We start from the raw sequence: 55,980 nt of genomic DNA, 5'->3' as shown, positions 1-55,980 counted from the left end.
ACCTCGGAACCGGCCTGCGTGAAGCGGAAGATGTTGTCGATGAAGAGCAGCACGTCCTGCTTCTGCACGTCGCGGAAGTACTCCGCCATCGTCAGGGCCGACAGGGCGACGCGCAGACGCGTCCCCGGCGGCTCGTCCATCTGGCCGAAGACGAGGGCGGTCTTGTCGAAGACGCCCGCCTCCTCCATCTCGCCGATGAGGTCGTTGCCCTCACGGGTGCGCTCACCGACACCGGCGAACACCGACACACCGCCGTGGTCCTGCGCGACGCGCTGGATCATCTCCTGGATGAGGACGGTCTTGCCGACGCCGGCACCGCCGAAGAGGCCGATCTTTCCACCCTGGACGTACGGGGTGAGCAGGTCGATGCTCTTGATGCCGGTCTCGAACATCTCGGTCTTCGACTCGAGCTGGTCGAACGCGGGCGCCTTGCGGTGGATGCCCCAGCGCTCGGTGACCTCGATGGTCTCGCCCGGCACGCCGTTCAGCACGTCACCCGTGACGTTGAACACCTTGCCCTTGGTGACGTCGCCGACGGGGACCGTGATCGGGCCGCCGGTGTCGCGCACCTCCTGGCCGCGGACCATGCCGTCGGTCGGCTTCAGCGAGATGGCACGGACGAGGTCGTCGCCCAGGTGCTGAGCGACCTCGAGCGTGATCTCGGTCGACTCGTCGCCGATCACGATCGTCGTCTTCAGCGCGTTGTAGATGTCGGGGATCGAGTCGTGCGGGAACTCGATGTCGACGACGGGGCCGGTGACGCGGGCGACGCGCCCGACGACCGCCGTCTCGGTCTTGTCAGCGGTGAGGCTCATGGCTTCTTCTCTTTCGTGTGGTCTGATGCGCGCTACTTGCCCGAGGAAAGGGCATCGGCGCCGCCGACGATCTCGGCGATCTGCTGCGTGATCTCGGCCTGGCGCGCGTTGTTGCGCAGGCGCGTGTAGTCGGTGATGAGCTTGTCGGCGTTGTCGCTGGCGGACTTCATCGCCTTCTGCGTCGCGGCGTGCTTGGCGGCCGACGACTGCAGCAGCGCGTTGAAGACGCGGCTCTGGATGTACACCGGCAGCAGCGCGTCGAGCACGGTCTCGGCGTCCGGCTCGAACTCGTAGAGCGGGTACACCTGGGCCGACGACTGCTCCTCGGCCTCGACGACCTCGAGCGGAAGCAGGCGCACCGTCTCGGGCGACTGCGTCATCATGCTGACGAAGCGGTTGTAGACGAGGTGGATCTCGTCGACGCCGTTCTCCTCGCCGCCGCGGTCGTACGCGTCGAGCAGGGTGGCGGCGATCTCCTCGGCCGTGGTGAAGTGCGGCGTGTCGGTGTCACCCGTCCACTCGGCCGCGCTCTCCATGCGACGGAACTGGAAGTACCCGACGGCCTTGCGCCCGATCAGGTAGAACACCGGCTCCTTGCCCTGCTGCCGGAGCAGCTGGGCGAGCTCGAGACCCTCGCGGAGGATCTGCGAGTTGAACGCGCCGGCCAGACCGCGGTCGGACGTGAAGATCACGACCGCGGAGCGGCGGATGGTCTCGCGTTCGACGGTCAGCGGGTGGTCGATGTTGGAGTGCGTCGCCACGGCGGAGACGGCACGCGTCACGGCCCGCGCGAAGGGCGAGGACGCGCGCACACGCGCCATCGCCTTCTGGATGCGCGAAGCCGCGATGAGTTCCATCGCCTTCGTGATCTTCTTGGTCGTCTGAGCAGAACTGATCTTCTGCTTGTAGACCCGGAGTTGTGCGCCCATGGTTGTGACCCAGGCCCGCCTTAGCGGCGACCCTTGACGATCTTCTCCTGGTTCACGTCGTCCGCCTCGGCCACCGCGACCTCTTCGTGGCCCGGCTTGCCGATGGCCTGGCCCTTGCCGGCCTGGAACTCGAGGATGAAGTCGTCGGTCCGCTTCGTGAGCTCGGCGACGGTGTCGTCGTCGAGCACGTTCGTGTCGCGCAGGGTGTCGAGGATCGTCGTGTTGCGACGCAGGTAGTCGAGCAGCTCGCGCTCGAACGACAGCACGTCCTCGACCTCGATCGAGTCGAGCTTGCCGTTGGTGCCGGCCCAGATCGAGACGACCTGCTCCTCCACCGGGTACGGCGAGTACTGCGGCTGCTTGAGCAGCTCGGTGAGGCGCGCACCGCGGGCGAGCTGGCGACGGGACGCCGCGTCGAGGTCGGAGGCGAACATCGCGAACGCCTCGAGCGAGCGGTACTGGGCGAGCTCGAGCTTGAGCGTGCCGGAGACCTTCTTGATCGACTTCACCTGGGCGTCGCCGCCGACGCGCGACACCGAGATGCCCACGTCGACCGCGGGACGCTGGTTGGCGTTGAACAGGTCGGACTGCAGGAAGATCTGGCCGTCGGTGATCGAGATCACGTTGGTCGGGATGTACGCCGAGACGTCGTTCGCCTTGGTCTCGATGATCGGGAGACCCGTCATCGAGCCGGCGCCGAGCTCGTCGGACAGCTTCGCGCAGCGCTCGAGCAGACGCGAGTGCAGGTAGAAGACGTCACCGGGGTAGGCCTCGCGGCCCGGCGGGCGGCGGAGGAGGAGCGACACGGCGCGGTACGCCTCGGCCTGCTTCGACAGGTCGTCGAAGATGATCAGGACGTGCTTGCCCTCGTACATCCAGTGCTGGCCGATGGCCGAGCCGGTGTACGGCGCGAGGTACTTGAAGCCGGCGGGGTCGGACGCAGGAGCCGCGACGATGGTCGTGTACTCCAGCGCGCCGGCGTCTTCGAGCGCGCCCTTCACGGCCGCGATCGTCGAGCCCTTCTGGCCGATCGCGACGTAGATGCAGCGCACCTGCTTCTCGACGTCACCCGACTCCCAGTTGGACTTCTGGTTGATGATCGTGTCGATCGCGATGGCGGTCTTGCCGGTCTGGCGGTCGCCGATGATGAGCTGACGCTGGCCGCGGCCGACCGGGATCATCGCGTCGATGGCCTTGATGCCGGTCTGCAGCGGCTCGTGCACGCTCTTGCGCTGCATGACGCCCGGCGCCTGGAGCTCGAGGGCGCGGCGGCCGACGGTGGCGATCTCGCCGAGTCCGTCGATCGGGTTGCCGAGCGGGTCGACGACACGGCCGAGGTAGCCGTCGCCGACGGCGACCGAGAGCACCTCGCCGGTGCGGGTGACCTGCTGGCCGGCCTCGACACCGGAGAACTCGCCGAGGACGACGACACCGATCTCGTGCTCGTCGAGGTTCAGTGCGAGGCCGCTGGTGCCGTCCGCGAACGTCACGAGCTCGTTCGCCATGACACCGGGCAGGCCCTCGACGTGGGCGATGCCGTCCGCGGCGTCGACGACGGTGCCGACCTCGGTGGCCGCAGCCCCGGTGGGCTCGTAAGCGGCGACGAAGTCCTTCAGCGCGTCACGGATGACGTCGGGGCTGATAGAGAGATCTGCCATTGTTTTCCTTCGTTCATGGGGCCTCGGCCCCGAAAGCTCCGCGCGGTTCCTGTCTCGGCCCCGCCCGGGAAGTCTGTGTCAGCCGGCGAGCCGCTGACGGAGGTCGGCCAGTCGCGCCGACACGCTCGCGTCGATCACGTCGTCCGCGATCTGCACGCGCACGCCGCCCACGACCGTCGGGTCCACGATGGTGTTCAGCGACACCGGGGTTCCGTACCGCTTGGACAGCGCCGCGGTGAGCCGCTCGTTCTGCGCGGCGCTCAGCGGCGCCGCGGCCACGACAGTCGCGACGGCGCGGTTGCGCTGGTCGGCGACGATGTCCGTCGCGCGCGTCAGCAGCTGACGGATGCGCCGCTCGCGGGGCTGGCGGACGAGGGATGCCGCGATCAGCGTCGCGCCCGCGCTCGCGCGACCCTTCAGCAGCGTCTCGACGAGCGTGCCCTTGGCGGCAGAGTCGCCCAGGCGGCGCCCCAGCGCGAGCTCGAGCTCCGGGTTGTCCGCCACGGTCCGCGTGAGGGCGAACAGCTCGGCCTCGACGTCGGAGTTCGGATCGGCGACCGACGCTGCCCGCACCGCGAGCTCCTCGATGCCGTCGACGAGATCGTCGGACGAGGACCAGCGCTGCTCGACGGCGGTCGTCAGCAGCGACGCCGTCGTGGGCTTCACGGACTTGCCGAACACGTCGGCGACGACCTGACGGCGAGCCTCGGCCGGCGCGGCGGAGTCGGCGAGCGCGCCGCTCAGCTGCGACGAGTCGCCCACGGCGCGCGCGACGGCGAACAGCTCGCCGGCGACGTCGAGGTCGACGCCCGACGCGGCGCGCAGCGCCGCCGTCGTCGCCGCCAGGGCCTGAGTGGACGCGCTGCCCATTACGCCTTCGCCCCTTCGGACTCCTCGAGCTCGGCGAGGAAGCGATCGACGACGGCCTGAGCCTTCTTGTCGTCGGAGAGCGTCTCGCCGATCACGCCGCCGGCGAGGTCGAGGGCGAGCGTGCCCACCTCGCTGCGCAGCGACACGAGTGCTGTCTGGCGCTCGGCTTCGATCTGAGCATGTGCGGTCGTCGTCAGACGCGTGGCTTCCGCCGCGGCGTTCTCCTTGGCCTCGGCGACGATCTTCTTGCCGTCCTCACGGGCGGCGTCGCGGATCTCACCGGCCTCCTTGCGCGCCTCGGCGAGCTGCGCGGTGTACTCCTCGAGCGCCGCCTCGGCCTTGCGCTGGGCCTCGTCGGCCTTGGCGATGTTGCCCTCGATCGCCGCTGAGCGCTCGTCGAGCAGCTTCTTCATCCGGGGAAGGGCGACCTTCCAGAAGATGACGAGGATGACGATGAAGCACACCGACGACCAGATGATGTCGTACCAGGCGGGGAGCAGAGGGTTGTGAGTCTCCCCCTCTTCCGCGGCGTACGCGACAAGAGCGTTCAGCATCCTGTCTCCTTAGGACTGTGTATCGGCGATCAGACGAAGATGAAGTAGGTCGCGATGCCGATGAAGGCGAGCGCCTCGGTGAAGGCGATACCGATCCACATGAGCACCTGCAGGCGGCCGGCGAGCTCGGGCTGGCGTGCCACGCCCTCGATGGTCTTGCCGACGACGATACCCACGCCGATCGCGGGACCGATCGCGGCGAGACCGTAGCCCATCGTCGCGACGTTGCCGCTGAGCTCTGCGAGAACCGTAGTTGCGTCCACGGGGGTGTTTCCTTTCGGTTGTGGGCGGCCTTCCGGCCGTCCCGTATCAGTGCTCTTCGGCGACCGCGAGCTGGATGTAGACCGCGGTGAGAAGAGCGAAGACGTACGCCTGGAGGACGGCCACCAGGATTTCGAACAGGGTGAAGACGAAGCCGAATGCGAGGCTGCCCGCGCCGAGCACCGTCCACCAGCCGCCGAGGTCGACGATGAAGAACTGCGTCGCGGCGAAGAACAGGACCAGCAGCAGGTGGCCGACCATCATGTTCATCAGGAGTCGCAGCGTCAGCGTGACCGGCCGGATGATAAAGGTCGAGATGAGCTCGATCGGCGTCACGATGATGTAGATCGGCCACGGCACGCCCGACGGGAACAGCGAGTTCTTGAAGAAGTTCCCCGGGCTCTTCTTGATGCCGGCGTAGATGAACGTGACGTAGCTCACGACGGCGAGCGTCAGCGGCACCGCGATGATGCTGGTTCCGGCGATGTTCAGGAACGGGATGATGCCCGTGATGTTCATGAACAGCACCATGAAGAAGATCGTGGTGAGGATCGGCAGGAAGCGCTGGGCGTCCTTCTTGCCCAGCAGGTCCTCGCCGATGTTGACGCGGACGAAGTCCAGGCCCATCTCGACGAGACTCTGGAACCGGCCGGGGACCACGCGCATGCGGCGGGTGCCGAGCCAGAAGATCAGAACGACGGCGACGGTCGCAAGGAACTGGATCAGGTGGATGCGCGTGATCGGGACGACACCGAACGCGTTGAAGAGGATCTCAGGGAAGAACTCGTCGACCGAGGGTCCGTGGAACACGGGCGGTTCGTCCGCGGCAAAGGGGGCGATCAGGGTCGCAGCATGTATAGACAGCGCTGGCTCCAGCTTCGGGGCACCGGTAAAGACCGTTGCGACGATGGTCGGTGAGCGTCACTCCGCAAGCGCTCACAAGGCGAGCGGGCGGGCGCTCGTTCAGCCTATCAAACTTGTGAGCACGCTGAATCCGCGAGCGGCAAGGCTCAGGACGCGCCGGGGGCGTCGTCCCGTCGGTCGCCGGCATCCGCGTCGGTCGGAAGCTCCACATCGCTCACGTGCGGCACCCTCATCCTCATGAGGACGACGACGTCGATGACGAGCGATGCCAGCACGCTCGCGACGAGCGCGAGGAAGAACACCGGGCCCACGATCCAGGGCTGGTCGCGCAGCACGAAGAGCGCGATGAGGAACACGGCGAACTTCAGGATCCATCCGCCCAGGACGATGCCGAAGAAGATCGGCACGTAGAGCGCGTCGCCGAACCACCGGTTGGCGATCAGGATGCTGGCAGCGGTGATTCCGAGGAAAAGGGCCGCGATGAGCACACCGGCGAGGGCGCTCCACAGACCGTCCGCGCCCGCCACGAGGAATCCGACGACGGCGCCGACGACCGCGAGGATCGCCGTCACCGTCCCGGACCACACCAGAACGGTGCGCAGGATCGGGGTGCTGGAGATGGGGGTGGCGCTCATCGGGCGTCCTCCTGGGCGGGCGCAGGATCGGGCTGCGGTTCGGGTGGCGTGTGCGCCGACGCCGCGTGCGGAGCGCGGCGTCGGGAGGGAAGGAAGGTCACGACGAGGCACGCGGCGATGCCGACCACGCCGTAGAGCGCGCCGAGGAGGTAGTCGCCCGGCCATTCGAGGGTCGTGCCGATGTACATGAGCAGCACGGACAGGCTGACCAGCGCGGTCCAGGCGTAGAAGATGAGCACGGCGTCGCGGTCGGTGTGCCCCATGTCGAGCATGCGGTGGTGCAGGTGCTTGCGGTCGGGCGAGAACGGCGACTTGCCTCGGCTCATGCGCCGCACCACCGCGAGGCCGAAGTCCAGCAGCGGCAGCAGCACCACGACGACGGGCAGGAGGATCGGGATGAACGCACCGAGCAGCTGGGACCGGCCGAACGCGTCGTTGTCGGCGATCATGGCGGGATCGAAGTTGCCGGTGATCGAGATGGCCGAGCACGCCATGAGCAGCCCCAGCATGAGGGCGCCGGCGTCCCCCATGAACAGCCGCGCGGGACTCCAGTTCAGCGGGAGGAAGCCGATGCAGGCGCCGATGAGGACTGCGGCGATGAGCGAGGACAGCGTGAAGTAGGTGCTCGAGCCGATGTCGCGGAACACCATGTAGGAGTAAGCGAAGAAGACCGTGTTGGCGATCAGGCAGACACCGGCGACGAGGCCGTCGAGGCCGTCGATGAAGTTGACGGCGTTCATGACGACGACGATGGAGAACACCGTCAGGGTGAAGCTCGCCCAGCTGGAGAAGATGGCCATGCCGCCGAGCGGCAGCGTGTATATCTGCAGCTGACCGAACCACGCGATGACCCCGGCGGCGAGGAACTGCGCGCCGAGCTTGATCATCCAGTCGAGGTCCCACAGGTCGTCGAGAACCCCGACCACCACGATGAGCGCCGTCGCGCCGAGCAGCGCGTACATCTGCTCGGGATGCGCCCAGACGATGGAGAAGTAGGGATGCTGCGACGACACCGCGAAAGCGGCCAGCACGCCCAGGAACATCGCGATGCCGCCCAGACGCGGCGTCGGCGTCTTGTGGACGTCGCGTTCGCGGATGCCGGGATACAGCTTGTACCGGAGGCTCAGTCGCCAGACCGCCCACGACAGGACGAAGGTGACCGCCGCCGTGAGGAGGATCGTGAAGACGTATTGCTTCACGAGCTGCCGGGCTCCGATGCCTCAGGCGCGTCCGCGGCGGCCGTATCGCTTCCTGAAGCGTCACCGGAGTCGGGTGCGGAGACCGGGATGCCCTCCTCATCAGAGCCCGGGTCGGGCTCGAGCAGGTCGCCGAGCACGTCGCGCAGCTGCGCGCGGCTCACCGCGCCCTCGCGGAGCACCCGCACCCGTGGCTCGGGGCCGCCGATGAGGCTCGTGGCGTCGATGATCGTCGACGGGATGCCGGTCTTCGAGGGCCCGTCGCCGAGGTAGACGGCGACGCTGTCCTGCAGCATCCCCTGCGCGTCCTCGGCGGTGATGCCGGCAGCCATGCCGGTGAGGTTGGCGCTCGACACGGCGAGCGGCCCGGTCTCCTCGAGGAGCTCGAGGGCGATGCGGTGCGCGGGCATGCGCACCGCGACCGTGCCGCGCGTCTCGCCGAGGTCCCACGACAGGGACGGCTGCGCGGGCAGCACGATGGTCAGTCCGCCCGGCCAGAACTCCTCGACGAGGCGCTCGATCGGCTCGGGAACCTCCGCGACGAGTGCGCGGAGCGTCGTGACACCGGCGACGAGCACCGGGGGCGGCGACTGGCGCCCGCGTCCCTTGGCGGCCAGCAGACGGGCCACGGCCTGGTGGTCGAAGGCGTCGGCGGCGACGCCGTAGACGGTATCGGTGGGGATGACGACGAGCTCGCCGCGGGCGATGGCCTGGCGCGCCTGGCGCATGCCGGTGAGCAGCTGCGCCTCGTCACGGCAGTCGAAGATGGGGGACATGTCGCCCGCCAGTCTAATTGCGAGCGGCGTCGACCCCATGACCCGTCCGGGGTCGGCGGTCACGACGACGACGCGGGCGGCGTCGCGAAGGTCGCGCGGTCAGGGTCGCAGGGCCGTCGTGGCGCGGTCGCGCATCGTCAGATCGGGGTGGGTCGCGGTCGCGCGCCACCCGTCTGCGGCGAGGATCCCGCGGATCGCCTCGCCCTGCCATTCGCCGTGCTCGATCACGATCGTGCCGCCGGGGTGGGCGAGGCGCAGGCCCACGCGGCTGAGCACGCGGACGACGTCGAGGCCGTCCTCTCCCCCGTAGAGCGCAGCCGGCGGGTCGAAGAACCGCACCTCCGGGTCGCGCGGGATGGCGGCATCCGGAACGTACGGCGGATTGGAGGCGACCACCGACACGGTTCCGTCCAGCTCGGGAAAGGCGTGGGCGAGGTCGATGAACGCGAGGGTGGCGTTGTCGGCGCCCACCTGCGCGAAGTTCTCCTTCGTCCACACGTACGCGTCGACGGAGTTCTCGGCGGCGAAGACCCGCGCGTGCGGCACCTCTGTCGCCATCGCGAGCGCGATCGCGCCGCTGCCGGTGCCGAGATCGACGGCGATCGGAGACGGGGACGCAGCACCCCGCAGCGCGTCGATCGCCAGCTGGGCGACGATCTCCGTCTCGGGGCGTGGCACGAAGACGCCGGGGCCGACACGCAGCTCGAGGTGACGGAAGGGCGCTGACCCGGTGATGTGCTGCAGCGGCTCGCGCGTGGCACGACGCGCGACCAGCTCCTCGAGCCGGCGCTGATCCGCCGCGGCGATCGCGTCGCCGCGGAAGGCGGCGGCCTGCACTCCCCCGCGACCGACGCGGAGGACGAAAGCGGCCAGCAGCTCCGCGTCGACGGCGGGGTCGGCGATGCCGGCGGCGGCTAGCCGCGCAGTCGCACGCGCGAGCGAATCGGAGAGGAAGGGGGAATCGTCGGGAGAAGCCATGACCGCATCCACTTTAGGGCCGACCCCGGGCGCGCCCGGCCCGTCAGGCCCACTCGCCCCGGCCCGCGGACGGGGCATCACCTGTTCGCCGGCGCGCAAGGGTACTCGGGCACGACCAGGCTTTCGTCACAGAAGGACTCACACGAAAACGCGCCCCCTAGGCTGTTGCTCGACCAGCCGTGACCCGCGAAAGGCCCCGACATGACCGGCATTCATCCCGATATCACCTCCGCCTTCGGCAACACGCCGCTCGTGCGCCTGAACCGCGTCGCGGAGGGTGTCGGCGGGAACGTGCTGGCGAAGCTCGAGTTCTACAACCCGGCCTCCAGCGTGAAGGACCGCCTCGGCATCGCCATCGTCGACGCCGCCGAAGCATCCGGACAGCTGCAGCCCGGTGGCACGATCGTCGAGGCCACCAGCGGCAACACCGGCATCGCGCTCGCGATGGTCGGCGCCGCCCGCGGCTACCGCGTCGTGCTCGCCATGCCCTCGTCGATGTCCGTCGAGCGCCGGCTGCTCCTGAAGGGCTACGGCGCGGAGCTCGTGCTCACCGACCCCGCCGGCGGCATGAAGGGCGCCGTCGCCAAGGCCGAGGAGCTCGTCGCCGAGATCCCGGGAGCCGTTCTCGCCAAGCAGTTCGAGAACGAGGCGAACCCCCGCATCCACCGCGAGACCACTGCCGAGGAGATCCTCCGCGACACCGACGGCCAGATCGACTACTTCGTCGCCGGCATCGGCACCGGCGGCACGATCACCGGCGTCGGCCAGGTTCTCAAGGACCGCGTGCCCGGCGCCAAGGTGATCGCCGTCGAGCCGGCCGACTCCCCGCTGCTGACCAAGGGCACCCCCGGGCCGCACAAGATCCAGGGCATCGGGCCGAACTTCGTCCCCGAGATCCTCGACCAGAGCGTGATCGACGAGGTCATCGACGTCGAGTTCCCCGACGCCATCTCCACCGCGCGCGCGGTCGGCGAGAAGGACGGCATCCTCGTCGGCATCTCGTCGGGTGCGGCGATCTGGGCCGCGCTGCAGGTCGCCGCCCGTCCCGAGGCGGAGGGCAAGAACATCGTCGTCATCATCCCGTCCTTCGGCGAGCGCTACCTGTCGACCGCGCTGTTCGAGGATCTGCGCGAAGATTGACACGTCACGACGGCGCGCCGGCCACCCCGACCCGTTCGGGCGCCGGCGCGCCGTCGCCGTCTTCCCACGCCGCCCGAACCGAGGAGCACCACGTGCCCGGCATCCATCCCGACATCACCACCGCGTTCGGTGAGACCCCGCTCGTGCGCCTCCACGCGCTCACGGAGGGCCTCGGCGCGGAGGTGCTCGCCAAGCTGGAGTTCTACAACCCCGGCTCGTCGGTCAAGGACCGTCTCGGCTACGCCCTCGTCGAGGCCGCCGAGGCGGCCGGGGAACTGCAGCCGGGCGGGACGATCGTCGAATCCACCAGCGGCAACACCGGGATCGCGCTCGCTCTCATCGGCGCCGCCCGCGGCTACAAGGTCATCCTCACGATGCCCGCCTCCATGTCGAAGGAGCGTCGGACGCTCCTGAAGGCCTTCGGCGCCGAGCTCGTGCTGACCGACCCGTACAAGGGCATGACGGAGGCGGTCGACGCCGCCAAGCGCATCGTGGACGAGACGCCCGGAGCGATCCTCGCCCGCCAGTTCGAGCACGAGGCGAACGCGGCGATCCACCGCAGCACCACGGCCGAGGAGATCTGGCGCGACACCGACGGCCGCGTCGACTGGTTCGTCGCGGGCTCGGGCACGGGCGGCACGATCACCGGCGTCGGTCAGGTGCTCAAGGAACGCAACCCCGCCGTCAAGATCGTCCTCGTAGAGCCGAAGGACTCCCCCGTGCTCACCGAGGGCCGCGCGGGCGGCCACCGCATCCAGGGCATCGGCCCGAACTTCGTCCCCGATGTGCTCGACCGATCGGTCGTCGACGAGATCTTCGACGTCGAGTTCGACGACGCGATCCGCGTCGCGCGCGAGCTCGCCACCCGCGAAGGCATCCTCGCCGGGATGTCGGCGGGCGCCGCCGTGTGGGCGGCGCTGCAGATCGCGGCGCGCCCCGAGGCGGCCGGTCAGCGCATCGTCGTGATCGTGCCCGACTCGGGCGAGCGCTACCTGTCGACCGCACTGTATGCGCACCTGCGCGACCCCGAGGAGGAGTCGAAATGACCGACGAGCGCATCGGATTCGTCGCGCGCGTGCGCGAGGACGTCGCCGCAGCGAAGCTGCGCGACCCCGCGGCGCGCGGCGGCCTCGAGATCGCCGTGCTGTACCCGGGCCTGCACGCCATCTGGGCGCACCGCGTGTGGCACGCGCTGTGGACGCGCGACGTGCGGTTCATCGCCCGCGCCGGGTCGCAGGTCACGCGCTGGCTCACCGGCATCGAGATCCACCCCGGCGCCACCATCGGCCGCCGGTTCTTCATCGACCACGGCATGGGCGTCGTGATCGGCGAGACCGCCGAGGTCGGCGACGACGTCATGCTCTACCACGGCGTCACGCTCGGCGGACGCCAGCGCGAAGGCGGCAAGCGGCACCCCACCATCGAGGAGGGGGTCGCGGTCGGCGCGGGTGCGAAGATCCTCGGACCCATCACGATCGGCGCGGGGTCCGTCGTCGGAGCCAACGCCGTCGTCACCAAGGACGCGCCCGCCGACTCGGTGCTGGTCGGCGTGCCGGCGAAGCCGCGCGCCCGCCGCGCCGGCGACGACACCCGCGCGCTGCTGACGACGCCCGAGTACCACATCTGACGCGGAGCCGCGGATAGCGGATACCGCGTCAGGCGGCGCCCCGTCCGGCATGCCGCGTCAGGCGCGCCGCGTCGGGCAGGGCAGCGTCAGGCGGCGCTGCGACGGTAGATCGCCGCGGCGGCGGTGCGCGACGGCGCCTCGAGCTTGCGCAGGATCGCCGAGACGTGCACCGACACGGTCTTCACGCTGATGTACAGGCGCTCGGCGATCTGTCCGTTGCTGAGGCCCTCGGCGACCAGCTCGAGCACCTGCTCCTCGCGGGCGGTCAGCACCGATCGCGGCGCATCGCCGGCGAGTCCGGCATCCGTCATGACGTCCTGGGCGCGCGCGGTCAGGCCGTCCGCACCGAGCTCGGCGGCGTACGCGGCTGCCGCCGCGAGGACCTCACGCGCCGCCGCGCGGTCGCCCGCGGCGAGCAGCTCCTCGCCGTGCCGCACGCGGGCATACGCCCGGATATAAGCGGGACCGGTCGCCTCCACCGCCGGCGCCCATGAGCCCTCGCCGAGCTCGGCGGCGAAGACGGCTGCCCAGAGCGGGGTCACTGGCCAGTCGGCGAAGGAGGCGAGCACGGCTCGATACGGCTCGATCTCGGCATCCTCGCCTCGCTCGCGGAGCATCGCCACGGCACGCGCCGCGACCGCCGTCAGCGGCAGCGCGAGCACGCCGCCGGCGGGCGTCTCCCACGCGGCTCGCGCGTGCGACAGCGCCTCGTGGGCGTCGCCACGGGCGAGCGCCAGCTCGCCGAGGTCGTACGCCATGCCGAAGCGGGTCTGGAACTCGTAGGCGCCGAACATGTCCAGCTCGCGGCGGGCAGCGTCGAGCGCGGCCTCCGCGCCGTCGATGCGGCCGCGCCAGATCGCGAGGCACACCAGGCGCTCGCGGAGGAAGGCGGAGTACAGCCCCGGCTCGACCATCGGGAGCAGGACTCCGAGCTCCTCGGCCTCGCGCAGGCGGCCCGCGTAGATGTGCGCCTCGATCATGTTGGCCTCGATCATCACGAGCGGGCCGAGATCGGCGACGTGCGTGCGCCCGTACTCGTGTCCCTCACGCGCCACGGCGACTGCTTCCTCATACCGGCCGACCAGCATCAGCGTGTTGGAGTAGTTGATGTAGTAGCGCATCATCGCCCGGACGAAGCCGCCCGCCTGGGCACGGGCCTGCGCGAACAGCGCCAGGCCGCCCGCGTCGCCCGCGGTCGTCCGGCAGGTCGCCGCGATCAGCAGCGCCTGCACAAGGATCTCGGCAGCGAAGCTGTCGCCCGCCGCGGCCGCCGGTTCGGCGGTGGCATGCGCACGCGCCGCCACCTCGGTGCCGAGGCTCTGACGCCCGTTGAGCATGTGAACGCGCGCGGAGCTGAGGAGGAGTCCGGCACGCTGCACGTCGTGGCGCGGATCGTCCCCGAGGATTCCGAGCGCCTGCTCGATGCTCTCGACGCCGTCCGACACGCCGGCCTGGAACTCGATCGTCGCCAGGTCGCCGAGCATGTCGGCGCGACCGACGACGTCCTCCTCGGGCCAGAGAGCCACCGCCTCACGCGCGAACGCGAGGGCTCGGTCGTTCCGGTTCGCCGACACGAGCGCCGCAGAGGTCCGGCGGAGCAGCTGCACACGCGTCGTCCCGCTGACGGTCTCGGCGTCGGCCACGGCATCCCAGAGCTCGAGGGCCCGCTCCCCCGCCTCGGCGGCGGTCGACCACGCCGATGCGCCGCCGGCCGCGCGCTGCGCGGCTACGGCGGCCGCCAGCGCCCGGTCCGGCACATGGGCGGCCCGCCAGTGGTGGGCGATGTCGGCGAGCACGCGCGCAGTGGGCGCGGCCGCCTCGAGGGCCACCGCGTACGCGGTGTGCAGGCGCGTGCGCTCGGTGGGAAGGAGCTCGGCGTACACCGCCTCCTGCATCAGGGCGTGGCGGAAGGCGTACGCGTCGTCGCGGATCACGACGACCTGCGCGTCGACGGCGCTGCGCACCGCCGCCTCCAGGGCGGACTCCTCGCCCTCGAAGACGGCACGGAGCACCGGGTCGGCCACCTCGACCCCGCCGGTCGCCAGCACCCGGGTGAAACGCCGCGCCTCGGCATCCAATCGCTCGTAGCGCAGCAGAAGGACGTCGCGCAGAGATATCGGCAGCCGCTCGCCCGAGAAGCTCGCCAGCTCTTCGACGTAGAACGGGATGCCGTCGCTGCGGGCCGCGATGTCCAGCAGCACCTCGGCGGCGAGGGTGTCGCCGTGCACGGCCGTGGCGAGCGCGCCGACCTCGGCGGCGCTGAGGCGTGCGAGCGGACGATGAGTGAGCAGACGACCACGGTCGAGCTCGGCGAGCACCGGACGCAGCGGATGACCGCGCCCGACGTCATCGGTGCGATACGACAGCAGCACGAACAGCGGCAGCGCCGCCGCACGCCGGACGAGGCGGGCCGCGATCTCGCACGTGGTGCTGTCGGACCAGTGGAGGTCCTCGATGATCACCACCAGGCGATGCGTCCGCGCCAGCTGCGAGAACGTCTCGACGACGACGTCGGCCAGACGCTCGGCGTCGCCGGGACTCTCCGCCAGCGCGGGCACGAGCACGCCCAGCGCGTCGGCCGCGGGTCCGGCGGCCTCGCGGACGGCATCCACTCCCAGCGCGTCGACCAGATCACGCAGCAGATCGGTGATCGCGGTGAGCGGCGCGGGGCCCGACCCGGAGTCCACGGATGCGCCGCGCAGCACGATGACGTCGTCGTCTACCGACTCGGTGAAATCACGCAGCAGGCGCGTCTTCCCCATGCCGGCATCGCCCGACACCACCACGGCTCGCCCTTCCGAGCCGACGGCGGCGATCTCGTCGCGCAGGGCATCGAGATCGCCCTGCCGGCCGACGAGGGGAACGCGGCCGATCTGCATACCGCCCATCATCCCATCAGCCTGGCGCCTCAGGAGTCGCCGCGGGATCGGGAGGAATCCCTATCTTCCGTCGTCAGCTGCGGCGGTCCTGCACCTTGTTCTTGATGAACAGCGGCGGCAGCAGCCACGTCGCCAGCGCGGTCACCAGCCACACGATGAGGGTTCCGATGATCCATGCCACAGGGCCGTCGATCCCGATGCCGGCCGCCGGGATGAGCACGGCGATCAGGAGCGCGACGAACGTCGAGAGCAGGCCGATGCCGCCGATGAGCGCGTTGGCGTGCCGGCGCGTGATCTTGAACAGCCACGGCGCCAGGATGCTCTGCAGCACGGCGAAGATGACGACCGCGAGGACGATGCCCCACCAGTCGTCCCAGTGCAGCGAGAACCCGGGGAGGATCAGGTCGGCCGCGATGAGGCCGAGTGCCGCCGCCACGAGGAAGATGAGGGCGCGGATCAGGAACGTGAGCACGCTCGAAGCCTAGCGTCGCGGCATCCCTCCCCCGAGGACCCGGGCGACCCGTTCTGCGGGGCCCTCGATCACGTGCGCCCTGCTCCCGCGGATCACCCGCCCTCCGCGGCGGGAGGCGGAGTCAGGGGGTGTCCGCGAGGGCGGCGAGGCGCGCCTCCTCGTCGGCGGTGATCGCCGACTCGATGATCGGCTCGAGTGCGCCGTCCATCACCTGATCGAGGTTGTACGCCTTGTACCCCGTGCGGTGGTCGGCGATGCGGTTCTCGGGGAAGTTGTACGTGCGGATGCGCTCGGACCGGTCCATGCCGCGGATCTGCGATCTGCGGGCGTCGGATGCCGCTGCCTCGAGCTCTTCCTGCTGCTTGGCGAGCAGGCGTGCACGCAGCACGCGCATGCCGGCCTCGCGGTTCTGCAGCTGGGACTTCTCGTTCTGCATCGACACGACGATCCCCGTCGGCACGTGCGTGATGCGCACCGCCGAGTCGGTCGTGTTGACCGACTGCCCGCCCGGACCCGACGAGCGGAAGACGTCGATCTTCAGGTCGTTCGGGTCGATGTGGATCTCTTCGGGCTCATCGACCTCGGGGAACACCAGCACGCCGGTGGTCGACGTGTGGATGCGCCCCTGCGACTCGGTCGCCGGCACCCGCTGCACGCGGTGCACGCCGCCCTCGTACTTGAGGTGCGCCCAGACGCCCTGTGCGGGGTCGGACGAGGACCCCTTGATCGCGACCTGAACGTCCTTGTAGCCGCCCAGGTCGGACTCGTTGCGCTCGAGGAGCTCGGTCTTCCACCCCTTCGACGCGGCGTACTGCAGGTACATGCGCAGCAGATCGGCGGCGAACAGCGCCGACTCGGCGCCGCCCTCGCCCTGCTTGATCTCCATGATCACGTCGCGCGCGTCGTCGGGGTCCCGCGGGATCAGCAGCCGCCGCAGCCGCTCCTGGGCGTCGCCGAGGCGCGCCTCGAGTGCGGGCACCTCCTCGGCGAACGCCTCGTCCTCACGGGCGAGCTCGCGGGCGGCATCCAGATCATCGGATGCCGCCAGCCAGTCCTCGTGCGCCTTCACGATGCGCGACAGCTCGGCGTAGCGCCGGTTGACCCGCTTGGCGCGCGCCGCATCGGCGTGCACCGCGGGGTCGGAGAGCTCCTCCTGCACCGCGCGGTGCTCGTCGATCAGCGCCCGGACGGAATCGAACATCGCGGGCTCGACCATCGGGGATCAGCGGATGCTGTTGTCGTCCGCGTGGCTGCGTCCGCCGCTGTGACCGCTCGTGGGAGCCGGGATCGACTTCTGCATCTGCACGAGGAACTCGACGTTCGACGACGTCTCCTTGAGCTTGCCGAGCACGACCTCGAGGGCCTGCTGCGGGTCGAGACCCGCCAGCGCGCGACGCAGCTTCCAGGTGATCTTGACCTCGTCGGGCGAGAGCAGCATCTCCTCGCGGCGGGTGCTCGACGCGTTGACGTCGACCGCCGGGAAGATGCGCTTGTCGGCGAGCTGGCGCGACAGGCGCAGCTCGCTGTTGCCGGTGCCCTTGAACTCCTCGAAGATGACGTCGTCCATCTTGGAGCCGGTCTCGACGAGCGCGGTCGCGAGGATCGTGAGCGATCCGCCGTTCTCGATGTTGCGCGCGGCGCCGAAGAAGCGCTTGGGCGGGTACAGCGCCGACGCGTCGACGCCACCGGTGAGCACACGGCCCGAGGTGGGCGCCGAGATGTTGTACGCACGGCCCAGACGCGTGATCGAGTCCAGCAGCACGACGACGTCACGACCGAGCTCCACGAGGCGCTTCGCGCGCTCGATGGCGAGCTCGGCGACCGTGGTGTGGTCCTCTGCGGGACGGTCGAAGGTCGAGGCGATGACCTCGCCCTTCACGGTGCGCTGCATGTCGGTGACCTCTTCGGGCCGCTCGTCGACCAGCACCACCATGAGGTGGACCTCGGGGTTGTTGATCGAGATCGCGTTGGCGATCTGCTGCAGCACGATCGTCTTGCCGGCCTTGGGCGGCGCGACGATGAGGCCGCGCTGGCCCTTGCCGATGGGCGCGACGAGGTCGATGATGCGCTGGGTCAGCTTCTCGGGACCGGTCTCGAGGCGCAGGCGCTCCTGCGGGTACAGCGGCGTGAGCTTGCCGAACTCGACACGCGTCGCGGCGTCGTCGACCGAGAGGCCGTTGACGGCGTCGACCTTGACCAGCGCGTTGTACTTCTGGCGGCTGGACTGCTCGCCCTCGCGCGGCTGCTTGATGGCGCCGACGACCGCGTCGCCCTTGCGGAGGTTGTACTTCTTGACCTGTCCGAGCGAGACGTAGACGTCGCTCGGACCGGGCAGGTAGCCGGACGTGCGGACGAACGCGTAGTTGTCGAGCACGTCGAGGATGCCGGCGATCGGGATGAGGACGTCGTCCTCGCCGATCTCGGTGTCGAACTCGTCACCGGTGGCGGCCTGCGTGCCTCGGCGCTTGTTGCGCTGGCGGCCACGGCCGTTGCCCTGCGACTGCTGGTCGTCCTCGGGCGTCTCTGCCTTGGCCGGCTCGGCGGTGGCGGGCTGAGCCTTCTGGTTCTGATCGCCCTGGGTGGTCTGCGCCTGCTGGCCCTGACCGCCCTGTGCATTCTGGTTGCGGTTGCGGCTGCGGCTGCGGCTGCGGCTGCGCCCGCGAGACGGCGCCTCGGCACCCTCGCCCTCGGCGGCCTGCTCGCCGTCACCCGACTCGGCGTCGGCCGCGGTCGCGTCTGTGGAGACGGATGCCGCCTCGGCGGCGTTCTCGCCGCCCTCGGCGGGCGCGGACTCGGCCGGCGCGGCCTCTGCCTGGGTGGCCTCTGCGGGCGCAGCCTCGGCGGGCGAGGCGTCGGCAGCGGCCTCGACCGGTGCCTCGACGGGCTCGGCCGGTGCGACGTCGGTGCTCTTGGCACGGCGCGGCGCGCGCTTGCGGGGGGCCTTCACCGGCGCTGCCGGGGCCTCCTCGGCGACGACTTCCTCAGCCACGGCCTCGGCCACGACCGCCTCGATGACGGCCTCCTCGGCGACGGCGTCGGCGGCGGCGGCCTCGGCCACAGCGTCCTCGGCGACGGCGTCGGCGATGAGCGCCTCGGCCACGGCCTCCTCGGCGACGGCTTCAGCGGCCTCTGCGGCAGCCTGGTCGCCGGCATCCTCGGCCGCGATCGCCTCGGCGACCGCCTCCTCAGCGACCTCTTCGGCGGCGATGGCCTCGACGACGGCCTCATCGGCGATGGCGTCGGCCACGACGGCCTCGGCTACGGCCTCTTCGGCGACCTCTTCGGCGGCGACGGCCTCGATCACGGCTTCTTCGGCCACGGCGTCGGCCGGGGCTTCGATGGTCTCGGCGTTCTCGACACCCTCGGGCGCTTCCGCGCGCTCGTCGGCCGGAACGTCAGCATGGACCTCGGAGATGGACTCCACGAGTTCTCCCTTGTGAAAAACGAACGAATGTGCACGACTCGCACAGCACTGCGGGTGGCGTCTGCCCGTCTCGATCAGTTGTCACGCCTGTCGAAACTCCCGCCGACGGGGTGAGGGACCGCGAGGGTGCTCAGCGGACGTCGGCAGGTCAGAAATGCCGTGCGGTGGTTTCGCAGATTTGCGACGGAGGCCAGATTCACGTATTACGTGGAACCCTCCGCGTACTCCCTCACTGTACCACCCTTGAAGTCGACGGCGAGCATGAGCGCCTCCCACGGGGTGTCGGTCACGGCGTCCGCCAGAGCCGCCGCCTCGAGGCGCCTGCCGGGGCCGTCGGCGAGCACGAGCACGCTCGGACCCGCCCCCGACACGACCGCCGCGAAGCCCTCCGCACGGAGCGCCCGAACGAGACCGTCGGTCTCGGGCATGGCGCTCGCACGGTAGCTCTGGTGGAGCTTGTCCTCGGTGGCCGCCTGCAGCAGCTCGGGGCTCTGCGTGAGCGCCGCGATCAGCAGCGCGGAGCGCGACACGTTGAAGACGGCGTCCTCCCGAGGCACCTGCGTGGGCTGCAGACTGCGCGCGAGCTTGGTCGACATCGTGAACTCCGGCACGAAGACGAGTGGCGAGACGCCCCGGTGCACGAGGAGCTTCTTGTGCTGCGGTCCCCCGTCGTCGACCCAGGCGATCGTGAGACCGCCGAACAGCGCGGGCGCCACGTTGTCGGGGTGGCCCTCCAGCTCCGTCGCCAGACGCAGCAGAGCATCCGCGCCGAGCTCCACGTCGCCCTCGAGCAGTCCCTTCGCGGCGAGCAGGCCCGACACCACCGCAGCACCCGACGAGCCGAGGCCTCGGCCGTGCGGGATGACGTTCCGGGCGATGAGGCGGAGCCCCGGCATCCGTCGCCCTGCCGATTCGAACGCGTACGCGATCGCCCGCACCACCAGATGCGAGGCGTCGCGCGGCACGTCCGCGGCGCCGGCCCCCTCGACCTCGATCTCGAGCTCGCCCTCGGGCAGCGCCGTCACATCGAGCTCGTCGTACAGGCTCAGCGCGAGGCCGAGCGTGTCGAATCCGGGCCCGAGGTTCGCGCTCGTCGCCGGAACCCGCACCACGACCCGCCGCCCGGAGAGGGCGCCGTGGCCGGAGGCGGGCACGACGGCTGCGCTCACGCGCGCGGTCCCTGTGCTTCGGCAGGCTGGACAGCGGGGGCGAGCTCGAGGACGGATGCCACTTCCGACGTCGTCGCGTCGACCACGGTGGGCTCGACCTCCGAGCCGTCGGCGTTGCGCAGCGCCCAGTGCGGGTCCTTGAGGCCGTGGCCGGTGACGGTGAGCACGACGCGCGCGCCCTGCGGCACCACGCCGGCCTCGACGCGGTCCAACAGCCCGGCGACGCTGATCGCCGATGCCGGCTCCACGAAGATCCCGACCTCGCCGGCGAGGAGCTTCTGCGCGGCGAGGATGCGGTCGTCGTCGATGGCGCCGAAGTAGCCGTCGGTCGCCGCCCGCGCCTCGAGCGCAAGGTCCCAGGAGGCGGGGTTGCCGATCCGGATGGCGCTGGCCACCGTCTCGGGGTTGCGCACGACCTCGCCGCGTACCAGCGGCGCCGAGCCCTCGGCCTGGAAGCCGAACATGCGGGGGACGCGGGTCGACACACCGGCGTCGGCCTCTTCGCGGTAGCCGCGCGTGTAGGCGGTGTAGTTGCCCGCGTTGCCGACCGGGATGAAGTGGAAGTCGGGGGCGTCGCCGAGCTGCTCGACGACCTCATACGCGGCGGTCTTCTGGCCGTCGATGCGGTCGGGGTTGACCGAGTTGACGAGGTGCACCGGGTAGTTGTCGGCCAGCTCGCGCGCGATCTCGAGGCAGTCGTCGAAGTTGCCGCGGATCTGGATGAGACGACCGTTGTGCGCGACGGCCTGGCTGAGCTTGCCCATCGCGATCTTGCCCTCGGGAACGAGCACCGCCGCCGTGATGCCGGCGTGCGCCGCATAGGCGGCTGCCGAGGCCGACGTGTTGCCCGTCGAGGCGCAGATCACGGCCTTGGCGCCGTGGTCGATCGCACGCGACACGGCGACCGTCATGCCGCGGTCCTTGAACGACCCCGTGGGGTTCATGCCCTCGAACTTCACCCAGACGTCGGTGCCGGTGCGGCGCGACAGCGCCGGCGCCGGCAGCAGCGGCGTCCCGCCCTCTCCCAGGGTGACCACGGTCGAGGCATCCGTCACGCCCAGACGATCTGCGTACTCGCGGAGGACTCCGCGCCAAACATGTGCCATGTCAGTCTCCTTCAGACCCTCAGTTGCCTTCGACCCGCAGAACCGAGACGACGCGCTCCACGACGCCGCTGGCGGCCAGTCGGTCCACCGTCTCGCTCAGGTCCTGCTCCAACGCCTTGTGCGTGCCGATCACCAGTCGCGCGACGCCGCCCGTGCCATCACCCGATTCGACGACCGTCTGCTCGACGGTGGCGATCGAGACGCGACCCTCGCTGAGGATGCCCGCGACCGTCGCGAGCACTCCCGGCTGGTCGTCGACCTCGAGCGTGATCTGGTAGCTCGTGGTGACGCGGCCGACGGGGACGATGGGGAGGTTCGCCAGCGTCGACTCGCCGACGCCGACACCGCCGGCGATGTGGCGGCGCGCCGCCGAGACGACGTCGCCGAGCACGGCGGACGCGGTCTGCACGCCGCCGGCGCCGGCGCCGTAGAACATGAGGTTGCCCGCGGCCTCGGCCTGCACGAACACCGCGTTGTTGGCGCCGTGCACGCTGGCGAGGGGGTGGGCGCGATCGATGAGCGCGGGGTAGACCCGCACCGAGATCGACTCGCCGGACTCCTCGGTCAGGCGCTCGCACACCGCCAGCAGCTTGATGACGTAGCCGGCGTGGCGGGCGGCGTCCATCATCGACGAGTCGATCGACGAGATGCCCTCTCGGTGCACCGCCTCGAGCGGCACCGTCGTGTGGAACGCGAGGCTCGCGAGGATCGCCGCCTTCTGCGCGGCGTCGTAGCCCTCGACATCGGCCGTCGGGTCCGCCTCGGCGTATCCGAGCCGCTGCGCGTCGGCGAGCACCTGCGAGAACTCGGCGCCCTCGGTGTCCATGCGGTCGAGGATGTAGTTGGTCGTGCCGTTGACGATGCCCATGATGCGCTGCACGCGGTCGCCGGCGAGCGAGTCGCGCAGCGGGCGGATGATCGGGATCGCACCGGCAGCCGCAGCCTCGTAGTAGACCTCGGCGCCCACCTGGTCGGCCGCGTCGAAGATCTCGGGGCCGTGGGTCGCCAGGAGCGCCTTGTTGGCGGTCACGACGTCGGCGCCCGAGTTGATCGCGTGCAGCAGGTACGTGCGCGCGGGCTCGATGCCGCCCATGAGCTCGATGACGATGTCGGAGCCGACGATGAGCGAGTCCGCGTCGGTGGTGAACAGCTCGGAGGGCAGCTCGACGTCGCGCTTGGCGTCGACGTCGCGCACCGCGATGCCGACCAGCTCCAGCCGCGCTCCCGCCCGGTCGGCGAGCTCGTCGGCGTGCTGGCGCAGCAGCGCCGCAACCTGCGAGCCGACGGCTCCGGCTCCCAGCAGTGCGACGCGGAGGCGGCGGTAGTCGGTCATGCGGTCCCTTCCATCGGTGCGTCCGCGAGGGGACGCCCAGCTTCGAACACAGCCGTCTCGAGGCCGGCATCGCGGGCGAGCAGATCGTCGATCGTCTCGCCGCGCACGATGACGCGCGCCTCTCCCCCACGCAGCGCCACGACGGGCGGGCGGGGAACGTAGTTGTAGTTGCTCGCGAGCGAGAAGCAGTAGGCGCCGGTCGCGGGCACGGCGAGCAGATCGCCAGGCGACACATCGCCGGGGAGGTACTCGGCGTCCACAACGATGTCGCCCGATTCGCAGTGCTTTCCGACGACCCGCGCGAGCGCCGGCTCGGCGTCGCTCGTGCGCGACGCGATCCGCGCCGAGAACTGGGCACCGTACAGGGCGGGGCGGGCGTTGTCGCTCATGCCGCCGTCCACGCTGACGTACAGGCGCGTGTCGCCGCTCTCGAGCGCGACGGGCTTGGTCGTGCCCACCTCGTAGAGGGTCACGCCCGCGCGTCCGACGATGGCGCGGCCGGGTTCGAAAGCGAGGTGGGGAACCGGGATGCCGCGCACCTCGCACTGCCGCGCCACGGCCTCGGCGATGCCGAGCGCCAGTGCCTCGATCGGCGTCGGGTCGTCGACGGACGTGTAGGCGATGCCGAAGCCGCCGCCGAGGTTGAGCACCGGCAGCTCGCCGCCCTCTCGCAGCTCGGCGTGGAGCTCGACGATGCGTGCGGCGGACTCCTCGAATCCGGCGGTGCCGAAGATCTGCGAGCCGATGTGGCAGTGCAGACCCACGAACTCGAGGCCGGGCAGCTCGCGGATGCGGGCGACGGCGGCGGGGGCATCCGTCAGCGTGAAGCCGAACTTCTGGTCTTCGTGGGCCGTCGCGAGGAAGTCGTGGGTCTCGGCGTGCACCCCGCTGTTGACCCGCAGCAGCACCGCCTGCGAGACGCCGCGGCGCTCGACGATCGCTGCGAGACGCTCGATCTCGATGAGGCTGTCGATGACGATGGACCCGACGCCCGCCTCCACGGCGCGCTCGAGCTCGGATACGGACTTGTTGTTTCCGTGGAAGCCGAGCCGCGCCGGATCGGCGCCGGCCGCGAGGGCGACCGCCAGCTCGCCGCCGGTGCAGACGTCGACCGCGAGCCCCTCCTCGGTCACCCAGCGCACCACCTCGGTGGTCAGCAGCGCCTTGCCGGCGTAGTACACGCGGGCCTGTACGCCGTGCAGCGCGGCGGCCGCACGGAAGGCGTCGAGCGTGCGCCGCGCGGTGGCGCGCACCTCGTCCTCGTCGACGACATAGAGAGGCGTGCCGAACCGGTCGCGCAATGCCGTCGCCGCGATGCCGCCGAGTTCGAGGACGCCGGTCTCGTCACGCGTCGCGGCGATCGGCCAGACCGCGGCGGCGAGCGCGTTCGCGTCGGCGGGACGTTCCAGCCAGGCGGGAGCGACGGAACGGATGTGCGGGTCGGCGGACACGGTGGACCAATCGGTGGGAGCTTCGACGCGTGGCCGTCCGGGGATGGTGGTACGGCTCTGCCTGCCGGAGGGGTCACGCCCTGGCGCTGACACGGGTCTCCGGCGGTGCTAGAAGTCTAGGGCACACGGCTCCCGGCCCCCGTGCCGTGTGACGCCCCGCGCCGTCTCAGGCGCAGGTGCCGTTCTGCTGAAGGGCGGGATCCGTGGCGATCGAGCCGTCGACGCCGAAGTCGGCCACCAGGAGGTCGCCGTCCACCTCGACGCCGGTGAGCGTGACACCGGCCGGCAGGTACTGCGCGATGCAGATGTTCCAGTCGCGCAGCACGGCGTCAGCGAGTCCGCCGAACTGGTCGCGCAGCGCGTCGGCGGTGACCTCTGAGCCGCCGAGCTGGAAGGAGGCGGGTGAGAGGACGATCTGCCCCTCCGACGCCGAGGGCGTGAGCGCCACCCCGATGGGGATGGCGACGCCGAACAGCTGCAGATCCAGCGACATCGTGACGTTCGGCGCCGCCAGGCCGACGGTTTCGGAGGGGAACCCCTCCACCGTCGCCAGCAGCGTCTGCAGCTGAGCCTCGTCGAACGAGACCGTTGCGGTCGCGCCGCTCATCTCGCCGGTGGCACGCACCGCCACGTCGTGGGCCGTGACCGTGACATCGCCGGTGACGCCGCCGAAGGTGACGTCGTCGGACGCGATCGTGAGGTCGTCGATGCTGCCGCCGATGAGCTGCGGGATCACGGCCCCCGCGATCGCGACGTCGATCTGCTGATCGGCAGGCAGCGCCAGCTGCGTGCGCACCTGGTCGCGCACCACGCCGGTCACGATCTGGCGTGCGATCGCGTCAGCGGCGAACCACGCGGCGACGGCGAGCACCGCGACGATCGCGAACGCCACGATCCACGGCCACACGCGGCGCCGCGGAGCCGGCGCCGGCGCGGTGGGCACCAGGTCGTCGGGGAGGGGTTCGGTCGCCTGCGTGTCGCCGTGGGCCATGTCTACATCCGTTCCGGTGCGGTGACGCCGAGCAGATCGAGTCCGTTGCGCAGCACCTGTCCCGTGGCGTCGTTCAGCCACAGGCGGGTGCGGTGAACCGGCTCGACGGGCTCGTCGCCCAGCGGGATCACGCGGCAGTTGTCGTACCAGCGGTGATAGAGCCCGGCGAGCTCCTCGAGATAGCGGGCGACGCGGTGCGGCTCGCGCACCTCGGCGGCGAACCCGACGATGCGCGGGAACTCCTGCAGCGCGCCGAGAAGCGCCGACTCGGTCTCGTGAGTGAGCAGCTCGGGCGCGAACTCGGAGCGGTCGACACCGGATGTCGCGGCGTTGCGCCCGACGTTGTGCGTGCGCGCATGCGCGTACTGCACATAGAAGACGGGGTTGTCGTTCGTGCGTTTGCGCAGGATCTCGGGGTCCAGCGTGAGCGGCGAATCGGCCGGATAGCGCGCCAGCGAGTACCTGAGGGCATCGGTGCCGATCCAGTCGCGCAGGTCGTCGAGCTCGATGATGTTGCCTGCGCGCTTGGACAGCCGCGCGCCGTTGACCGATACGAGCTGGCCGATGAGCACCTCGATGTCCTTGTCGGGATCGTCACCCGCCGCGCCGGCGAGCGCCTTCAGGCGGTGGACGTAGCCGTGGTGGTCGGCCCCGAGCAGGTAGATCTTGTGCGCGAAGCCGCGGTCTCCCTTGTTGAGGTAATAGGCGGCGTCGGCGGCGAAATAGGTGTACTCGCCGTTGGAGCGGCGGATGACGCGATCCTTGTCGTCGCCGAAGTCGGTGGTGCGCACCCACACGGCGCCGTCGTCGTCGAAGACGTGGCCCTGCTCGCGGAGGCGGTCGACCGCCTCGTCGACCAGACTCGGCTCGCCGTTCGGTCCCTTCGCGTGCAGCGTCCGCTCACTGAAGAAGACGTCGAAGTGGACGTTGAACTTCTCCAGCGACGCCTGCAGGTCGCCCAGCTGGAGCTCGTACGCACGGTCCCGCGCGACGGCGAGCTGCTCGTCGCCCGCCAGCGACAGAAGGTCGGGCACCGCCGAGAGGACGCGCTGGGCGAGATCGTCGATGTACGAGCCCGGGTAGCCGTCCTCGGGGGTCGGCTCGCCCTTCGCTGCGGCCAGCACGGAACGCCCGAAGCGATCCATCTGGGCACCGGCGTCGTTCACGTAGAACTCCCGCACGAGAGTCGCACCGCTCGCCAGGAGCAGCCGGGCCATCGAGTCGCCGAGCGCGGCCCAGCGCGTGTGGCCGATGTGCATCGGTCCCGTCGGGTTCGCACTCACGAACTCGAGGTTGATCGTGTTGCCGCGCTGCGACTCGTTCGACCCGAAGGCGGCGCCGGCATCGACGATGGTCTTCGCGAGGGCACCGGCGGCGGCGGCATCCAGCCGGATGTTGATGAAGCCGGGACCGGCGACCTCGACGCCCGCGACGCCGTCGACCTCGGTCAGCCCGGCGGCGATGTCGGCCGCGAACTCGCGCGGGTTCGCACCGACGACCTTCGCCAGCTTGAGCGCCGCATTCGAGGCCCAGTCGCCGTGGTCGCGGTTCTTGGGCCGCTCGAGCGGCAGATCCGCGGGGGTCAGCCCCTCGGCCGCACCGGGTCGTCGTGCCTCCGCAAGCGGGGCGACGACGGCGAGCAGGGCGGCGGAGAGGGCTTCGGGATTCATAGCCAGCCCAGTCTAGTTCGCCGAGATCGCGCGCCCTGCTGTGCGCCGCTGCGTCAGGAGATCTGGACGAGCGCTCCGAAATCATCGGCGGAGGGGTCCGCCGCGTCGTCCGTGAGGCTCTCGCTCAGCGACCGGGCGTCGGGCAGATCGTGAAGGCCGTCGAGGGTCGCAGCGTCCGGGACCACCCACGCGTCCACGCGCAGGCGGGTGAGGCCGACATAGCCACCGTGGTAGCTCAGGAAGGCGCAGTCGGCGGCATCGCGCCCGGTCGCGATGCGCACGAGCGACCTCCGGTTCGCGAGGCGGGTCGCGTCGATGACGTACCAGGCGCCGTCAAGATACGCCTCGGCGACCGCGTGGAAGTCCATGGGGCGCAGGCCCGGCGCGTAGCAGGCGGCGTAGCGCGCCGGCATGTCCATCGCGCGCAGCAGGGCGATGACGACGTGCGCGTAGTCGCGGCACACGCCCTGCCCCGTCATCAGAGTCGTCACGGCGCTGTCGGTGCCCTGGCTGAGGCCCGGAGTGTAGGTCGTGCTCGTCGAGACGAACTCCGACACCGCCGCGATGAGGTCGTGACCGGAGAGGCCCTTGAACTGCCGGCGGGCCTGCTGGAACACCTCGTCGGACTGCGCGTAGCGGCTCGGGCGCAGGTAGGTGATGGCCTCGAGGTCGCTCGTGCGGCTCGTCGACGCCTGGCCGTCGACGGTGGCCTCGTAGCGGATCTCGAGGCGACCCGGCTCGCCCGTGAGGCGGTGCAGCCGGCTCCCCGACTGGTCGACGATCTCGGTCGGCGTGTACACGCGATCGCCCTGCGTGAACGTCAGTTGCTCGTTCGAGATCGGCACCGCCTGGGCGGCCGCGATCTGGAAGATGAGGTCGACGGATGCCCCCAGTTCGAGGTCCATCTCAGCGGTCACGACGCGTTGCACCGAAGTATCCTCGCACGCCGCGGCGACTGCGCCGCACGGACTTCCACACGCTCGGCCGCAGCCGGCGGACGGCCACGCGGATCCTCAGGATCTGCCGCACGTATTCCCCTGTTCACGACCCATGTTCGGTGTTCGCCGATCGATGACTTACCCTCTTCTCATGCACGCGCCCGGCCGCTCCCGCGCACGGCGGCTGTGGCTCCCCCTGCTGGGCGCTGCGCTGGCCGTCGCTGCGGTGTGCGCCGTCGCCGTCCTGCGCCCCTGGGGCGCTCCTGAGCCGGTGGCTCCCATAGCCGTGGCAGAAGGCGATGCCGGGGTCGCGGCATCCGTCCCGCCCGCCCCTCTCGTGCTCGAGGACGATGCGCGCGTGCTGGTGTTCGGCGACTCGTGGGTCTACGGGTCCGCCGCGACCGTGCCGACCCTCGGTTTCGCCTACCTGCTCGCCGACGAGCTCGGCGTCGAGACGGTCGTGAACGGGGTGCGCGGCAGCGGCTATCTGAGGCCCGGCCTCGACGGACCGGCCTACGGCGAGCGCATCGACGCCCTCGACCCGGCGCTCGACCCCGACATCATCATCGTCGAAGGCTCGATCAACGACCGGAAGCTGTACCCGACCGGTTACCGGGATGCCGTGACAGCGGCCTGGGACGCGCTCGAGGCACGCTACCCCGACGCCGCGATCGTCATCCTCGGCCCCTCCCCGCAGGTGCTGCCGGTCGAGAGCTCCACACGGAGCATCGACGCCGACCTGCGCGAGCTGGCCGCCGCACGCGGCTGGTGGTACATCTCGCCGATCGCCGACGACTGGATCACCACCGCCAACTATCTCGACGTCATCGACACCGGTCCGATCGGCCGCGATCATCCCTCGACCGACGGCCACGCGTACCTCGCCGGGCGGGTCGGCGACGCGATCGAGAGCATGGAGCAGCAGCCGGCGATCGTGGCCGACGCACCACACGACGGGGACGCCCTCACCCGGTGACCCGAGGCCGGTCCACGACCGCCCGAAAAACGAAGAATCCCAGGCGAACCTGGGATTCTTTTTCGTGCCCCCGACAGGAATCGAACCTGCGACCTTTGGTACCGGAAACCAACGCTCTATCCCCTGAGCTACGGAGGCGTGCCGATCGAGACTACCATCCCGACGCGGTCGGCTTTCACGCGCGGGCATCCGCCGGCAGCGCGCCACGACTGGTCCACATCGATCACGAGGTGCTCCGTCGTCCCGTGTCAAGGGCTGGTCCGGACCCGCTCTCAGGGGAAGGATCAAAGTCGTACCTGATCGCCGTCGGCCCTGCAGCCAAATCCCGCGCTACCTTCGCCGGCAGGCCGAGAGCGGAGGCGCACGATGGGCAAGCTGACCTACGAGGGGACGGTGAAGGTCGATTTCGACGACCGGACACTCGCCCACCTGCAGCTGGTGATCGGCACGAAGCTCCGGCGGGGAGAGCCCTTCCACTTCACGTGGCGCGACGACGTCAGCATCGGCGACGGGCGCACCACGATCTGGGTGCACCCTCGTTGCGCCCTCGTGTACAAGTTCTACGGCAGTCGCACCCCCCAGCTGAATCCCGCCTGGATCGACGCCCTCGCGTACACCGCGAACTCGCCCTCGGGCCTGTATCTCGTGCCCGAGCCGGCGCAGTCGGCGCCGGTCACCTCGCCGGAGCACGAGCTGCTCAGCTGAGCGACTACGGGAACCCCGTCCCGTTGTCAAGGCATTGGCCGCGGGCCGATGCGCAGTGCGACGGTGTAGCCCGCGGACGGGAGCGATCATGAAGCGGATCGACATCTATTACGGCGGGGAGCACTACAGCATCGGAGGGCGCCGCTACGAAGACCTCCGGGAGGAAATCGAGGCGGGGATGATCGCAGGGCCCTACTGGCTCGAGGTGAATGACGGCGAAGGCCAGATGCGCGCCGCGCACCTGCTGCTGACGCCGGGCGTCCAGCTGGCGATCGTTCCGGTCCCCGACGAGGATCCCGGGCCGTCGTCGGACCGCGAGTCCGCAGAGAACGGAACGCCGCACCTGGGCTGACCGTGCCGCGGTCCCCCGCCCCTTGCAGCGGCTGCCGGCGCATCGCTCGGAGCTCCGGGCGCTCGGGCCCAGCGGCCGCGGTGTCTCAGATCACGCGTCGCGGTGCGACTCCTGCCGTGCCGCCGGCTCGGCCTCGTCGGGAAGGCTGGCCGTCACGATCACGACGACGTCCTGGACCTTCCAGTCGAGCCGTGCCACAGCCGTGCGCGCCTCCTCGACCTCGTCGAGACGCACCTCGTCGTGGGTGGGCACCGCGAACACCTCGACGTGGAAGACCTGGCCCATGTCGCGCATGCGCACCGCGCTCTCGCGCACCCACGGGAACTCGGCGACGCGGTCGGCGATGCGTGCGATGAGCGGGTGGGGGCGGGCATCGTCCTCGGTGCGGGCGCGCTGGTCGATCAGATCGCGCACGGCGGCGCGCGAGTTGCGCCAGCCGTCCCACACGATGCCGAGCGAGATGAAGAGGGCCGCGGCGCCGTCGAGCCACCAGAGGCCGATGCCGACGCCGAGCACGCCGACGATCGACGCCACGGTGGAGGTCCAGTCCGCCTTCGCCATGTCGGCATCCGCGTACAGCACCTTGTTGTGCAGCTTCGGCGCCAGCTTCGCCTTGGCGTGGCCGTAGAAGAACGGGCCGATCACGATGATGCTCATCACCCCGACCATGAACCAGCCGAGCCAGATCGTCTGCCCGAAGAGGTACACGGTGCCGATCGAGGGGTGCTCGGCGCTCACGAGACCGCTGATCGCCTCGTACGCGAGGTTGCCGCCGACCCCCAGCAATGCCACTCCTGCCACCAGGTGCCCGACGCCCATCATGCGGTGCAGACCGAACGGGAAGGCGCGTGTGGGCGGGCGACGGATGAAGATCAGCGCGACCAGGAAGGAGATCTGCGGGATGAGGGAGAGCATGTCCTCGATCCAGGCGGTCTTCATCGCCTGAGACCCGCCGACGACCAGGGCGATGACGCCGATCGTCACCACGGTGTAGCCGATGGTGAACCATTCCCAGCGGATGGCGCTGCGAAGGGCCTTCTGCTGCTCCGGGGGCAGGTCCGTGCGTCCCATGGTCTTCACGGCGCGACCTCCTGATCGAGATAGCCCTCGATGGCGGCCTGCCATGCGTTCTCCCCCAGCGGTACCAGCAGCACCACGGGACCCCGCGCTCCGGGGATCGTGTCGTAGGCCCGCGTCACGGCGACCCGAGCCGACCACGGCGTCGCGTCGGTCATCCCGCCGATCGCCACGTCGAGATCCCCGGTCTCCAGGTCATCGACGAGGTCCTCCTCGCTGCCCACCGTCCACTCGACCTTCGCGTCGACCGACTCGGCGAACCCCTCGACGAGTCCGGCGAGCGAGCCGCCCACCTGGGAGCCGTCGACCGTGACGAGCTCGCCCGAGGCCGACGCCCCGGCGTGGAGCACCCCGCCGCGCACGCGATCGAGCGTGCCCTGCGGGTCGCTCGGCACCGTGACGCCGCAACCCGAGACGCCCAGCGCGATCACCAGCAGGGGCACGCAGCACACGCGTCGCCACCGGTTCATGCTCCGAGTCTTGCGAACCCCCCGGGCAGCGGGGAGCGCCTTGACCCTCTGCGCCGGGACTGCTACCGCCGATGGCCGGCATCGCGGTGGCGATGCCGGCCATCGGGAGCCGGGGTCACGGGAGGACGATCTCGAAGTCGGGATCGGCCTCGTCGAGCACGCCGAGGATCTGCTGCAGGACGCCCGTGTCGCCGCGCACCTCGATGCCCGCGCTCTGGGTATCGCCGCCCGCCATCTGGATCAGGCGCAGCTTCGACAGCGTCAGCTGCAGCGGCGTGGCGGCATCGGGCTCGCGCTCCACGTAGATCAGCACCCCGTTGCGCAGCGTCACGTGGAAACTGCGACCGAGGTCGGTGAGGGTCAGATCCACCGCGAGATCGAGGTCCCACGCCTTCGGGCCGTTGACCCGGATGGCGAGCGCGTCGAGGAGCTGCTCCGGGGTGAGCTGGGCGATGATGAGCGGCGCCGCCGTCTGCGTCGGGGTGCCGAAGTTGCCCTCGCGCAGCTCCGTCGCGCCAGAGAGGTAGAAGTTGCGCCAGGTGCCGTTCTCGGCTCCGTAGGCGAGCTGCTCGAGCGTGTCGGCGTACAGCGCGCGAGCCGCGGCGTGGTCGGAGTCGGCGAACACGGCGTGGTCGAGGAGCGTCGCCGCCCACCGGAAATCGCCGGCGTCGAACGCCGTCTGCGCGAGCTCCACCACGCGGTCGACTCCCCCGATCGCCTCGACATACCGCTCGGCCAGAGCCTCGGGCGGGTGCGGCCACAGACGCGCCGGGTTGCCGTCGAACCAGCCCATGTAGCGCTGGTAGATCGCCTTGACGTTGTGGCTGACCGACCCGTAGTAGCCGTGCGTGCTCCAGGACGCCTCGAGCGCCGGGGGCAGCTGGATCAGCTCGGCGATCTCGGCGCCGTTGTAGCCCTGGTTGAGCAGGCGCAGCGTCTGATCGTGGAGGTATCCGTACAGATCGCGCTGGATGGCGAGGAAGCCGTTGACCGCCTCGTTGCCCCACGTCGGCCAGTGATGCGATGCGAACACCACCTCGGCCTCGCCGCCGTACCGCTCGATCGCCTCGGTGAGGTACTGCGACCAGATGTGCGGGTCTCGCACGACGGCGCCGCGGAGCGTCAGCAGGTTGTGGAGGGTGTGGGTCGCGTTCTCGGCCATGCAGAGCGCGCGGTAGCGCGGGAGGTAGAAGTGCATCTCCGACGGCGCCTCGGTGCCTGGCGCCATCTGGAACTCGAACTCCACGCCGTCGAAGGTGTGCTTCTCACCGGTGGCCTTGACCTCGAGCGTCGGCGGCAGGATCGTCGGATTGCCCGTCGACGTGGTCTGCCCGAGTCCCGCACCCACCTGCCCCTGCGGCCCGCGCTCGAGCGCGGCGCCGTACATGTAGCCGGCGCGTCGCGACATCGCGGCACCCGCGTAGACGTTCTCGGCGACCGAGTGCTCGAGGAACCCCTCGGGCACGACGATCTGCACCTTGCCCGCCTCGACCTCCTCGGGGCCCACGATGCCGAGCACACCTCCGAAGTGGTCGATGTGGCTGTGCGAGTGGATCACCGCATGGATCGGGCGGTCACCGCGATGCGTGCGGTACAGCGCCATCGCCGCCGACGCGGTCTCGACCGAGATCAGCGGGTCGACCACGATCACGCCGGTGTCGCCCTCGATGACCGACATCACCGAGAGGTCGAGCCCGCGCAGCTGGTAGATGCCGGGAACGACCTCGAAGAGGCCGTGCTTGGCCACGAGCTTCGACTGCCGCCACAGGCTCGGGTGGACGGAGTCGGGGGCGTCACCCTGCACGAAGTCGTAGGTGGAGGCATCCCAGACCACGTCGCCCTTGTCGTTGCGGATCTGGGGGTCGTCGAGGGTTCCGAGGAACCCGCGCTCCGCCGCGGCGAAGTCGTCGACGTCATCGAACGGCAGGGACGCCAGGGCCTTCGCCTGAGCCTCTCTGACCGACGCTTCCGGCTCGCGCTGCTGCATGTGCTTCTCCCTTTCGTGCCGGCCGGACGACCAGATCCTCAGTCTTGCGGAGCGTCGTCGCGGTCGGCAAGCGCCGCGACCGCCGCTCGATTGGTGGCGAAGAACGCCTGACCGGACAGCAGTCCGAGCTCATCCAGGCGAGCCCTGGTGGGCGGCCGGACGCGACCGAACGCGAGCGTCACATCGTTGTGGTGGTCGTGTCCACCTTGGCACGGGCAGGGTGCCTCTCAGCGGCGGCTCACTCGTGGCCAACGAGCTTGAGGCCGACGACGCAGCCGACGAGGCCGACGATCAGCAGCATCCTGACGATCGAGAACGCCTCATCGCCCGTGATCATGGCGTACGCCACGGTGAGCGCGGCACCGATCCCCACCCAGACCGCGTAGGCGGTGCCGGTGGAGATGTCGCGCATGGCCCACGCGAGCCCGCCCATGCTCAGCACGAGTGAGACGCCGAAGATCACGGTCGGCCAGAGCTTGGTGAAGCCCTCGCTCTTGCCGAGCGCGGTGGCCCAGACGGCCTCGAGGATTCCGGAGACGATAAGGATGACCCACGACATGGCTGTGCTCCTGGCCAGTCTTGTCGCTCACCGGGTACTGATCCGTCGTCCGGGGATCCGGTCGGGGATCCGTGCGCCAGCCTAGCCGGTGCCGCTGGGCACCTCCTGGGCAGCCCTCACACCAGGAACAGCCCGTCGAGCAGCCCGGGGTTGTGCGCATGGACGAGCACGAGGAACACCACCGCATCGAAGAGCAGGTGGACCGTGACGACGTAGGCGAGCGATCGCGTCTTCATGAAGATGAAGCCCTGCAGCAGGGCGAACGGGATGGTGAGCAGCGGTCCCCAGGCCTGGTAGCCGAGCTCCCACAGGAACGACACGAACACCACCGACTGCAGCACGTTCGCCTGCCAGAACGGGAAGTGGCGCCGCAGCAGGGCGAGGCACGTGCAGATGAAGAACAGCTCGTCCCAGATGCCGACCGCGCCGACCCCCACGAAGAGCCGTGCGATCAGCTCGGGCGTGTCGACGACCGGCCAGTTGAGGTAGACGCCCGACGTGATGAAGTAGAACGGCAGGATCAGCCACCCGAGCACGAGCACGGCCACCAGCCAGGTCCACTGGAACCGCGTCCAGCGGCCGCCCCCGCGCCAGGGGAAGCGGATCGCGTGGTCGCGATAGACCCACCGCGAGATCGCGTACGGCACCGCCACCGCCCCGCCGAGGGCGAGCGCGAATCGCAGGATCGCGAGGTTGTCGAGCTCGGCCTTCAGCGGGATGGCGCTCACGATGAGCAGGCCCGCCGCGATGAGCGACAGGTCGCGCACCAGCGACGGCGGGCGACGGATGCCGGCGGTCGCCGCGGTGTCGGATCCGGCGGCCGCGCGCTCGCCGCGCGGCCGGTCGGGGGCCGCGCGATCGCCGCGCCGCCGGCCGGGGACCACGCGATCGAGGCGCGAGGGGTGGCCGTGCTCGCCGGCATCCGTCCGCTCGGTCAGCACCGCGATGGCGAGCCCTGCCGCCAGCAGCACCCAGCCGATCCACGGCACGCGCAGGACGAAGAAGGCGGGCGCGGCCAGGCACACCAGGAGCGCGGGCACCACGCCCCACGACCACGCGGCGACGACGGGCGCGGGTGGAGCGTCAGGGTGTGCGGGCATGCGGGCGGCTCCGGGAGTCGGGCGGACGGGGTCAGTGGTCGAGCGGGTGCGCGATCTCATCCTTCGGCATCCCCGCCACCAGGTAGGCCAGCACGCCGAGGATGAGCGGGATCACGCCCGCCGCGATGAAGATCGCCTCGATGGGCACCACCTCCGCGAGCGGGCCTGCCAGCGCCATCGACAACGGCATGAGCGCGAGCGACACGAAGAAGTCGAGGCTCGAGATGCGCCCGAGCATCCGCTGGGGCACGCGACGCTGCAGCAGCGTTCCCCAGATCACATTGCCGTAGCTGAACCCGAACCCGACCAGGAACAGGCACAGCGCCATGACCCAGTAGTCGTGCGTGATGCCGACGATCGCGAAGGGCAGCGTGCTGACGGACCAGACGCCGATCATCACGGTGAGGTACCGGCGCGGCAGCCTCATCGACGACACCACGATGGACCCGAGGACGCCGCCGATCCCGTAGATCGCGAGCAGGAAGCCGAACAGGCGAGGATCCGCACCGATGCGCTGCCGCGTGAGGAACGGCAGCAGCACCTCCTCGGGACCCAGGAACACGAGCACCCAGCCGGTCGCGAACAGCAGCGTCCACAGCAGCCACGGGGTGCGGACGGTGAAGCCGACGGCTTCACGCAGGTCGTGGAACACGCCCCGCACGCCCGCCGGCGGCGCGTGCTCCTCGCCGGCCGCGGCAGGCGGTTCGGGGCGCACGAACAGCAGCAGCACCAGCGCGATTGCGTGGGCGGCGACGACACCCCACGCCGCATGGGCGGGCGCGAACACGGCGGCGACGACGATGCCGGCGGCGGCGGGCCCGGCCGCCTGCTGCAGGGCCGGCCGGATGGCGCCCTCGAGGCCGTTGGCCGCGAGCAGCTGCGCCGGCGGCAGGATGCGCGGCAGGATCGCGCTGTATGCGGGGAAGAAGAATCCGGCGCCCGCGCCCAGCACGAACGCGACGATCGCGAGGTGCGGGATGGTCACCGCGCCGAGCACGCCGGCCACGGCGACGGACGTGATGGCGAGCAGGTTCAGCAGCTCGACGACGCGTAGCAGCAGGCGCCGCGGAACGCGGTCGGCGGCGATCCCGCCCGGGATCGCGCAGAGCAGCAGCCCGACGGCGTTCGCCGCGGCGACGACCGACAGCTCCACCGGACCACCGCCGGCGTCGATGACCGTGTAGACCATGACGACGGCCCACATGCCGGCGCCGAAGATCGACAGCACGACGGCGCCGAACAGCATGCGGAAGTCGCGATGCGCGAGCGGACGCACGAAGCGCCACCGGTCGCGCCGCGCACCGGGCGCGGCGTCCTGCGTCAGGTCGGACCCGGGGATGGGGCCGCGGGCTGCAGGCGCGGCGTCCTGCGCCGGGTCAGGCCCGGCGGCGGGGCCGGGCGCTGCGCTCATGATCTGGCGACGCGGCGGTACGAGAGATCGCGGATGTCGCGTCCCACACGCGCGCCCTTGCGCTCGAACGCCGTGAGCACCCTGCCTTCGAAGCGCGGCGCCCACTCGCCCTCGAACGTCGGCTCGAACTCCGGCGCGGCGGCCATGACGTCGCGCATCTGCCGCGCGTAGTCCTCCCAGTCCGTCGCCAGGCGCAGCACGCCGCCGACCCGGAGCGCGGCGGCCGCGATGCGAGGGAACCCGTCGGCGACGAGGCGCCGCTTGGTGTGCTTCTTCTTGTGCCACGGGTCGGGGAAGAACACCCACAGCTCGTCGACGGATGCCGCCGGCAGCAGATGCTCCAGCACCTCGGGCGCGTTGGCCTCGACCAGGCGCAGGTTGCGCGCGCCGGCGCGGTCGGCATCGAGCATGGTGCGGGCCAGGCCCGCACGGAAGACCTCGATGGCCAGGAAGTCGGTATCGGGCCGCGAGGTCGCGGCGTGCACGATCGCGTGTCCCTGACCCGATCCGATCTCCGCGATGAGAGGCGCCTCACGGCCCCACACGGCGACGGGATCGATCGACGACCCCGGCAGGATGCTGGTGGCCGCCGAATCGCGGGGCACCTCGATCACGTACTGAGGTGCCAGGTCGGTCCAGGCGCGATCCTGCGCCTCCGACATCCGTCCGCTGCGGCGCACGAACGACACCGGCTTCTCACGGAAGGTGCGGGGTTCGGGGGCCGGCGCGGCAGGGTTCGTCACCCCACCAGGCTACCGAGCGCGCCGGACGCCGCCGTCTCGTGCGAGCGCGACGGTCGCCGACACAGCCGTCGCACGAGGCTGCCGTGTCCCGGTCCGGACAACGGCACGGTCCCTACTGCGGCACCGTGACGAAGTCGATGAGCTCCTCCACGCGCCCCAGGAACGCCGGCTCGAGGTCGCGGTAGCTCTTCACCGACGCCAGGATGCGCTGCCAGGCCCGTGCGATGTCGGCCTGGTCGCGCGCCGGCCAGCCCAGCGCCCGGCACACGCCCACCTTGAACGCGATGCCGCGCGGCACTTCGGGCCAGCGCTCGATCCCCACCGCACGTGGAGTGACGCACTGCCACACGTCGATCCAAGGGTGCCCGACGATGAGCACATGAGCGCCGTGGCGTCCGCGCGCGATCGCATCCGCGATGCGCGACTCCTTCGACCCGGGCACGAGGTGATCTACGAGGACGCCGTAGCGGCGCGCAGCCGACGGCGGCTCCTCGTCGAGCGCGGCGTCGAGCAGATCGATGCCCTGCAGGTACTCGACGACGACGCCCTCGGCCCGCAGATCGTCGCCCCAGACCCGCTCGACGAGCTCGGCGTCGTGGCGGCCTTCCACGAGGATGCGGCTGGCCCGCGCCGTGCGTGCCCGGGCGTCGGCGGCGGCGAACGATCCCGACGCGGTCCGCTGGGGCCCGGTGGCGACCGGCGCCGCGGCCGGCGGCCCGAGCACGACGTCCCTGCCGTCGATGAGGAACCCGGGGCCCAGCGGGAACATCCGGCGGCGGCCGGATCGGTCTTCGAGTTCGACCACGCCGCCCGCCACGCCCACCACGGCCCCGCAGAATCCGTCGTCCGCCACCTCGACCACGAGATCGCGGGATGCCGGAACGCGCGGCAGCTCCCGCACCCCGTGCCCCTTCCACCCCGTGGCCAGCACATCGGCGCCGTAGCGATCGTCCATGGTCCTCCTCCGGATCGGCAAGATTACCGGCCGGCCACAGCGGCGCCCCGCAGCGACCCGCATCGCGCCGCCCCCGGATCCCCGGTCGACCAGAAAGCGTACGTTCTCGGCGAACACACATGCGGCGCAGGGGCCGTGGGCTATCGTCGTATCCCCGCGGCTGAATAGACTCGCCGGAGGGGTAACCCGAATCCCAGAGGGGGGATCGATGCGACTGCGATGGGCTGCAGCGCTGGCGTCCGCTGCGGTGGTCGCGGTCACGGCGATCGGCGGCTCGGCCGCGCTGGCGACTCCCCCGGTGACACTCGAGCCGGGCTTCGTGCTCGACGACGCCGATGTGCTGTCGCCGACGGAGGAGGCCGAGGCGCAGAGCCGCCTCGAGCAGCTGAAGTCCGACACCGGACTCGATCTCTGGGTCGTCTACGTCGACGACTTCACCGACCCCGCGGACGCCGCCGACTGGGCGAACCAGACCGCGGACGACAACGGGCTGGGAACCACGCAGTACCTCCTCGCCGTCGCGACCGAAGGACGCCAGTACTACCTCTCGGCAGACTCGGCCGGGCCGCTGACCCAGGACCAGGTCGACACGATCGAGCAGCAGCGGATCCAGCCCGCCCTCGCGCAGGATGACTGGCTCGGCGCCGTGGACGCCGCGGCCGATGGGCTGACCGACGCCGCCGGCGGCGGTTCGGGCGCGGTCGACTCCGGCGCCTCCGGCGGGGGGTCGTGGTTCACCTGGCTCCTCGTCATCGTGGTCGTCGGCGTCGGGATCGTGCTGCTGGTGATGTTCCTGCGGCGCCGGCGCAACCGGGGCGCCGTGCCGGACGGCCCGGGCGGGCCGCCGCAGCCGAGCATCGAGGAGCTCGAACGACGCGCGTCGTCGCTCCTCGTCGAGACGGACAATGCGATCAAGACGAGCGCCCAGGAGCTCGGTTTCGCAAAGGCGCAGTTCGGGGATGCCGCCACCACCGAGTTCGAGGCGGCGCTCGCGACCGCGCAGCAGAGCCTCGACGAGGCGTTCGGGCTCAAGCAGCAGCTCGACGACGCCACCCCCGACTCGCCGCAGGACGCCCGCGCCTGGAACGAGCGCATCATCTCGCTGTGCGAGGCCTCCAACGCGCTGCTCGACGAGAAGGCCGCCGCCTTCGACGAGCTGCGCAAGCTCGAGCAGAACGCCCCCGAGGCGCTGTCCCGCGTGCAGGACGAGCGGGCCAAGGCCGCGGCATCCCTCGACCAGGCGGCGGCGCGACTGCAGGAGCTGCAGTCGGCCTACGCCCCCGAGGCCCTTGCGACCGTCGTCGACAACCCCGCACAGGCGCGCCAGCGCCTCGCCTTCGCCGACGAGCAGCTGACCGCCGCGCAGACCGCGATCGGCGCCGGCGACGGTGGCGAGGCCGCGGTCGGCATCCGGGCCGCAGAAGAAGCGGTCGGCCAGGCGACGCTGCTCGAGGACGCGATCGAGAAGCTCGCGACCGACCTCGCCGCCGGCGAGCGCAACGCCACCGCGCTGGTCGCCGAGCTCGAGAGCGACATCGCAGCGGCCTCGGCGCTGCCCGACGCCGACGGCCGCATCGCGAGCGTGATCGCCGCGACGCGGCAGCAGCTCGATGCCGCGCGCACACAGCTCACCGGCACTGGCAAGCGCCCCCTGGCGGCCCTGCAGAGTCTGGAGGCGGCCAACACGCAGATCGACACACTCGTGCAGGGCGTGCGGGACGCCGCGGCTCAGGCCGAGCGCGCCCGCCAGATGGTCGGGCAGGTCATGATGCAGGCCCAGGCGCAGGTATCCGCCGCAGAGGACTACATCATCGCGCGCCGCGGCGCCGTCGGCGCGCAGGCCCGCACGCGCCTGGCCGAGGCCGGTGCCTCGCTCGCCCGTGCCCAGGCGCTGCAGGCCAGCGACCCGCAGCAGGCCATGCAGCAGGCACAGCGCGCCGACCAGCTCGCGGGGCAGGCGATCCAGCTCGCGCAGAACGACGTCGGCGCCTTCGACGGCGGCGGCATGGGCGGGATGTTCGGCGGCGGGTCGCAGGGCGGTGGCCAGTCCGGCGGCGGCATGCTCGGCGCCGTGCTCGGCGGCATCGTGCTCAACTCCGTGTTGAGCGGCGGGCGCTCCTCCGGCGGCGGCCTGGGCGGTCTGGGCGGCATGCTGGGCGGCGGCGGCCGTTCCTCGGGCGGCGGGATGCGACCCGGTAGCTTCGGAGGCGGCGGCACACGCGCCCGCCGAGGAGGTGGCCGCTTCTGACCTCTCCCCGCGGAGCCGCCCGCACGCGACGCGCGCGGCATCCATTGCCTGAACAGAACTCACCGACCAGAACTGAAGTCCGATAGGAAGGAAATCCGATGGCGAAGCAGTCCATCTTCGGTCGCATCTCGACCCTCATGAAGGCGAACATCAACGCACTCCTCGACTCCGCAGAGGACCCGCAGAAGATGCTCGACCAGCTCGTGCGCGACTACACGAACTCGATCGCCGACGCCGAGTCGGCCATCGCCGAGACGATCGGCAACCTGCGCCTGCTCGAGCGCGACCACCAGGAGGACGTCCAGGCGGCCGCCGAGTGGGGCAACAAGGCCCTCGCCGCCAGCCGCAAGGCGGACGAGCTGCGCAAGGCCGGCAACACCACCGACGCCGACAAGTTCGACAACCTCGCCAAGATCGCGCTGCAGCGCCAGATCAGCGAGGAGAACGAGGCGAGGGCGATCGCCCCGACCATCGCGACGCAGAACGAGGTCGTCGACAAGCTCAAAGAGGGCCTCAACGGCATGAAGCAGAAGCTGGAGCAGCTGCGGTCCAAGCGCTCCGAACTGCTGGCACGCGCCAAGACCGCCGAGGCCCAGAACAAGGTCCACGACGCCGTCAAGTCGATCGACGTGCTCGATCCCACCAGCGAGCTCGGCCGGTTCGAGGACAAGGTCCGCCGCCAGGAGGCCCTGGCCGCCGGCAAGCAGGAGCTTGCCGCGTCGAGCCTGGACGCCCAGTTCAACGCGCTCGAGGACGTCGGCGAGCTGACGGAGGTCGAGGCGCGCCTCGCCGCCCTCAAGTCCGGCACCCCGGTGCAGGCCGCCATCGAGAACTGACCCCTCCGGGGTGACGAGGGCGCCGGATCCGTGAGGATCCGGCGCCCTTCGCCGTCGGGGGAGGCAGGCCCCCCGCGCGCCGTGTTCGCCCACAGCACGGCTCCTCGCTGCGCGGACGGATGCTGCAGCCGTCGGTGTACGAGAAGATGAGGGGATGACGCGATACCTCGTGGTTCCGCAGTGGCAGGGAAGCCCGTCCTCCCGCGCGATGCAGCTCATCGACGGCGCCCAGGCCATCGCTGGAGACCTCCCCCGGTCCTCGACCACGGTGCTCGATGTGCCGATGGAGGCCGGCGAGTCGCTGGGCACCGGCATCCATCGCCTCAGCGCTCTGCAGCGCGTGCGCGGCATGGTGGCCGACGCCCTCGACGCGCATGAGGTCGGCGCGCCCGACGAGCCCGTCCTCACCATCGGCGGCGACTGCGGCATCGCGCTCGCGCCGATCGCGCACGCGGCGCGGCGCTCCCCCGGCCTCGCCGTGGTGTGGATCGATGCGCACCCCGACCTCAACTCGCCCGACTCGTCGCCGTCCGGCGCGTTCGCGGGCATGGTGCTGCGCGCCGTGATCGGCGACGGCGAACCGGGCCTGCGGCTCGACGGCGCCGTCGCGCCCGAGCGGGTCATCGTGGGCGGTGCACGCTCGTTCGACGATCCCGAGCTCGCGGCCGTCGCCGACTTCGGCATCGCCGCCTTGACCGTGGAGGCGCTGCGGGATGCCGACGCTCTCGCCGACGCGGTGCTCGCCACCGGAGCCGACGGGGTCTACATCCACGTCGACATCGACGCGCTGGATCCGGCGGAGATCGCCGGCAATGCGCATCCCGAGCCGTTCGGCGTCACCGTCGCGGAGCTGACGGTCGCGATCGGGCGCCTGCGCGAGCGGGTGCCGCTGGTCGGGGCATCCCTCGCCGGCTACTCCCCCGCGTCGGCCGACGCCGCCACCGACGACCTGGGTGCGATCCTCCGCGTGATCGGGGCGCTCGCATGAGCCCCATCCCGCCGCCACCGGCGGGCTGGCGCGCCGCAGCGGAGCGCTCCGTGGCCCGCGGCAGGCGCGTCGATGAGCTCATCCCCTCGTTCCTGCTGGACTCGCCCATCAGCCGCGTCGGCTACTGGTACGGCTGCGCGGTGGGCTGGGTGTGGGGGACGCTGTGGAGCACCGGTCCCATCGAGAAGCGCGAAGGGCTGTGGGTGTTCCGCGGGATGCCGCGCTGGACCTTCCCACGCGGCGGCTCGTGCGTGGGCGGATGCTTCCTCACCGGCGACGGGCGCATCAGCGATGCGCTGCTGCGGCACGAGGCCGTGCACAAGCGTCAGTGGCAGCGCTACGGCCTGCTCATGCCGCTGCTGTACCTCTTCGCCGGCAGGAATCCGCTGCGCAACCGGTTCGAGATCGAAGCGGGGCTGGCGGACGGCAACTACGTGCCGCGCGGCACGGCCTGACTCACCGAGACAACGGAGCGACGGGGACGCGGCCGGGAGCACCCGGCCGCGTCCGCGGATCACTTGATCCCTTGCGTGTGGCCGTTGCAGCCCCACTCTCCCAGTTCGGGAATGTAGACCTCGGAAGCGCCACCGCCATGCAGGCTGACAGCCTTGCGGACCTCCTGATCGAACTGGCCCCAGTTCTGGGTCTCCCCGGGCTCGACGCCGGAACCGTCGGTTTCGTGGTCCTCCAACCCGGAGTACACGCACGGCGAGTTCGCGTGGCTCGGGCCGCCGGTCGGCTCGCCGTTGCCGTTGAACTCGCCCGCGAACGCGCCGCCCGCGGAACCGAGCACGATGACGGCCCCCACCGCGAAGCCCAGCATGATCTTCCTGCGCATGATGCGCCCCTTCCCCTTGTGGATCAGCGGGCGCGGTCGCCCGCGGCTGTCATCGAACTCCTCGGCTCGATCGGCGTCAAGGGGGTCGGAGTGCCCGGGTCGGATGTGGTGCAGAGTGCTCAGCCGAACCGGACAAGCCGGAGCGGATCGCATCGGAGCAACCCGATGCGCCGCCTCACGCGGTCCGGACGGATGCGGCGCGGCCGACGCGATAGACCTGGCGGCCCAGGACGATCACGACGGCGAGCGGGAAGACGATCCAGAAGAGGTTCGGCAGCACCGCCACCATGAGGAAGCCCACGAGATCGCCGCGCTCCAGGGATTGGCGCGTCATCTCGAGGCCGCTCGAGGCTTCGACGAGGAAATAGATCACGGTCTTCCAGAACGTGGCCACCGTGACCAGGAGCGCCACGACGACACCTGACCAGCGGCGCGCGTGGAACAGTGCCCACACGATGAACACGACCTCGATGAGGTTCGCCCAGCTCTGCGCACTGCCGAAAGCGTCGAACTGCCCGTAGCGATGGTCGAACGTGCCGTAGAAGACATGGCCAGGCCAGAAAGCGGCGAGGGGCCCTCCGGAATGCGAGAGGGGGCCGAGCAGCACGTAGCAGGCGTCATACGTCTGGATGACGGCCGAGATGGTGAGCCACACGACGATCCACGTCGGGATGCGGAGGTCGCGAGGATCGACGGCGAGCGCGGGCGAGGCGGCGGCAGTCTGCGTCATGCGCATGACTGTACCGATAGCGCCCGCCGGGGCGCCCCGGCACGCGGCGTGCCGGCGCGGCGCTCAGCGCGCGGTGGTCAGGCCGTACTGCTCCGGCGCGTGGATGGAGTCCGCGCGGATGCCGAGCTCGACGAGGTGGTCGACGATGTCGGCGGTGCCCAGATAGCCGCCCAGCAGGTGGATGCGGGTCTGGTCGTCCTCGGCGCAGAGCATCTCGTCGGCCCAGGCGGTGACGGCGCGCGCGAGGGCCTCGCCCGATGCGCAGCCGCGGCCGGTGCCAGGCGCGCCGGAGCGCTGCGAGCGATCCAGCCACGTCACGACCATTCGGCTCGGCGCCGTGATGTGCGCCTGCCACGACTCGTCAGGGATCTCGACGAAGACCCGGCCGGTCGAGCAGATCGGCAGCGTCGCGAGCACGGCCTCGAGCTCGGCCAGCGAGGACTCGTCCGCCGTGATCAGGTGCTGCACGCGCGTATGACGCGACGCGCGGCACGCCGACGCGTTGTGCGCGACGGCCTGAGGCTGTGTGGTGTGGGGCATGGCTCCTCCAGTATAACCACCTATGAAGGGTTGCCTTACCTCAGTGATACACAGCGAAAGAATCAGCGCCGCGCGGAAGCGGGTTCAGGCGTCCTGAGTGAGCAGTACGCGGCGAAGTTCGGCGATCTCGTCGTCGGCGAGGCCATGGGCTCGCAGATAATCCCCCGCCGATCCGTACCGATGGGCGACATCCTCGAGCAGGGCGCGCATGACCGGCGCGGGTGAGCGGGTCGCCAGGTCTTCGAGGTGAACCGCCTCGGGATGCAGGGAGCGCAGCGTCTGGACGATCTTGCGGTTGCGCTGCGGCGGAAGCAGACCCTCGGTGCGCGCGTAGTCGCCGACGACGGCTTCGGTGTCGACGCCCGCGGCGGCGAGGGTGAGCGCGATCGTCACGCCGGTGCGGTCCTTGCCGACCGTGCAGTGCACGAGCACCGGCTGGTCGGCGAGGATGCCGCGGACGACCGCGACGACACCTTCGGACGAATCGTCGACGAGGCGCCGGTACATCTCGTCGAGGCTGAGATCGTCGCGGAAGAACGACTCGACCGACCCCAGGAAGAGCGGTACGCGCTGCGTCACGATGTCGAGGCCGGCGATGCGGCTGGGCTCGCGCGCGATCTCGTCGTCGGCGCGGAGATCGATGATGCGCCGGAGGCGCAGCTCCGCCAGTGCGCGCGTGCCCGCGGCATCGAGCCGTGCGAGGTTGCCGGAGCGGAACAGCACCCCGTGACGTGTCGTGCCGGAGCCCGCAGGCAGGCCGCCGACGTCACGGAGGTTCATCGCCCCCGGCACGAACGGGTCCGCGGGCAGAGCGTCGCCCGGGGCCGGCGGGGGGACGGTCACCACGCGGCGCCCGCGGCGGCGTCCTTGTCTTCGCCGACGAGGTCGTCGCGCGGCGGGGTGCTGTAGCGGCCCGCGATCGCGATGCGGTTGAACGCGTTGATCGACACGAGGATCCAGCTGAGCGCCACGTACTCCTTCTCGCTCAGCACGCCTCCGACGCTGTCGTATACCTCGTCGGGGATGCCCGCCTCGTGGATGAAGACATAGGACTCGGCCAGTTCCAGACCGGCGCGCTCACGATCCGAGAAGACGCCCGACTCGCGCCAGACGGGCAGCTGCGCGATGTCGTCCGCCGTCACGCCGGCGGCGACCGCCCGCTCTACGTGCACGCGCACGCAGTAGGCGCAGCCGTTGAGCTGCGAGGCGTGGATCTGCACCAGTTCTTTGAGCCGGTCGTCGATGCCGTTCTCGGCGGCGATGCCGCCCACGGTCTTCGAGAACGCGGAGAGCGCCTGGTAGGCGGGTCGCGCCGCTCGCGAGAGGTGCACGCGGTGTTCTGCCGTCATGACGCCAGACTACCGACGGGTCGGCTGCGGCGGGCCGGGCGACGTCGCTGTGGGGCACAATGAGCGGGTGAGCGACCCCACCGACGAGTTCTCGTTCCTTCCCGAGCAGGCGGCCGAGGCCGGCATCGACGGCCCGACTCCCCGCGGCGAGCGGCTGACGCTCGCCCTTCCCGACGGCCGCACGCTCAGCGCCCTGCGCTACGCGACCGCGGACGCGCCCGACGCGGCACCGGTGGTGACCTTCCTGCACGGCGCCGGCCTCAACGCCCACACGTGGGATACCACGATCCTGGCGCTCGGCCTCCCCGCCCTCGCGATCGACCTGCCCGGGCACGGCGACTCGTCGTGGCGCGACGACATCGCGTACATCGCCCGCGTGCTCGCCCCTGACGTGGCAGCCGGCATCGAGGCCTGGACGGACCGGCCGCAGCTGCTCGTGGGTCAATCGCTCGGCGGGCTCACGGCGGCGGCGGTCGCGGCATCCCGCCCGGACCTCGTGCGCGAGCTCGTCATCATCGACATCACGCCCGGCGTCGATCCGAACGCCGGCCCCACCCAGATCCGCGACTTCTTCGCCGGCCCCGTGGACTGGGCGTCCCGCGACGAGCTCGTCGACCGCGCACTGGCGTTCGGGCTGGGCGGCGGAACCCGCCGCAAGGCCGAGCGCGGCGTCTACTTCAACTCCCGCGTCCGTCCGGACGGGCGCGTCGAGTGGAAGCACCACTTCGCGCACCTCGCGAACGCGGCTTCCGCGTCCCCTGCCGCGGCGGCGCAGGCGTCCGCACAGCAGGACGCCGTGGGCTCGGTGCTCGGCGAATCCGGGTGGGAGGACCTCGCGGCTGTCTCGGCATCGACGACACTGCTCCGCGGCGACCGGGGGTACGTCACGGACGCGGATGCCGCCGAGTTCGTGCGGCGCGTGCCAGAGGCATCCGTCGTCGTGGTGCCATCGGGCCACAACGTGCAGGAGGAGATCCCGACCGAGCTCGGCGAACGGCTGCGCACCCTGGCCGGCGCGTCCTGACCGCGTCGATCCGCGCCCGGGGAAGCCTTAACGCTTCTGTTGCGTTCCGGGTAGCGGATTGCCGTTCGTCGTCGCGATATCCCTAGGCTGTTACGCGCACCGGCGGCCGCCCCGATCGGCCCCGGTGCCGCACGGCAACAGTCGCCGCACAGCACACGGGACCCTCCCCCGAAAGGATCTTCATGCTCCGCCGCACCACTCTCGCCGCCGCCTCGCTGCTCGCCGCCGGCCTTCTCGTCCTCACCGCCTGCAGCGGCGGGAGCGGCGACGTCGCGCCGACGTCGCCGGGCGAGCCCGACCCGGACGCGTCTGTCGCGATCCGGCTGGTGCTGGAGCCGGGCAACCTCGACATCCGCGAGACGGCGGGCTCGGCGCTCGATCAGATCCTCGTCGACAACATCTACCAGGGGCTCGTCGCCCGCACGCCCGAGCAGGACATCGTGCCGGCGCTCGCGAGCGACTGGACAGTATCTCCCGACGGCCTCACCTACACGTTCACGCTCCGCGAGGGCGTCACCTTCCACGACGGGCAGGCGCTGACCCCGCAGGACGTCGTGTGGTCGCTCACCACCCGCCGCGACACCCCTGAATGGCGGGATTCCGCCCGGCTGGCGAACGTCACGTCGATCGCGGCCGAGGGGCAGGACGTCACGCTGACCCTCAGCGCGCCGGACTCGACACTGCTGTGGAACCTCACCGGCCGGGCCGGCATCGTCCTCAAGGAGGGCGACACCGTCGACTACAAGACCGCCGCGAACGGCACCGGTCCGTTCGTGCTCGCCGACTGGCGCCAGGGCGACAGCATCACCTTCTCACGCAACGACGCGTACTGGGGCGACAAGGCAGGGGCGGCGGAGGTCGTGTTCGACTACATCCCCGACAACCAGGCCGCGCTCAACGCGGCGCTCGCGGGCGAGGTCGACGTGCTCACCGGGTTCGACGCCAACCTGAAGGACCAGGTCGAGGCGAACGGCGACTTCTCGCTGGTGCTCGGCCAGTCCACCGACAAGGGCACGCTCGCCTTCAACCAGACGTCGGGCCCGCTCGCCGACAAGCGCGTGCGCCAGGCCATCCGTCAGGCGATCGACCACGACGCCATCATCGAGGCGCTCGCCTCGGGGCAGACCCAGTACGGCCCGATCCCCGAGCTCGACCCCGGCTACGAGGATCTCTCGGATGTCGCCCCCTACGACCCGGAGGCCGCCAAGGCCCTCCTTGCAGACGCCGGCGCCGAGGATCTGGAGCTCACGCTCACGATCCCGAGCTTCTACTCGACGACGATCCCGCAGATCCTCGTGTCGGACCTCGACGAGGTCGGCATCACGCTCGATGTGAACTCCGTGGACTTCACGACGTGGCTCACCGACGTCTACACGAACCACGACTACGACCTCAGCTTCGTGCTGCACACCGAGGCCCACGACTTCGAGAACTGGGCGAACCCGGACTACTACTTCACCTACGACAACCCGGAGGTGCAGGAGCTGTACGCCCGGTCGCTCGCCGCGACCGACGAGGCCGAAGCGGCCGATCTGCTGAAGCAGGCCGCCCGCATCGTGTCGGAGGACTCGGGCGCCGACTGGCTGTACAACGGCGCGTCCGTCGTCGCGGTCGGCACTAACATCACCGGTATGCCCTCGATCAACGTGAACGAGCGCCTGAACATCGCCGAGATCGCCAAGAGCAACGGGTGATCCGGTACGCGCTGACCCGTCTCGCCCTGCTTCTGCTCGGGCTTCTCGTCGCCAGCGTGCTGATCTTCGTCACGCTCCGGGTGCTCCCGGGTGACATCGCGCATCTCATCGCGGGTGTGGGATCGAGCCCCGAGCAGCAGGACGCCATCCGGGAGCGGCTCGGTCTCGACCGGCCGCTGCCGGAGCAGTACCTCGACTGGATCGGCGGCCTCCTCCGCGGCGATCTCGGGACGTCCCTGCTCACAGGATCCCGCGTCGTGGACGAGCTCGCCCAGAAGGCCGAGGTCACGGTGCCTCTCGGCATCCTGTCGCTCCTCATCGCCGTCGTCATCAGCGTGCCGCTCGGCGTGCTCTCGGCGATGCGGCGCGGCCGGGCCGACGGCACGGCACTCAGCGTCGGCGCGCAGGCGGTTGCGGCGGTCCCGGTGGTGTGGGCGGGCATGATGCTCGTCGTCGTCTTCGCCGTCTGGCTCGGGTGGCTCCCCGCCCAGGGCTTCCCCCGCGCCGGGTGGGACGACCCGTCGGCGGCGCTGCGCTCGCTGATCCTCCCCGCGCTCACGATCGGCATCGTCGAGGGCGCGATGCTGCTGCGCTTCGTGCGCAGCGCGACCCTCCAGGCGGTCGGGCAGGACTTCGTGCGCACGGCCGCGGCGAAGGGACTCACCCGCGACCAGGCGCTCATCCGCCACGGCCTGCCCGTCGTCGGTCTCTCGGTGATCACCGTGCTGGGCCTGCAGGTCGCCGGCATCATCGTCGGCGCCGTCGTGATCGAGCAGCTCTTCTCGCTCCCCGGCATCGGCCGCATGCTGGTCGCCGACGTCGCCGCGCGCGACCTCCCCAAGGTGCAGGGCGAACTGCTCGTCCTCACCGGGTTCGTGCTCATCGTAGGGTTCGTGGTCGACCTCCTGCACCGCGTCATCGACCCCCGTCAGCGGGAGGCCTCGTGAGCCGTTCGACGGGTTCAGGAACCGGCGGCCCGGCTCCCACGGGTGCGACGACGGATGCCGGAGCCGCGGCGCCGGCCGCGGCGCGGCGTCGGTCGCGCTGGGCGTGGCTGCGGCGGCTGTGGGGGCTGTCGACGGGCCGGTTCGGCCTCATCGTCGTCGCGGTGGTCGTCCTCACCGCTGTCATCGCCCGCTTCTGGACGCCGTTCGACCCGCAGCAGGTCGAGATCTCGGACCGCTGGGCGCCTCCTGGCTGGCCGCACCTGCTCGGCACCGACGGGTCGGGCCGCGACATCCTGAGTCTGCTGATGGCCGGCGCCCGCACCACTGTGTTCGTCGCCGTCGGCGCCGGGGTCGTCGCGACGGTGATCGGCATCTCCCTCGCCGCGCTCGGCGCGCTCACCGCGCGGTGGGTGCGCGAGTCGGTGGCGGTGTTCGTCGACATCCTCATCGCGTTCCCCGTCCTCATCATCGCCATGATGATCTCGGCGGTGTGGGGCGGATCGCTGTGGGTGGTGATCTGGGCGGTCGGCATCGGCTTCGGCGTGAACATCGCGCGGGTGACCCGCCCGGAGCTCCGACGGGTGCTGCAGAGCGACTTCGTGCTGGCCGGCCGCGCGTCGGGTCTCACCCCGGCGCAGAATCTGTGGCGGCACCTGCTGCCGAACGTCGCACCGGTGTTCATCGTGCAGCTCTCGTGGGGCATGGCGGTCGCCGTGCTCGCCGAGGCGGGCCTGTCGTACCTAGGCTTCGGCGCACCGGTGACCGAGCCGTCCTGGGGCCTCCTGCTCGCTCAGCTGCAGCAGTTCATCGCGGTGCACCCCCTGTCGGTGGTGTGGCCGGGCCTCGCCATCACGCTCACGGTCCTCGGCCTCAACCTGCTGGGCGACGGCTTGCGCGAGGCAACCGATCCCACCCTCTCGCGCAGCCCCTTCGCCACGCGCCGCGCGCGCCTGCACATCCCCGAGGTGGTGTCATGAGCCTCGAGGTTGACGACCTCACGATCGAGATCGGCGGGCGCCGTGTCGTCGACGGCGTGTCGTTCGCCGTTCCCGACGGCGCCCGGGTGGGCCTCATCGGCGAGTCGGGGTCGGGCAAGTCCCTGACCGCCCTCGCCGTGCTCGGGCTGCTGCCCGACGGCGCGACCGCCGGGGGCAGCGTGAGGTGGAACGGCCGCGAGATCCTCGGCCTCGCCGACGGCGAGCTCGCACAGCTCCGCGGCGACGAGATCGGCATCGTGTTCCAGGAGCCGCGCACCGCCCTCAACCCCATCCGCACCGTCGGCAGGCAGATCGGCGAGTCGATCCGCATCCACGAGGGGCTGTCGAAGCGGGATGCCGCGGCCCGCGCCGTCGCGGAGGCGTCCCGAGTCGCACTCCCCGATCCCGACCGCATCGTGGCCCGCTATCCGCACCAGCTGTCGGGCGGCCAGCGGCAGCGCGTCGCGATCGCCATGGCTCTCGCGTGCCGCCCGCGGCTGCTGATCGCCGATGAGCCGACCACGGCCCTCGACGTCACCATCCAGGCCGAGATCCTCGACCTCCTGCTGTCGCTCGCGCGTGACGACGGCATGTCGCTGGTCTTCATCACCCACGACCTCGCCGTGCTGTCGCAGATCGCCACTCACGGCGTGGTGCTCGAGCACGGGCGCGTCGTCGAGCAGGCGCCGGTGGCCCAGCTGCTGTCGGCACCGGCATCCGTCGTCACGCAGGAGCTGCTCCGTGATGCGACCGCCACGCTCTGGCGGCCGGGGGGCGCCGAGTGAGCGTGCTGATCCGCGGCCGAGGGCTGACGCGCCGCTACCCCGCCCCGAAGACGGGGTTCTTCGAGCGGCGCAGCTTCACGACCGGACTCGAGGACGCCGACATCGATGTGCGCGAAGGCTCGTCGGTCGGCCTCATCGGCGAGTCGGGCTCGGGCAAGTCGACCCTCGTACGACTGCTGCTCGCCCTCGACAGCCCCTCTGCCGGCACCGTCGAGTTCGACGGACGCCCCGTCGACGCCCGCGCCTCGGCGCGGTCGCTGCACTGGCTGCGCCGGCAGACCGGGATCGTGTTCCAGGACCCCTACGCGTCGCTCGATCCCCGCATGAGCGTGGGCCGCATCGTCGGCGAGCCGCTGTGGGCGCTCGGGATCGACGGCGACCGCCGGGCGCGCGTGCGCGAGGTGCTCGACGACGTCGGGCTCGAAGCCGGCATGGCCGACCGGTTCCCGCACGAGTTCTCGGGCGGGCAGCGCCAGCGGATCGCCCTGGCCCGCGCCATCGTGCATCGCCCGCGCCTGCTCGTCGGCGACGAGCCGCTGTCGGCGCTGGATGTCACGGTTCGCGCCCAGATCCTCGAGCTGCTCGGCGAGCTGCGCGTGAGGGACGGGCTCGCGCTGCTGCTGGTCTCGCACGACATCGGCGTGGTGCAGAACCTCTGCGACGAGGTCGTGGTCATGAAGGACGGCCGCATCGTCGAGGAAGGGCCGACCGAGAAGGTGCTGCTGCAGCCCCAGGTGGCGTACACGCGACGGCTGCTGGCCTCCATCCCCGTCATCGACGCCGACGCCACCTGATGCGTCTGCGCCGGGTCGGCGGGGCGAAAGCCGGCGTCGGCGGCCGCCGATAGGTTCGGAGCATGGCCCCCGGAATCGTTCCGCCGTACCTGCTCGCCCGTATCGCCGCCCTGCAGGAGGAGGGCTGGGCGCGCGCCGCCGAGGCGGCCCGCTCGACGCTCGCCGCGCCGCGCGAGTATCGCCCGGTGAGGTCGCGGCTGCGGCTGTCGATCCAGGAGCCCGGCACGCTCGTCGCCGAGGCGACGCCGGCTCCCGACCGCGAGATCTCCGATGCCCGGCAGCGCGAGGTCGTGCCCGGTGTTCGCGTGCGCGGCGAGGACGACGCCGCCACCGGCGACACCGCCGTCGACGAGGCGTTCGACGGGCTCGGGGCGACCTACGACTTCTGGTGGGACGCGTTCGCCCGCGACAGCATCGACGGCTCGGCCGGCTCGCTGCTGGCGACGGTCCACTATGGCCGCGACTACGACAACGCGTTCTGGAACGGCGAGCGCATGGTGTTCGGCGACGGCGACGGCGAGGTGTTCCGCGGGTTCACCGGGTCGCTCAGCGTCATCGCGCACGAGTTGGCACACGGCGTCGTCGAGGACGAGGGCGGGCTCCTCTACCGCGGTCAGTCCGGTGCGCTCAACGAGTCGATCGCCGATGTGTTCGGCGCTCTCGCCGATCAGCACCGCAACGGGCAGACCGCCGACGCGGCGAGCTGGCTCATCGGCGAGGGCATCTTCACGGATGCCGTTCAGGGGCGCGCCCTGCGGTCCCTCGCCGCTCCCGGCACGGCGTACGACGACGATGTGCTCGGCAAGGATCCGCAGCCCGCCCACATGCGCGACTACGTCGACACCCGCGACGACAACGGGGGCGTGCACATCAACTCCGGCATCCCGAACCACGCGTTCTACCTCGTCGCGACCGCGCTGGGCGGCCATGCCTGGGAGAAGGCGGGGCTGATCTGGTACCGCGCGCTCACCTCCGGCACGGTGCCGTCCACGGCGGATTTCACGACGTTCGCCCGCGCCACCCTCGCCGCGGCGGCCGCGGAGTACGGTGAGAAGTCGGAGGAGGTCGACGCCGTCCGCGCCGGGTGGGCGGGCGTCGGCGTGATCCCGGATGACCCAGAACCCGACTCCTGAGACGACCGGACCGACCGACGCGGAGCAACCGCTGCCCGCGGTCGAGGTGGACGTCGCGCGCACCGGCGGCATCGCCGGCATCACGCGCCGCTGGTCGGCCCAGCCGCCCGAGACCGAGGCGTCCGAGTGGATCACGCTGATCGACCGCTGTCCGTGGAACGAGGCGCATCCGGCACCCGGCGGAGCCGCCAGGGCGGAAGACGACGCGCCGCAGCGGATCGCGGCGCAGGCCCCCGCCGACGATGCCCAGGCGACGCCTGTCGAATCCCGCAGTCCGATGCCCGACGGCTTCGTGTGGTTCATCCGCGCGAGCTGGTCGGGGACGGACCCGCGGGAGGCGGAGCTGTACGACGACCAGGTCGTGGGTGCCTGGCGGGAGCTCGTCGACGCCGTGCGCGACTGGAGCCGCAAGGGCGCGTCCGCCGCGCCGGAGCGGCCGGGCCGATGACGCTCAGCGGGTGAAGAGGCCCTTCTTCTTCACCGGGTTGAGGGCCTTCTGCATGTAGATCGTGCCGAGCCACCGCCCGAACTTGAAGCCCACGCGACCCATGCGACCGACCTCGACGAAGCCGAGCTTCTCGTGCAGGGCGATCGAGCCCTCCGCGCCCTTGTCGCTGATCACCGCGACCATCTGGCGGATGCCGACCGCTTCGCTCGCCTCGATGAGCGCCTCGAGCAGCGCCTTGCCGAGGCCCTTCCCGGTCGCCGCCTGCCCGAGGTAGATCGAGTTCTCGACCGAGTACCGGTAGGCGGACTTGCTCGACATCGGCTGCACCAGTGCGTACCCGAGGATCTGCCCCGAGGGTGACTCGGCGACCAGGAACGGCAGGCCCTGCTTGGCGAGACCGTCGCGCTTCTTTCGCCACTGCCGCAGCGACCACGTGTCTTCGTCGAAGGTCACCACGGAGTTGGTGACGTAGTAGTTGTAGATCTCGCGGATGTCGGGCATGTCGCGGTCCTCGACCGGGCGGATCGTGAAAGAGAAGGGGCGCTCGGGCTCGGGCTGGCGCTGCAGGTGCCGCGGCAGGCGCCGCCGATCCTTCTCGTATTCCTCCTCGAGCATGCGCTCCTCCTCGATGTCCGGTGAGCGGGACGCCCTAGGCGGGCAGCCGCCAGTCGACGGGTGTCGCGCCCTGCTGTGCGAGCAGTTCGTTGGCGCGCGAGAACGGCCGCGAGCCGAAGAAGCCCCGGCTGGCCGACAGCGGCGACGGGTGCGGCGACTCGATGATCGGCGTCGTTCCGAGCAGCGGCCGCAGGTTCGCGGCATCCCGCCCCCAGAGGATCGCGACGAGCGGCTGGTCGCGGGCGACGAGGGTGCGGATGGCGTGCTCGGTCACCTTCTCCCACCCCCAGCCTCGATGGGATGCCGGGGCCCCGGGCGCCACGGTCAGCACGCGGTTGAGCAGCATGACGCCCTGGTCGCTCCACGCCGACAGGTCGCCGTGCGGGGCGCGCGGGATGCCGAGGTCGGCCTCGAGCTCCTGGTAGATGTTGGCGAGGCTCCGCGGCAGCGGCCGCACGTGCGCATCGACGGCGAAGGACAGCCCGATCGGATGCCCCGGCGTCGGGTAGGGGTCCTGCCCGACGATGAGCACCTTGACGTCGGGCAGCGGGCGCTGGAACGCGCGCAGCACCCGGTCCCCGGCCGGCAGGTAGTGGCGGCCCGCGGCGACCTCCGCCCGGAGCCGGTCCCCCAGTGCGGCGATGTCGGGCGCCACGGGCTCGAGCGCCGTCGACCAGTCAGGGTCGATGAGGCCCGCGTCGGCGAGCTCGGGCAGCGTGAGGGGCATCACGGTGCCTCGGCCCGTGTCGCGGTCGTCGTCATGACGAGCTCGATACCGCCCTCGACCGTCGTCGCCGCGAACGAGACCGTCGCCGCCGAGAGCTCCTCGAGCGAGGCGACGTGCGTCCCTCCGCACGGGATGCGCGCGGCCCCGCCGGGCAGGTCGCACACCCACGTGCGGCGGTCGGCCAGGGCATCGCCGTCGCGTTCGATGCGCACGGCGCCGCCGGCCGCGAGCCACTGCGCCAGCTGTGCGTCGACGCGCGCGGCGAGCGCGTCGAGGTCGGCGAGCGCCTCCGGGTCGAATCCCTTGCGCCGCAGCGACTTGCCGATGCGGTACACATCGACCGAGCCGTCCGCGACGATGCGCGACTCCTGGATCGCGAGCGCATCGAAGGCCGGGGAACCGAGGGCGTCGGCCGGGGCATCCTTCCGCCAGGCGCCCGCGAGAGCCGCATCGAGGGCGAGCGAGGCGAGGTGGCACGCGGTGTGCCCGGCCGACAGCGCGACGCGGTACGCGGCGTCCACCGTCACCTCGACGGCGTCGCCTTCGGCGATCGGCGCCTCGCCGTCGACAACGTGCGCCACGACGAAGGTCCACCCCTCGGTGCCGGTGCGCACCGGCACCTCCGCGCCGAGCAGGAGCCGGTCCGCGGGTGATGCGTCGACCGGAAGAGCTCCCACCACCGCGGCGATCACCGTGAGGTCGGCACCGTCGACGCTCAGCGTGCCGCGATCGGCCGGCTGGTCGGGCCACGCCGTGTCGACGGGATGGAACGCTGTCTCGTCGAGCACGACGGCCCTACGGCCGTCACCGGCGTCGGCGACGTGGACGACAGTGCTCCGGGAGGCGATCGCGCCCGCCGGATAGGTGACGGCAGTGCCGCCGGTGGGGATCACAGCTCCTCCGTGCCGCGAGGGCGCAGCGGACCGCGGGCGAGGAGGAACTGCGCAGACTGGGCGACCGGACGCATGGTGATGAGGTCGAGGTTTACGTGGCCGGGTGCGTTGAGCGCGTAGGTGATCACGTCGGCCACGTCGTCGGCGGTCAGCGGATTCTCGACGCCGTCGTAGACGCGCTCGGCGGCGGCGCTGTCGCCGCCGAGGCGGTTGAGGGTGAACTCGGGCGTGTGCACCATGCCGGGGGCGATCTCCACGACGCGGATCGGCTCGCCGTTGAGCTCGAGGCGGAGCGCGTGCGCCAGCATGGCCTCGCCCGCCTTGGCGGCGTTGTAGCCGGCGC

The 55,980-nt window shown here is 70.9% G+C and carries 56 protein-coding genes, 1 tRNA gene, 1 pseudogene and 1 riboswitch (2 of these 59 running past the window's edge); of the genes and pseudogenes, 18 read left to right on the top strand and 40 right to left on the bottom strand.

All coding sequences use genetic code 11. The annotated features are described in order from the left end of the window. From atpD to prmC, 11 genes are all read right to left on the bottom strand, one after another. Positions 1-815, bottom strand: the 5' portion of a protein-coding gene (atpD, locus tag Q9R08_RS13005) for a F0F1 ATP synthase subunit beta (RefSeq protein ID WP_308868466.1). The gene continues 634 nt to the left of window position 1, outside the view; only the first 815 of its 1,449 coding nucleotides appear in the window; its start codon is at positions 813-815; the stop codon falls past the left edge of the window. A gap of 32 nt (positions 816-847) precedes the next feature. Next, positions 848-1,744, bottom strand: coding sequence for a F0F1 ATP synthase subunit gamma (locus Q9R08_RS13000; RefSeq protein WP_308868465.1), 897 nt, complete (start codon positions 1,742-1,744; stop codon positions 848-850). Positions 1,745-1,764: 20 nt separating this feature from the next. Further along, the gene (gene atpA / locus Q9R08_RS12995) at positions 1,765-3,402 is read right to left on the bottom strand and encodes a F0F1 ATP synthase subunit alpha (RefSeq protein WP_308868464.1); all 1,638 of its coding nucleotides are present in this window, start codon (positions 3,400-3,402) and stop codon (positions 1,765-1,767) included. A gap of 78 nt (positions 3,403-3,480) precedes the next feature. Continuing rightward, positions 3,481-4,272: a F0F1 ATP synthase subunit delta gene (locus Q9R08_RS12990; RefSeq protein WP_308868463.1), complete on the bottom strand. Its 792-nt coding sequence runs from the start codon at positions 4,270-4,272 to the stop codon at positions 3,481-3,483. After that, a complete protein-coding gene (locus Q9R08_RS12985) occupies positions 4,272-4,826 on the bottom strand; it encodes a F0F1 ATP synthase subunit B (RefSeq protein WP_308868462.1) in 555 nt (184 codons plus the stop codon). The genes Q9R08_RS12990 and Q9R08_RS12985 overlap by 1 nt, the downstream gene beginning before the upstream one ends. A gap of 29 nt (positions 4,827-4,855) precedes the next feature. Continuing rightward, positions 4,856-5,089 carry an ATP synthase F0 subunit C gene (gene atpE, locus Q9R08_RS12980; protein WP_045274135.1) on the bottom strand — a complete coding sequence of 78 codons (234 nt, stop codon included), beginning with the start codon at positions 5,087-5,089 and terminating at the stop codon, positions 4,856-4,858. Positions 5,090-5,135: 46 nt separating this feature from the next. Further along, entirely contained in the window at positions 5,136-5,897 is a 762-nt protein-coding gene (gene atpB, locus Q9R08_RS12975; protein WP_308868460.1) for a F0F1 ATP synthase subunit A, read from the bottom strand. Positions 5,898-6,097: 200 nt separating this feature from the next. Beyond that, positions 6,098-6,586, bottom strand: a complete 489-nt coding sequence (locus Q9R08_RS12970; protein ID WP_308868459.1) for a hypothetical protein — start codon at positions 6,584-6,586, stop codon at positions 6,098-6,100. Then, positions 6,583-7,785, bottom strand: a complete 1,203-nt coding sequence (locus Q9R08_RS12965) for an MraY family glycosyltransferase (RefSeq protein ID WP_308868458.1) — start codon at positions 7,783-7,785, stop codon at positions 6,583-6,585. Before Q9R08_RS12965 ends, Q9R08_RS12970 begins: the two co-directional genes overlap by 4 nt. Next, entirely contained in the window at positions 7,782-8,558 is a 777-nt protein-coding gene (locus tag Q9R08_RS12960) for an L-threonylcarbamoyladenylate synthase (protein WP_308868457.1), read from the bottom strand. The genes Q9R08_RS12965 and Q9R08_RS12960 overlap by 4 nt, the downstream gene beginning before the upstream one ends. 99 nt (positions 8,559-8,657) lie before the next feature. Further along, positions 8,658-9,536, bottom strand: a complete 879-nt coding sequence (gene prmC / locus Q9R08_RS12955) for a peptide chain release factor N(5)-glutamine methyltransferase (protein WP_308868456.1) — start codon at positions 9,534-9,536, stop codon at positions 8,658-8,660. 201 nt (positions 9,537-9,737) lie between these two features. Here prmC and cysK (Q9R08_RS12950) point away from each other — a divergent pair, with 201 nt between their 5' ends. The 3 genes from cysK (Q9R08_RS12950) to epsC all read left to right on the top strand — a co-directional run bounded on the left by cysK (Q9R08_RS12950) (position 9,738) and on the right by epsC (position 12,303). Next, positions 9,738-10,676, top strand: coding sequence for a cysteine synthase A (gene cysK / locus Q9R08_RS12950; RefSeq protein WP_308868455.1), 939 nt, complete (start codon positions 9,738-9,740; stop codon positions 10,674-10,676). Positions 10,677-10,768: 92 nt separating this feature from the next. Continuing rightward, positions 10,769-11,722, top strand: a complete 954-nt coding sequence (gene cysK / locus Q9R08_RS12945) for a cysteine synthase A (RefSeq protein WP_308868454.1) — start codon at positions 10,769-10,771, stop codon at positions 11,720-11,722. After that, complete coding sequence (gene epsC, locus Q9R08_RS12940) at positions 11,719-12,303, top strand: serine O-acetyltransferase EpsC (protein ID WP_308868453.1); 585 nt, start codon at positions 11,719-11,721, stop codon at positions 12,301-12,303. Before cysK (Q9R08_RS12945) ends, epsC begins: the two co-directional genes overlap by 4 nt. A gap of 86 nt (positions 12,304-12,389) precedes the next feature. On the opposite strand, the gene Q9R08_RS12935 is transcribed toward epsC, so the two are convergent. From Q9R08_RS12935 to Q9R08_RS12885, 11 genes are all read right to left on the bottom strand, one after another. After that, positions 12,390-15,182, bottom strand: a complete 2,793-nt coding sequence (locus Q9R08_RS12935; protein WP_308868452.1) for an ATP-binding protein — start codon at positions 15,180-15,182, stop codon at positions 12,390-12,392. 73 nt (positions 15,183-15,255) lie between these two features. Next, on the bottom strand, positions 15,256-15,654 hold the full coding sequence (locus Q9R08_RS12930; protein ID WP_308868451.1) for a phage holin family protein: 399 nt from the start codon (positions 15,652-15,654) through the stop codon (positions 15,256-15,258). A gap of 121 nt (positions 15,655-15,775) precedes the next feature. Continuing rightward, on the bottom strand, positions 15,776-16,870 hold the full coding sequence (prfA, locus tag Q9R08_RS12925; protein ID WP_308868450.1) for a peptide chain release factor 1: 1,095 nt from the start codon (positions 16,868-16,870) through the stop codon (positions 15,776-15,778). A gap of 6 nt (positions 16,871-16,876) precedes the next feature. Beyond that, on the bottom strand, positions 16,877-19,078 hold the full coding sequence (rho, locus tag Q9R08_RS12920) for a transcription termination factor Rho (protein ID WP_308868449.1): 2,202 nt from the start codon (positions 19,076-19,078) through the stop codon (positions 16,877-16,879). 203 nt (positions 19,079-19,281) lie between these two features. Beyond that, positions 19,282-20,247, bottom strand: coding sequence for a homoserine kinase (gene thrB / locus Q9R08_RS12915; RefSeq protein WP_308868448.1), 966 nt, complete (start codon positions 20,245-20,247; stop codon positions 19,282-19,284). Beyond that, positions 20,244-21,353, bottom strand: coding sequence for a threonine synthase (gene thrC, locus Q9R08_RS12910; RefSeq protein ID WP_308868447.1), 1,110 nt, complete (start codon positions 21,351-21,353; stop codon positions 20,244-20,246). Before thrC ends, thrB begins: the two co-directional genes overlap by 4 nt. A gap of 19 nt (positions 21,354-21,372) precedes the next feature. Then, positions 21,373-22,686 carry a homoserine dehydrogenase gene (locus Q9R08_RS12905; protein ID WP_308868446.1) on the bottom strand — a complete coding sequence of 438 codons (1,314 nt, stop codon included), beginning with the start codon at positions 22,684-22,686 and terminating at the stop codon, positions 21,373-21,375. After that, a complete protein-coding gene (gene lysA / locus Q9R08_RS12900; protein WP_308868445.1) occupies positions 22,683-24,137 on the bottom strand; it encodes a diaminopimelate decarboxylase in 1,455 nt (484 codons plus the stop codon). The genes Q9R08_RS12905 and lysA overlap by 4 nt, the downstream gene beginning before the upstream one ends. A gap of 166 nt (positions 24,138-24,303) precedes the next feature. After that, the gene (locus tag Q9R08_RS12895; RefSeq protein ID WP_308868444.1) at positions 24,304-25,128 is read right to left on the bottom strand and encodes an LmeA family phospholipid-binding protein; all 825 of its coding nucleotides are present in this window, start codon (positions 25,126-25,128) and stop codon (positions 24,304-24,306) included. Between the two features lie 2 nt (positions 25,129-25,130). Further along, on the bottom strand, positions 25,131-26,798 hold the full coding sequence (gene argS / locus Q9R08_RS12890) for an arginine--tRNA ligase (RefSeq protein ID WP_308868443.1): 1,668 nt from the start codon (positions 26,796-26,798) through the stop codon (positions 25,131-25,133). A 53-nt stretch (positions 26,799-26,851) separates the two neighbouring features. Further along, complete coding sequence (locus Q9R08_RS12885; RefSeq protein ID WP_308868442.1) at positions 26,852-27,727, bottom strand: transglutaminase-like domain-containing protein; 876 nt, start codon at positions 27,725-27,727, stop codon at positions 26,852-26,854. Positions 27,728-27,887: 160 nt separating this feature from the next. On the opposite strand from Q9R08_RS12885, the gene Q9R08_RS12880 reads away from it, so the two are divergent. Further along, complete coding sequence (locus tag Q9R08_RS12880) at positions 27,888-28,712, top strand: SGNH/GDSL hydrolase family protein (RefSeq protein ID WP_308868441.1); 825 nt, start codon at positions 27,888-27,890, stop codon at positions 28,710-28,712. A gap of 65 nt (positions 28,713-28,777) precedes the next feature. Here Q9R08_RS12880 and Q9R08_RS12875 read toward each other — a convergent pair. After that, positions 28,778-28,850: transfer RNA gene (locus Q9R08_RS12875), tRNA-Arg, on the bottom strand. A 228-nt stretch (positions 28,851-29,078) separates the two neighbouring features. On the opposite strand from Q9R08_RS12875, the gene Q9R08_RS12870 reads away from it, so the two are divergent. Both Q9R08_RS12870 and Q9R08_RS12865 read left to right on the top strand, forming a co-directional pair. Further along, complete coding sequence (locus tag Q9R08_RS12870) at positions 29,079-29,417, top strand: DUF7882 family protein (RefSeq protein WP_308868440.1); 339 nt, start codon at positions 29,079-29,081, stop codon at positions 29,415-29,417. An 88-nt stretch (positions 29,418-29,505) separates the two neighbouring features. Further along, positions 29,506-29,769, top strand: coding sequence for a hypothetical protein (locus Q9R08_RS12865; protein WP_308868439.1), 264 nt, complete (start codon positions 29,506-29,508; stop codon positions 29,767-29,769). 90 nt (positions 29,770-29,859) lie between these two features. On the opposite strand, the gene Q9R08_RS12860 is transcribed toward Q9R08_RS12865, so the two are convergent. The 8 genes and pseudogenes from Q9R08_RS12860 to Q9R08_RS12825 all read right to left on the bottom strand — a co-directional run bounded on the left by Q9R08_RS12860 (position 29,860) and on the right by Q9R08_RS12825 (position 38,071). Next, positions 29,860-30,840 (bottom strand): cation diffusion facilitator family transporter, encoded by a 981-nt coding sequence (locus tag Q9R08_RS12860; protein ID WP_308868504.1) that lies wholly within the window; start codon positions 30,838-30,840, stop codon positions 29,860-29,862. 5 nt (positions 30,841-30,845) lie between these two features. After that, positions 30,846-31,316, bottom strand: a complete 471-nt coding sequence (locus Q9R08_RS12855) for a transglycosylase SLT domain-containing protein (RefSeq protein ID WP_308868438.1) — start codon at positions 31,314-31,316, stop codon at positions 30,846-30,848. A 115-nt stretch (positions 31,317-31,431) separates the two neighbouring features. After that, positions 31,432-33,303 carry an alkyl/aryl-sulfatase gene (locus Q9R08_RS12850; protein WP_308868437.1) on the bottom strand — a complete coding sequence of 624 codons (1,872 nt, stop codon included), beginning with the start codon at positions 33,301-33,303 and terminating at the stop codon, positions 31,432-31,434. 238 nt (positions 33,304-33,541) lie between these two features. Continuing rightward, a complete protein-coding gene (locus Q9R08_RS12845; RefSeq protein WP_308868436.1) occupies positions 33,542-33,862 on the bottom strand; it encodes a DMT family transporter in 321 nt (106 codons plus the stop codon). A 9-nt stretch (positions 33,863-33,871) separates the two neighbouring features. Next, positions 33,872-33,937: riboswitch (guanidine-III (ykkC-III) riboswitch) on the bottom strand. 41 nt (positions 33,938-33,978) lie between these two features. Then, positions 33,979-34,962 (bottom strand): CPBP family intramembrane glutamic endopeptidase, encoded by a 984-nt coding sequence (locus Q9R08_RS12840; RefSeq protein WP_308868435.1) that lies wholly within the window; start codon positions 34,960-34,962, stop codon positions 33,979-33,981. 31 nt (positions 34,963-34,993) lie between these two features. Continuing rightward, positions 34,994-36,264 (bottom strand): annotated as a pseudogene (locus Q9R08_RS12835) (MFS transporter). Between the two features lie 105 nt (positions 36,265-36,369). After that, positions 36,370-37,116 (bottom strand): tRNA (guanosine(46)-N7)-methyltransferase TrmB, encoded by a 747-nt coding sequence (gene trmB / locus Q9R08_RS12830; protein WP_308868434.1) that lies wholly within the window; start codon positions 37,114-37,116, stop codon positions 36,370-36,372. A gap of 112 nt (positions 37,117-37,228) precedes the next feature. After that, positions 37,229-38,071, bottom strand: a complete 843-nt coding sequence (locus tag Q9R08_RS12825) for a DUF3097 family protein (RefSeq protein WP_308868433.1) — start codon at positions 38,069-38,071, stop codon at positions 37,229-37,231. Between the two features lie 208 nt (positions 38,072-38,279). Between Q9R08_RS12825 and Q9R08_RS12820 the strand changes: the two genes are divergently transcribed. The 4 genes from Q9R08_RS12820 (at position 38,280) to Q9R08_RS12805 (ending at position 42,598) form a co-directional block, all read left to right on the top strand. Next, entirely contained in the window at positions 38,280-40,319 is a 2,040-nt protein-coding gene (locus Q9R08_RS12820) for a TPM domain-containing protein (protein WP_308868432.1), read from the top strand. 98 nt (positions 40,320-40,417) lie between these two features. Continuing rightward, positions 40,418-41,155, top strand: a complete 738-nt coding sequence (locus Q9R08_RS12815) for a PspA/IM30 family protein (protein ID WP_308868431.1) — start codon at positions 40,418-40,420, stop codon at positions 41,153-41,155. A gap of 154 nt (positions 41,156-41,309) precedes the next feature. Then, positions 41,310-42,143, top strand: a complete 834-nt coding sequence (locus Q9R08_RS12810) for an arginase family protein (RefSeq protein ID WP_308868430.1) — start codon at positions 41,310-41,312, stop codon at positions 42,141-42,143. Then, positions 42,140-42,598, top strand: a complete 459-nt coding sequence (locus tag Q9R08_RS12805) for a Fe-S oxidoreductase (RefSeq protein WP_308868429.1) — start codon at positions 42,140-42,142, stop codon at positions 42,596-42,598. The genes Q9R08_RS12810 and Q9R08_RS12805 overlap by 4 nt, the downstream gene beginning before the upstream one ends. Before the next feature lie 59 nt (positions 42,599-42,657). Here the strand turns inward: Q9R08_RS12805 and Q9R08_RS12800 are convergent, their stop codons facing one another. The 5 genes from Q9R08_RS12800 to Q9R08_RS12780 all read right to left on the bottom strand — a co-directional run bounded on the left by Q9R08_RS12800 (position 42,658) and on the right by Q9R08_RS12780 (position 45,600). Further along, positions 42,658-42,981: a hypothetical protein gene (locus tag Q9R08_RS12800; RefSeq protein WP_308868428.1), complete on the bottom strand. Its 324-nt coding sequence runs from the start codon at positions 42,979-42,981 to the stop codon at positions 42,658-42,660. 175 nt (positions 42,982-43,156) lie between these two features. Continuing rightward, positions 43,157-43,711: a hypothetical protein gene (locus Q9R08_RS12795; protein ID WP_308868427.1), complete on the bottom strand. Its 555-nt coding sequence runs from the start codon at positions 43,709-43,711 to the stop codon at positions 43,157-43,159. A 63-nt stretch (positions 43,712-43,774) separates the two neighbouring features. After that, the gene (locus Q9R08_RS12790; RefSeq protein ID WP_308868426.1) at positions 43,775-44,251 is read right to left on the bottom strand and encodes an SIP domain-containing protein; all 477 of its coding nucleotides are present in this window, start codon (positions 44,249-44,251) and stop codon (positions 43,775-43,777) included. A gap of 84 nt (positions 44,252-44,335) precedes the next feature. After that, positions 44,336-45,031: a tyrosine-protein phosphatase gene (locus Q9R08_RS12785; RefSeq protein ID WP_418001352.1), complete on the bottom strand. Its 696-nt coding sequence runs from the start codon at positions 45,029-45,031 to the stop codon at positions 44,336-44,338. Positions 45,032-45,090: 59 nt separating this feature from the next. Continuing rightward, positions 45,091-45,600 (bottom strand): carboxymuconolactone decarboxylase family protein, encoded by a 510-nt coding sequence (locus Q9R08_RS12780; RefSeq protein WP_308868424.1) that lies wholly within the window; start codon positions 45,598-45,600, stop codon positions 45,091-45,093. 67 nt (positions 45,601-45,667) lie between these two features. Here Q9R08_RS12780 and Q9R08_RS12775 point away from each other — a divergent pair, with 67 nt between their 5' ends. The 8 genes from Q9R08_RS12775 to Q9R08_RS12740 all read left to right on the top strand — a co-directional run bounded on the left by Q9R08_RS12775 (position 45,668) and on the right by Q9R08_RS12740 (position 53,402). Continuing rightward, positions 45,668-46,624: an alpha/beta fold hydrolase gene (locus tag Q9R08_RS12775; protein ID WP_308868423.1), complete on the top strand. Its 957-nt coding sequence runs from the start codon at positions 45,668-45,670 to the stop codon at positions 46,622-46,624. Between the two features lie 182 nt (positions 46,625-46,806). Continuing rightward, positions 46,807-48,318 carry an ABC transporter substrate-binding protein gene (locus tag Q9R08_RS12770; protein WP_308868422.1) on the top strand — a complete coding sequence of 504 codons (1,512 nt, stop codon included), beginning with the start codon at positions 46,807-46,809 and terminating at the stop codon, positions 48,316-48,318. Beyond that, positions 48,315-49,265, top strand: a complete 951-nt coding sequence (locus Q9R08_RS12765; protein WP_308868421.1) for an ABC transporter permease — start codon at positions 48,315-48,317, stop codon at positions 49,263-49,265. The genes Q9R08_RS12770 and Q9R08_RS12765 overlap by 4 nt, the downstream gene beginning before the upstream one ends. A gap of 107 nt (positions 49,266-49,372) precedes the next feature. Beyond that, positions 49,373-50,242 (top strand): ABC transporter permease, encoded by an 870-nt coding sequence (locus Q9R08_RS12760; RefSeq protein ID WP_308868501.1) that lies wholly within the window; start codon positions 49,373-49,375, stop codon positions 50,240-50,242. Further along, positions 50,239-51,027, top strand: coding sequence for an ATP-binding cassette domain-containing protein (locus tag Q9R08_RS12755; protein WP_308868420.1), 789 nt, complete (start codon positions 50,239-50,241; stop codon positions 51,025-51,027). The genes Q9R08_RS12760 and Q9R08_RS12755 overlap by 4 nt, the downstream gene beginning before the upstream one ends. A gap of 23 nt (positions 51,028-51,050) precedes the next feature. Next, positions 51,051-51,821, top strand: a complete 771-nt coding sequence (locus tag Q9R08_RS12750; protein ID WP_418001351.1) for an ATP-binding cassette domain-containing protein — start codon at positions 51,051-51,053, stop codon at positions 51,819-51,821. A 62-nt stretch (positions 51,822-51,883) separates the two neighbouring features. Then, positions 51,884-52,954 carry a M4 family metallopeptidase gene (locus tag Q9R08_RS12745; RefSeq protein WP_308868418.1) on the top strand — a complete coding sequence of 357 codons (1,071 nt, stop codon included), beginning with the start codon at positions 51,884-51,886 and terminating at the stop codon, positions 52,952-52,954. After that, entirely contained in the window at positions 52,932-53,402 is a 471-nt protein-coding gene (locus Q9R08_RS12740) for a hypothetical protein (protein ID WP_308868417.1), read from the top strand. Before Q9R08_RS12745 ends, Q9R08_RS12740 begins: the two co-directional genes overlap by 23 nt. Positions 53,403-53,405: 3 nt before the next feature. Here Q9R08_RS12740 and Q9R08_RS12735 read toward each other — a convergent pair whose 3' ends face one another. The 4 genes in view from Q9R08_RS12735 to Q9R08_RS12720 are tightly spaced (at most 34 nt apart) and all read right to left on the bottom strand, a layout consistent with a single transcriptional unit that may run on beyond the window. After that, entirely contained in the window at positions 53,406-54,017 is a 612-nt protein-coding gene (locus Q9R08_RS12735; RefSeq protein ID WP_308868415.1) for a GNAT family N-acetyltransferase, read from the bottom strand. A gap of 34 nt (positions 54,018-54,051) precedes the next feature. Next, positions 54,052-54,744: a uracil-DNA glycosylase gene (locus tag Q9R08_RS12730; RefSeq protein ID WP_308868414.1), complete on the bottom strand. Its 693-nt coding sequence runs from the start codon at positions 54,742-54,744 to the stop codon at positions 54,052-54,054. Beyond that, positions 54,744-55,637, bottom strand: coding sequence for an alanyl-tRNA editing protein (locus Q9R08_RS12725; protein WP_308868413.1), 894 nt, complete (start codon positions 55,635-55,637; stop codon positions 54,744-54,746). Before Q9R08_RS12725 ends, Q9R08_RS12730 begins: the two co-directional genes overlap by 1 nt. Beyond that, positions 55,634-55,980, bottom strand: partial view of an SDR family oxidoreductase gene (locus Q9R08_RS12720; RefSeq protein WP_308868412.1) — the end only. The gene runs 442 nt beyond the window's last position; only the last 347 of its 789 coding nucleotides appear in the window; its start codon lies beyond the right edge, outside the window; its stop codon occupies positions 55,634-55,636. The genes Q9R08_RS12725 and Q9R08_RS12720 overlap by 4 nt, the downstream gene beginning before the upstream one ends.

The sequence above is a fragment of the Microbacterium psychrotolerans genome, assembly GCF_031085295.1.
In the GTDB taxonomy this organism is placed as follows: domain Bacteria; phylum Actinomycetota; class Actinomycetes; order Actinomycetales; family Microbacteriaceae; genus Microbacterium; species Microbacterium psychrotolerans.
The sequence above is the reverse complement of the archived record's forward strand: the minus strand, read 5'-3'. Positions and strand labels throughout refer to the sequence as shown.

Excerpts from the sequence above, each read along its gene's own strand:
- Q9R08_RS12960 (WP_308868457.1), bottom strand. The coding sequence starts at position 8,558 with ATGTCCCCCATCTTCGACTGCCGTGACGAGGCGCAGCTGCTCACCGGC.
- Q9R08_RS12880 (WP_308868441.1), top strand. The coding sequence starts at position 27,888 with ATGCACGCGCCCGGCCGCTCCCGCGCACGGCGGCTGTGGCTCCCCCTG.
- Q9R08_RS12935 (WP_308868452.1), bottom strand. The coding sequence starts at position 15,182 with ATGCAGATCGGCCGCGTTCCCCTCGTCGGCCGGCAGGGCGATCTCGAT.
- Q9R08_RS12730 (WP_308868414.1), bottom strand. The coding sequence starts at position 54,744 with ATGCCCCTCACGCTGCCCGAGCTCGCCGACGCGGGCCTCATCGACCCT.
- Q9R08_RS12860 (WP_308868504.1), bottom strand. The coding sequence starts at position 30,840 with ATGGGACGCACGGACCTGCCCCCGGAGCAGCAGAAGGCCCTTCGCAGC.
- Q9R08_RS12970 (WP_308868459.1), bottom strand. The coding sequence starts at position 6,586 with ATGAGCGCCACCCCCATCTCCAGCACCCCGATCCTGCGCACCGTTCTG.
- Q9R08_RS12990 (WP_308868463.1), bottom strand. The coding sequence starts at position 4,272 with ATGGGCAGCGCGTCCACTCAGGCCCTGGCGGCGACGACGGCGGCGCTG.
- Q9R08_RS12795 (WP_308868427.1), bottom strand. The coding sequence starts at position 43,711 with ATGACGCAGACTGCCGCCGCCTCGCCCGCGCTCGCCGTCGATCCTCGC.
- Q9R08_RS12770 (WP_308868422.1), top strand. The coding sequence starts at position 46,807 with ATGCTCCGCCGCACCACTCTCGCCGCCGCCTCGCTGCTCGCCGCCGGC.
- Q9R08_RS12825 (WP_308868433.1), bottom strand. The coding sequence starts at position 38,071 with ATGGACGATCGCTACGGCGCCGATGTGCTGGCCACGGGGTGGAAGGGG.
- Q9R08_RS12895 (WP_308868444.1), bottom strand. The coding sequence starts at position 25,128 with ATGGCCCACGGCGACACGCAGGCGACCGAACCCCTCCCCGACGACCTG.
- Q9R08_RS12870 (WP_308868440.1), top strand. The coding sequence starts at position 29,079 with ATGGGCAAGCTGACCTACGAGGGGACGGTGAAGGTCGATTTCGACGAC.
- Q9R08_RS13000 (WP_308868465.1), bottom strand. The coding sequence starts at position 1,744 with ATGGGCGCACAACTCCGGGTCTACAAGCAGAAGATCAGTTCTGCTCAG.
- Q9R08_RS12800 (WP_308868428.1), bottom strand. The coding sequence starts at position 42,981 with ATGCGCAGGAAGATCATGCTGGGCTTCGCGGTGGGGGCCGTCATCGTG.
- Q9R08_RS12855 (WP_308868438.1), bottom strand. The coding sequence starts at position 31,316 with ATGAACCGGTGGCGACGCGTGTGCTGCGTGCCCCTGCTGGTGATCGCG.
- Q9R08_RS12805 (WP_308868429.1), top strand. The coding sequence starts at position 42,140 with ATGAGCCCCATCCCGCCGCCACCGGCGGGCTGGCGCGCCGCAGCGGAG.
- prmC (WP_308868456.1), bottom strand. The coding sequence starts at position 9,536 with ATGGCTTCTCCCGACGATTCCCCCTTCCTCTCCGATTCGCTCGCGCGT.
- Q9R08_RS12755 (WP_308868420.1), top strand. The coding sequence starts at position 50,239 with ATGAGCCTCGAGGTTGACGACCTCACGATCGAGATCGGCGGGCGCCGT.
- Q9R08_RS12815 (WP_308868431.1), top strand. The coding sequence starts at position 40,418 with ATGGCGAAGCAGTCCATCTTCGGTCGCATCTCGACCCTCATGAAGGCG.
- epsC (WP_308868453.1), top strand. The coding sequence starts at position 11,719 with ATGACCGACGAGCGCATCGGATTCGTCGCGCGCGTGCGCGAGGACGTC.
- Q9R08_RS12810 (WP_308868430.1), top strand. The coding sequence starts at position 41,310 with ATGACGCGATACCTCGTGGTTCCGCAGTGGCAGGGAAGCCCGTCCTCC.
- Q9R08_RS12905 (WP_308868446.1), bottom strand. The coding sequence starts at position 22,686 with ATGACCGACTACCGCCGCCTCCGCGTCGCACTGCTGGGAGCCGGAGCC.
- thrC (WP_308868447.1), bottom strand. The coding sequence starts at position 21,353 with ATGGCACATGTTTGGCGCGGAGTCCTCCGCGAGTACGCAGATCGTCTG.
- Q9R08_RS12850 (WP_308868437.1), bottom strand. The coding sequence starts at position 33,303 with ATGCAGCAGCGCGAGCCGGAAGCGTCGGTCAGAGAGGCTCAGGCGAAG.
- Q9R08_RS12735 (WP_308868415.1), bottom strand. The coding sequence starts at position 54,017 with ATGCTCGAGGAGGAATACGAGAAGGATCGGCGGCGCCTGCCGCGGCAC.
- Q9R08_RS12865 (WP_308868439.1), top strand. The coding sequence starts at position 29,506 with ATGAAGCGGATCGACATCTATTACGGCGGGGAGCACTACAGCATCGGA.
- Q9R08_RS12745 (WP_308868418.1), top strand. The coding sequence starts at position 51,884 with ATGGCCCCCGGAATCGTTCCGCCGTACCTGCTCGCCCGTATCGCCGCC.
- Q9R08_RS12985 (WP_308868462.1), bottom strand. The coding sequence starts at position 4,826 with ATGCTGAACGCTCTTGTCGCGTACGCCGCGGAAGAGGGGGAGACTCAC.
- Q9R08_RS12840 (WP_308868435.1), bottom strand. The coding sequence starts at position 34,962 with ATGCCCGCACACCCTGACGCTCCACCCGCGCCCGTCGTCGCCGCGTGG.
- atpA (WP_308868464.1), bottom strand. The coding sequence starts at position 3,402 with ATGGCAGATCTCTCTATCAGCCCCGACGTCATCCGTGACGCGCTGAAG.
- argS (WP_308868443.1), bottom strand. The coding sequence starts at position 26,798 with ATGAATCCCGAAGCCCTCTCCGCCGCCCTGCTCGCCGTCGTCGCCCCG.
- Q9R08_RS12820 (WP_308868432.1), top strand. The coding sequence starts at position 38,280 with ATGCGACTGCGATGGGCTGCAGCGCTGGCGTCCGCTGCGGTGGTCGCG.
- Q9R08_RS12785 (WP_418001352.1), bottom strand. The coding sequence starts at position 45,031 with ATGAACCTCCGTGACGTCGGCGGCCTGCCTGCGGGCTCCGGCACGACA.
- Q9R08_RS12845 (WP_308868436.1), bottom strand. The coding sequence starts at position 33,862 with ATGTCGTGGGTCATCCTTATCGTCTCCGGAATCCTCGAGGCCGTCTGG.
- Q9R08_RS12780 (WP_308868424.1), bottom strand. The coding sequence starts at position 45,600 with ATGACGGCAGAACACCGCGTGCACCTCTCGCGAGCGGCGCGACCCGCC.
- prfA (WP_308868450.1), bottom strand. The coding sequence starts at position 16,870 with ATGGTCGAGCCCGCGATGTTCGATTCCGTCCGGGCGCTGATCGACGAG.
- Q9R08_RS12790 (WP_308868426.1), bottom strand. The coding sequence starts at position 44,251 with ATGCCCCACACCACACAGCCTCAGGCCGTCGCGCACAACGCGTCGGCG.
- cysK (WP_308868455.1), top strand. The coding sequence starts at position 9,738 with ATGACCGGCATTCATCCCGATATCACCTCCGCCTTCGGCAACACGCCG.
- Q9R08_RS12740 (WP_308868417.1), top strand. The coding sequence starts at position 52,932 with ATGACCCAGAACCCGACTCCTGAGACGACCGGACCGACCGACGCGGAG.